Here is a 44811-nt window from a genome sequence, read left to right as displayed (position 1 = left end):
CCTCACCAACACCCAAACCGGCGTCTACACCGGCGTCATGTACAACGACTACGCCAGCCAGCTTCACCTCCTTCCCGAAGGCTACGAGGGCTATATCGGCAACGGCAGTGCCTCCAGTGTGATTTCGGGGCGTATCTCCTACACTCTCGGACTCCAAGGCCCAGCAGTCACGGTGGATACAGCGTGCTCGTCATCACTGGTCGCCCTCCATCTAGCCGCGCAGGCACTCCGCAACAGCGAATGCGACCTCGCCCTCGCCGGCGGCGTCACCGTCATGTCCACCCCCGGCCTCTTCATCGAATTCAGCCGACAACGCGGCCTCGCCCACGACGGACGATGCAAACCCTTCTCCGCCACCGCCGACGGCACCATCGGCGCCGAAGGCGCCGGACTCCTCCTCCTAGAACGCCTATCAGACGCAAAAAAGAACAACCGCCGGATCCTCGCCATCATCAAAGGCTCAGCCATCAACCAGGACGGCGCCAGCAACGGACTCACCGCCCCCAACGGACCCTCCCAAGAACGCGTCATCCGACAAGCCCTCACCAACGCCGGCGTCACCCCCGACCAGATCGACGCCGTCGAAGCCCACGGCACCGGCACCTCCCTGGGCGACCCCATCGAAGCCAACGCCCTGCTCGCCACCTACGGCCAAAACAGAGCCGAAGACCGACCGCTGTACCTCGGCTCCATCAAATCCAACATCGGCCACACCCAAGCCGCCGCCGGCATCGCCGGCGTCATCAAAATGGTCCAAGCCATCCAACACGGCCACCTACCCAAAACCCTCCACGCCGAGGACGGCAACCCTGAAATCGACTGGGACACCGGCGCCGTCACCCTCCTCACCCAAGCCCGCCCCTGGCCCGAGACGAACCGTCCCCGCCGCGCCGCAGTGTCCTCCTTCGGAATCAGCGGCACCAACGCCCACCTCATCCTCGAACAACCCGAACCCACGCCCTCGAGGGCCCACGAACCCACCCCCACCACTCACACCGACCTCATCGCCTGGCCGCTCTCAGCCAAGACCCACCGTGCACTCCGCGAACAAGCCCGCCGTCTGGCCACCCACATCGAACACCACCCCGACCTGGACCCGATCGGCATCGCTCACACCCTCACCACCAGCCGCGCCACCTTCCAACACCGCGCCGTCATCACCGGCAACACGATCACCGACCTCACCACCGCCCTACATGCCCTAGCCGACAACCAACCCCACCCCCGCTTGACCGTCACGCCACCGGACCCGGCACCGCCGGGAAAACTCGCCTTCTGCTTCACCGGCCAAGGCGCCCAATGGCCCCGCATGGGACACGACCTCTACCAAACCCACCCCACCTACAAAACCGCCCTCGACGAAACCATCACCCACCTCAACAAACACCTCCCCCACGATCTCAACGCGATCGTCTTCGCCGAACCGGACACATCCCAAGCGCATCTGCTACACACCACGCTCTACACCCAACCCGCCACCTTCGCCATCCAAGTCGCCCTCCACCGGCTGCTCACCCACCACGGCATCACCCCCCACTACCTCACCGGCCACTCCATCGGCGAAATCACCGCCGCCCACCTCGCCGGCGTCCTCACCCTCCCCGACGCCGCAACCCTCATCACCACCCGCGCAAAGCTGCTCAACAGCCTGCCCGCCACCGGCGCGATGCACGCCACCAACACACCCCACCAGGACCTCGTCGACCTGATCAAAACCGAACTGCACATCGACCTCACCGACCACCCCGACGCCGCCATCGCCGCCATCAACAGCCCCACCTCCACCACCATCACCGGCGACACAACCGTCCTCAACACCATCAGCACCCTACTGAAACAACACGGCTACAAAACCACCCGACTCAACGTCTCCCACGCCTTCCACTCCGCCCACACCAATCAAATCCTCCAACAATTCCACAACGTCGCTGAAACCCTCACCTACCAGCCGCCCACCATCCCCATCATCTCCACCCAAACCGGGGAACCCGCCACCGTCGCCCAACTCACCGACCCCACCTACTGGACCAACCAAATCCGCAACCCCACCCACTGGGCCCAAACCATCACCCACCTCGAAACCAACAACACCACCACCTACCTCGAAATCGGACCACACCCCACCCTCACCCCACCCACCGAACAAACACTCACCCAACCCAACACCCACACCATCACCACCCTCCACAAACACAAAAACAACAATCAAGAAATCCTTAACACAGTCGCCCAACTCCACATACAACAACACACCACCCACTGGCCCACCCTCACTCCCACAAACACCCCCACCACGCCGCTGCCCACCTACCCCTTCCAACGAAACACCTACTGGGTTCGCCAATCAGAGCAGACCGCCCGTACGGAAAGCCGCCCGAAAGACGACACGACCACGCATTCCCTTCTCGGGACCGAGGTGGAGCTCGCCGAACCACGGAGCCGGTGGTTCAAAACGACGATCACGGTCGACTCCCTCGGTTTCCTGCGTGAGCATCGGCTGCTCGGCACACCGGTCCTCCCCGCTGCGGCGATGCTCGACTGGGCATTGGCCGGCGCGGCGAAGGCGGCCGGTACGGATGCCCGGTCCTGGTCACTGAAAAACGTCGCCTTCCACGCGTTCATGCATTTCGCCGACGACCGACCGCTCCAAGCGCAGACGGCCGTCGATTCCTCCGGCGACGCTTTCGGCGTGCGCTGTTTCGCCCGTGTCGAAGGGCAACGGCGCGACCGGTGGACCGAACACGTCACCGTCGAGTCCGCAACGACGATTCCCGATTCGTCTCACCGCGATCCGGTGGCGGCCTTCGAACCGGCCGGCGTCGAGACGCGCATGACGACCGAGGCGGCCGACCGGCTGTACGAACGTTTCCTGGCCGCCGGTGTGGAACACGGCCCCGCCTTCCGCGGGCTCCGGCGGCTGTGGCGGGACGGCGACACGGCGATCGGCCTCATCGAAAGCGATGCCGCGCCGGCGGATCACGGAACGTCCATGCTCGACCCGCGGGTCTTCGACGCGTGCCTGCACATCGGCGCGGCCTTCGCCGACGACGACGGTTCGCTCTGGCTTCCCGCGGCCGTCGACCGGCTCCTTGTCCACGCCGCGCTGCCGGCCCGGGTCTGGTGCCGGGCCCGCTGGCTCGGCCACCAGGACTCCGGCGACCGCGCGATGAACATGGAGATCTTCGCCGACGACGGTGAGCCGCTCGCCGTCGTGGAAGGCCTCCGGCTCCGCGCGGTCCCGTCCGCGGCGCTCGCCGAGGTGACCGGGGCGCGACCGCGCCGCTACGAGGTCACCTGGCAGCCCTTCCTCGCCCACGAGACGTCCGAGAACGGCGCCCGGATGTCGGGCACCTGGCTGGTCTACGGACCTGATCACCGTCAGGTCGAGGAGTGGCACGCCCAGCTCACCGAGGTGGGGGCGACCGTGATCGCCCTGCTCGACGACTCCAGCCCGGCCGCCGGCACCTCCGCGAACGGCTCTTCCGGAAACGCCGCGACGCCGATCCGGTTGGGCGGCGGAGATACGGAGGTCGAGCAGGTGTTCCGCGACCTGCGAGACGCGGGAACCGAGGTCACCGGCCTGGTCCTGGGCGGAGGAGCGGACCCGGCGACGGCGAACGGCCCGCATGCCGGGCCGGACGGCGGGCCGCACGACGGTGCCTCCGTGGACGATTGCTGCCCCGGCGAGGCGTACCGGTTGGCACGTCGAGGGTTCTCGGTGCTCAAACACTTCCTCCGCGCCTACGCGGACGAACTGCCGCAGATCATCATCTGCTCATCGGCCGCGAGCGCGCGGCGCGGCCAGGACGGCCCGCCGGATCCCGCCCAGGCCGTCTGGACCGCCGCCGCCAAGGCGATCGTCGCGGAGTACCCGGACCTCAAGTGCGTCCAGGTCGACGGGGAGCGCGCCGCGCCGATGCCCGCCCTGCGGACCGTACTGGGCAGAGCCGCGGCGCTTCCCGGCTCGGGACACCTCGCCGTCCGAGGTGATCGCTGGTTCGAGGCCCGGCTCCGCGAGGCCGGGTACGCGGCGGGCGAGCGGCCGGCGCTGAAGGTCCGTACCGACGCCACGTACCTCATCACCGGCGGGCTGGGCGGCCTCGGGCTCGCGGTCGCCGGGCGGCTGGCGGACGAGGGAGCGTGCTCGCTCGTCCTGGCCGGGCGCTCGCTCCCCGACGAGGAGCCGGTTCCCGTCGCGGCACTGCGGGCCAGAGGCGTACGAGTCGAGCTGCGGCGGGCCGATCTCGCCGACGCGATGAGCGTGGCCGAACTGCTGGACTTCGTACGCCGGGACATGCCGCCGCTCCGGGGCGTCGTGCACGCCGCCGGCGTTACGGCCGACGCCCTGCTGGCGGACCTCGAGCCGAAACGGCTGGAGCAGGTGATGGACCCCAAGGTCCGGGGGGCGTGGAACCTGGACCGGCACACCCGCGACGACGATCTCGACTTCTTCGTGCTGTTCTCGTCGGTGGCTTCGCTCATCGGCTCGGCCGGGCAGTCCGGCTACGTCGTGGCGAACGCCTTCATGGACGCGCTCGCCGCCGCCCGCCGCCATGAGGGCCGGCCCGCCGTCAGCGTGAGCTGGGGACCGTGGGCGGAGACCGGCATGGTGGCGCAGCGGGGCCTGGCCGACCGGCTCGAGTCGAAGGGCATGAGCGCGCTGCCCACCGAGCGGGCGCTGCGCGCGCTGACCGACCTTCCGGCGGAGACCGCCGCGCACGTGGGCCTCGCCGCCGTCGACTGGCGCCGCTACACCGCCGCCACGCAGGGCGCGCAGCCCTACACCCTGCTCGCCGACCTGGTTCCCACGGATCTGGCCGAGCCCGAACCGCCGGACCCGGGCCGCGTCGAGGAGCTGATGTCGCTGGCGCTGACGGATCACGACGCCGCGCGTGACGCCGTTCTGGCCGAGTTGCTGGACCGCGTGGCGGCCCTCCTCGGCATGAACGTGACCGAGCGCGACCAGCTGGACGCCGGATTCGCTCAGACCCGCCTGAACGTCCTCGGGCTCGACTCGCTGACGACCGTTCGGCTCCGCCGGCGCCTCCGCACGGACTTCGGGGCCGACATTCCCGCGGAGCTCCTGCTGGGCGGCGGAACGGCACTGGACGTCGCGGAGAGCATCTGCCGCCAGCTCGCCGTCCGCAACGTCCTGACCACCGGCGAGGAGGAGGCGGACGACCCCGCTGACATCGAAGTCCTGACGCTGTGACTCCTCCCGGCCCCGCGGGCGGCGCCGCCATCTGAAGGAGAGATAGGAAATGGACGAACCTCATTCCCGTACGGTCTCGTCGCTGCTGGCCGACCTGGCGCGCGCGGACGTGAGACTCAAGCTGGTCGGTGACGACCGGATCGAGGTCATCGCGCCTCGCGGGCGGCTGTCCACCGAGCTGCGCGCCGGCCTCGCCCGGCACAAGGCGGAGCTGGTCGGCTGGCTGGCCCAGACACGCGCCGACGCAGACGGCGAGGCGGAGCTGCCCACGATCACTCCGGACGGCGAGCGCCTGTACGAGCCGTTCACCCCGCCCGACCTGCAGCTGTCGTTCCTCATGGGCGGACGGGAAGGGTTCGAGTACCACGTACGCCCGCACCAGTACATGGAGTTCGACCTCGACGAGCTCGAACCGGCGCGCTACGAGGAGGCGCTCAACAAGGCGATCCGGCGCCAGCGCCGCAGCATCGTGGTCGTCCGGGACGACATGCGGGTGCAGACGGTACGCGACCTCGCGCCGGTGAAGGTGACGGTCTCGGACCTGAGAGGACTGCCGGAGGCCGAGGCCGAGGCCCAGATGCGGCGAACGCGCGCGCGTCTGCAGCGCGAGGAGCCACCGCACGACCGCTGGCCCTGGCTGCATCCCCACATCAGCCTGTACGGCGAGGGCCGGGCCCGCCTCCACTGGAACAACAACAACGTGTTCACGGACGCGCCGAGCGGGACACGCCTCATCAACGAGGCGATGCACCTGTACCACCATCCGGACGACGCCCTGCCCGAGCTCGAACTGAGCTTCCGCGACCAGGTGCTGGCCCTCGCGGAGCTGGAGACGTCACCGCTGGGCCGGGCGGCGGAGAAGTACTGGTGCGACCGGATGGCCGACTGGCCGGACGCCCCGGACCTGCCGCTCGTTCCGGGGACCGCCCACCGGGGCAGGTCGAGGATGTACCGGCGTGAACTGTTCCTGGAACCGGAGCTGTGGCGGGGGTTCAAGGAGCGGGCGGAGGCGCGCGGGCTGACCCTCACCAACGCGCTGCTCGCCGCCCACGCGGAGATCCTCTCCTACTGGAGCGGGTCCCGGCACTTCCTGCTCAACAACATGGTCACGCACCGGTTGCCGCTGCATCCGCAGAGCGGCGAGATCCTCGGCCAGTTCGCCTCGCTGTATCCGCTGGAGGTCGACTGGCGGCACGACGAACCGTTCACCGACCGGGCGCGGCGGTTGCAGGCACAGGTCATGGCGGACGTGGCCCAGTCCTACTGGAGCGGCGCGAACGTGCTGCAACAGCTCAACCGGGTGCGCCGGACGCCGGGCCGGGCCATCTGCCCGTTCGCGGTCGGCAGCGCGCTCTTCGTCGGTCCCACCGTGCGGCCCTTCCACTCCATGCTGGAGACGCCGCAGACTCTGCTGGACACCGAGTTCTGGGAGCTGCGGGACGGGCGCCTCTGGGTGATCTGGGACGTCATCGAGGCGGCGTTCCCCACCGGCCTGATCGACGCGATGTCCGCCGGTTACCGGGCGTCCGTGGCCAGGCTGGCCGAGAACGACCGGGCGTGGGGCGAGCACGCCTTCGAGCTGCTCCCCGCCGACCAGCGCGACCAGCGGGTTCGTCTCAACGCCTCCTCCCCGGCCGCCGCGCCCGCTCTGCTGCACGAGGCGCTGCCCCGGCAGGCGTCCGAACGCCCGGACGCGCCGGCGGTGGTCGACGCGGACGGCACGGTCACCTTCGCCGAGCTGAACGACCTGGCCCGCGGGCTGGCCGGACGGCTCCAGGCGGCCGGCGTACGGCCCGGCGATCTGACCGCCGTCGTGCTGCCCAAGGGACGCGCCCAGGTGATCGCGGTACTCGCGGCGCTCACCGCCGGTGCCGCGTACGTCCCCATCGATCCCGCCTGGCCGGAGGAACGGATCGAGTACCTGCTCATGGACACGGCCGCCGGCGCGGTCGTCTCCGACGCGGCGTCGCACGGACGGCTGGCGGCGCTCACGCGGGCGCCCGTGCTGACCGTGGCCGGCGGCGAGGAGGGCGAGGAAGCGGAGACATCCGCCGGCTCCGTGGCTCCGGTCGTGCGGAAACCCGACGAACTCGCCTACGTCATCTACACCTCGGGTTCCACGGGCCGTCCCAAGGGCGCGATGCTCGACCACCGCGGCCCGCTCAACACCGTCACCGACATCAACACGCGGCTCGGGATCTCTTCGGGCGACGTCGTGTTCGGTGTCTCGTCCCTGTGTTTCGACCTCTCGGTCTATGACATCTTCGGCTCCCTGTCGGCGGGTGCGACCCTGCTGCTGCCTCCGGCGTCACGGACCGACCCCGCGTCCTGGATCGAGCTCATCCGGTCCCACGGCGTGACCGTCTGGAACTCCGTTCCCGCGCTCATGCAACTCCTGGTGGAGGAGGCCGCGGCGACCGGCGCCCGGCTTCCTTCGCTGCGCACGGTCCTGCTGAGCGGCGACTGGATCCCCGTGGACCTGCCGGGCCGGATCCGGGCGGTGGCGCCGAACGCCACCGTGGTCAGCCTCGGGGGCGCGACCGAGGCGTCCATCTGGTCCATCCACTTCCCGATCGACCGCGTCGATCCGGAGTGGCCGAGCATCCCGTACGGCCGGCCGCTGGCGGGCCAGACGTGGTACGTGCTCGACGACCTGGGCAGGGACGCGCCCACCTGGACCGCAGGTCACCTGCACATCGGAGGCGTCGGCGTGGCGATGGGGTACCTCGGTGACCCGGAGAAGACGCGGGCGGCGTTCGTCACCCATCCCCGGACGGGTGAGCGGCTCTACCGCACGGGAGATCTGGGCCGGTATCTGCCGAGCGGCGACATCGAGTTCCTCGGGCGCGCGGACTTCCAGGTCAAGATCCAGGGCTTCCGCGTCGAGCCGGGAGAGATCGAACACGCGCTCCTGGACGACACGCGGGTCGGGAAGGCGGCCGTGGTGGCACGGTCGTCCGGTTCCGGCAAGCAGCTCGCCGCGTACGTCGTGGGCACGCCGGACGGCGAGCCGATCGAGCCGGACGCGCTGCGCGGCACCCTCGCGGAACGGCTGCCCGGCTACATGGTCCCGGACCGCGTCACCGTGCTCGACGCTCTCCCGCTCACCGCGAACGGCAAGCTCGATCGGCGCGCCCTGGAGGCCATGAGCCGGCCCGAGATCGAGGCCGAGCGCACGTACACGGCGCCGCGCAGCACCACGGAAGCCGTTCTGGTGGAGATCTGGGAGTCCCTGTTGTCCACGGGACGGCCCATCGGCGTACACGACGACTTCTTCGATCTGGGCGGGCAGTCGTTCGCGGCGCTGCGCGTGATCGCGCAGGTGTCCGAGCGTCTCGGCCGCCGGATGCCGCTCAGCGCGATGCTCGAACACGGCACCGTGGCCGGGCTGGCCGAGTACCTGGAGACCGCCGAACGCGTGTGGTCGCCCCTGGTCCGGCTGAACACCCGCAAGGACGGGGAACCCTGGTCACTGGTGCATCCCGCGGGCGGCGGCGTGTTGTGCTACCAGCCGCTCGCGGAGCTGCTCCGGCGGCCGGCCAACGGGTTTCAGGCGCCCGGGCCCGCCGACGGGCTGGCTCCCCTGGAGAAGGTCGAGGACCTGGCCGATCTCTACGTCCGTGCCCTGCTGGAGGACCGTCCGCGGGGACCGTACCGGCTCGGCGGATGGTCCTCCGGAGCGGTGATCGCCTTCGAGATGGCCCACCGGCTGGAAGTCCTCGGCGAGACCGTCGACCGGGTGGTGGTGATCGACGCGCCCGCGCCCCTCGCGACCCGTGAGGTCGACGAACACCGGCTGCTGCTGTGGTTCCTGGAGGACCTCGGCATCGGGTTCGATCCGAGCCGCGTCCCGCCGGGCGTCCCGGAGACCGGATCGACCGGAGAGGAGACGCTGGCGCGGCTGCTGGCTCTGGCCGCCGAGCAGGGAGTGAGCGCTCCCGACGTGGACATCGCCGACCTGGCCGCCACACTCGCGGTGTTCCAGGGCGTCGTCCGCGCCTGCAACTCCTACCACGCACCGGCCATCGCCGCCGACGTCACCGTGCTGCGCGCGGGCGACGGCACCGTCAGCGAGTTCGCCGATCACCCGTACTCCGCGTCGCCCGACTGGGGATGGGCGCGGCTGACCCACGGCGCGGTGGACACCGCCTCGATTCCCGGAACCCATCACACCCTGCTCAGCGACCCGCGAGCGGCGTCGGCCGTCGCCGCCGCGTTCAACCAGCGATGACGCGCGTTCCGCCGGGCGACCGGCCGACGGCGAGCGGATGGAAGGAAGGCCTCATGGCGCAGGACCTGCTCAGCGAACTTCACCGGCGCGGCATCAGGCTGCGCATGACCGACGGGCGCCTGGACGTGCTCGCGCCCGCCGGGGCCCTGACCGCGGAACTGCGGGAAAGGTTGCGACTGAACCGGGAGGAACTGATCGACCTGTTGCGGCGCAGCGGGCCCGAGGAGGAGGTTCCCGCGATCGTCCCGCAGCCCGGTGAGCGGTACGAACCGTTTCCCCTGACCGACATCCAGCACGCGTACTGGGTCGGGCGCGGCTCGGCCGTGGAGCTCGGCGGCGTCTCCACGCACCTGTACTTCGAGCTGTCCGGCGGCGGCCTCGACCTCCGGCGGCTGAACGAGAGCCTGAACAAGGTGATCGAACGCCATGACATGCTCCGCGCGGTCGTCCAGCCCGACGGCCGGCAGCGCGTCCTCCGTACGGTGCCGCCGTACGAGATCAGCGTCACCGACATGGCGTCACTGCCGCCGGACGAACAGGCGGAGGCGACCTGTCGGATCCGCGCCGAGATGGACCACCAGTCGCTGTCCACCGACGCATGGCCGCTGTTCGACATCCGCGCGGCGCGGATCGGCGACGGCGGGCTACACCTGTTCTTCAGCTTCGACATCATGATCCTCGACGGGCTCAGCCTCTACCTGTTCTTTGAGGACTGGCGGCGGTTCTACGAGGACCCGGACTGGGCGCCCCGGCCGCTCGAGCTTTCCTACCGCGACTTCGTGCTGAGCGAGGAGCGGGCACGGGAAACCGCCCGGTACAAGCGAGCCGAGGAGTACTGGCACGACCGCCTCGACTCGCTCCCGCCCGCACCGGCACTGCCGCTGGCGGTCCAGCCCTCCCAGCTCCAGCGCACGGAGTTCACCCGCCGTCAGGCCCGGCTCCCACGGGAGCGGTGGGCGGCGGTCAAGCGCTCCGCGGGGCGACATGGCGTCACGCCTTCGGCCGTGCTGATGACCGCCTTCGCGGAGGTGCTGCGGCGGTGGTCCGCGCAACCGGACTTCACCCTCAACCTGACGCTGTTCAACCGGCCGCAGGCGCACCCGGAGATCGACCGGGTCATCGGCGACTTCACCACGCTGACGATGCTCGAGGTGCGGGCGGACGCCGAGGCGTCCTTCGCCGAGCGCGCACAGCGGGTCCAGCGACAGCTCATGCGCGACATGGAGCACCTGGCCTACAGCGGAGTGCGGGTCCAGCGGGAGCGCAGCCGGCGTCTGGGCAGCGGGCCGAACGCCGCGATGCCCATCGTCTTCACCAGCGCCCTGGTCCTCGGCGCGCCCGAGCAGGATCCCTCGGACGGGATCAGGTTCTTCGGCGAACAGGTCTACGGGCTCACCCAGACGCCCCAGGTGTGGCTCGACCACCAGGTGGCGGAGGAACAGGGAGAGCTCGCCTACAACTGGGACGTCGTGGAGGCGCTCTTCCCGGCCGGGCTGCTGGACGACATGTTCGCCGTCTACGGGAGTGTCCTGGACCGGCTGGCGGAGGACGAGGACGCCTGGGACCGGGCCGACTCCCTCGCCGTGCTGCCGGCCTGGCAGGCGGAGGAACGCGACCGCGCCAACGACACCGGCGTCCCGGCCGCCCTCGCCGGACCGGGTGACACTCTGTGCGGGCTCGTCGAGGCGCAGGCCGCGCGTACTCCGGACGCGACCGCGGTGATCAGCGCCGACGGCGAGCGCTCGTACCGGGAGATCGTGGCGTACGGGCGGCGGATGGCCCGCCGGCTGAAAGAGCTCGAAGCGACCCCGGGCTCGCTCGTCGGCGTGATCATGGACAAGGGATGGGAGCAGGTCGCGGGCGTACTCGGGGTGACCCTCTCCGGCGCCGCATATCTGCCGATCGACCCGCAGTGGCCGGAGGCGAGGCGGTCGGACCTGCTGGACCAGGCCGGCGCGGGGACGGTGATCACCACCCCGCGGCTCCGGGACCGGCTGTCATGGCCGCCGGACGTCCGCGTGGTCACCTTCGCCGATCCGGAGGTGGTCGCGGCCGGCTCCGATCCGCTCCCGGGCTCCCCCGCGGCCGGGGACCTGGCGTACGTGATCTTCACGTCGGGTTCCACGGGCCGGCCGAAGGGCGTCATGATCGACCACCGGGGCGCCACCAACACGATCAACGACATGAACCGCCGCTTCCGGGTGGGGCCCGCCGACCGGGTCCTGGCGCTCTCGGCGCTCAGCTTCGACCTGTCGGTCTATGACATCTTCGGCGTGCTGGCGGCGGGTGGGACCGTGGTGATGCCGTCCCCCGACCGGCACCACGATCCCGCGCACTGGACCGAACTGGTGCGGCGGCACCGTGTCACCGTGTGGAACTCCGTACCCGCGCTGATGCAGGCGTGGACGGACGCACAGATGCATGGGACGGACGCCGGGTCGGTCTCGGCCCTGCGGCTGGTCCTGCTCAGTGGCGACTGGATCCCCGTGTCGCTTCCGGACTCGATCCGCGCGCTGCATCCCCGCGCGGAAGTGATCAGCCTGGGCGGTGCGACCGAGGCGTCGATCTGGTCGGTGTGCTACCCGATCGGCGAGGTTCCCCCCGAATGGTCCAGGATCCCATACGGCAAACCGCTGGGCGGTCAGACCCTGCACGTCTACGACCGCCGGTTCCGGCCGTGCCCGGTCTGGAGCACCGGGGAGATCTACATCGGCGGCGTCGGCGTGGCGCGCGGCTACTGGGCCGACCCGGACCGGACCGCCGAACGGTTCGTCATCCACCCGGAGACGGGAGAGCGGCTGTACCGCACCGGTGACCTCGGCCGTTACCTGCCGGGCGGCGACATCGAGTTCCTCGGCCGGGAGGACCAGCAGGTCAAGATCAACGGCTACCGGATCGAACTCGGCGAGATCAACTCCGCGCTCGAACGCCGGCCGGGCGTCGCCGAGTCCGTCGTGAGCGTGAAGACCGAACCCCGGACCGGGCGGCGGCACCTGGTGGCGTACGTCGTGCCCGCCGGGCCGGACGGTACGAGCGGCGCGACCACCCGGCAGGCGAGCGGCGCCTGGGAACCCGCGATCGCGTCCGGCGCGGCGGAGCTGGCCCGGGGCGCCGCCGAGCTCGACGAGGAACTGGCGCGGTACCGCGAAACCTGGCGGGCCGTCGAACGGCTGTGCCCGCCGCTCATGGCGCGGACGTTCGCCCGCCTCGGGTACTTCCGCTCGTCGGGCGACACCGCCACGGGGGCGGAGGTCGTGGAACGGTGCGGCCTCAAACCCGTCTACGGCGGGCTCCTCGGCCGATGGATGGCGGTTCTGGAGGCGGAGGGGTACCTGGTGGCGACCGGCCGCGCCGGAGAGTTCCGCTGTGCGCGCCCCTTCGACGCGGACGAGCTGGACGCGCGAATCGCCCGTGGGCTGGACGCCATCGACGCGCGGGGCGCCGCGAAGTCGCTCCTCGGCTACTTCGGCGACTGCGCCGGCAACCAGGTACGACTGCTGCGAGGCGAGATCAGTCCGCTCAGCCTGCTGCTGCCCGGCGGCGACTCGCGGGTGACCGACGCGCTCTACGCCCTCAACCCCGTCTCGCGCCTGCAGAACCGGATCGCGGCGAAGGTGGTGGGATCGTTCGCCCGGAGCACGCCGGCCGACCGCGGCGTACGCGTCCTGGAGGTGGGAGCCGGGACGGGCGCGACCACGGAGCACGTCCTGCCGGAGCTGCCGGCCGAACGGGCCCGCTACGCGTTCACCGACGTCTCACGCTATTTCACCCAGCGCGCCAGGACACGTTTCGGCGATGACGGCATCGTCGACTACCGAACCTTCGACATCGACCGGGCACCGGATGAGCAAGGGGTCACGCCGGGCACGTTCGACGTGGTCGTCGCCGCCAACGTCATGCACGACGCCGCCGACCTGGACCGAAGCCTGGAGCATCTGCGGTCGCTGCTGACGCCCGGCGGGCTGATCGTGCTCATCGAGGGCACGGCCAACTCCCTGCAGCAGCTCGTCACCGTCGCCTTCCTGGAAGGTCTGGCGAAGGGCCACGGCGAGCGTCAGGGTCCCCTGCTGTCGGTGCCGGAGTGGCGGGACCGCGTCACCGGCGCGGGCTTCGCGGTGTTCGGCTCGATCCCGGACGGGGCGGCGGTCACGGACGTCCATGTCCAGCACGTCCTGGTGGCGCAGGCCCCCGCCGGCGCGGTACGGCCGGACGCGACGGGGCTGCGCGGCGACCTCGAGGAACTGCTCCCCTCCTACATGGTGCCGCGGCACTACGTCTTCCTCGACCGGCTGCCGTTGAACGCGAACGGCAAGGTCGACTCGGCGGCGCTTCCCCTGCCCTGGGACGAGGCGGACACCTCCGGCCAGGTCGGCCCGCGCGACGAACTGGAGCGCACGCTCTTCGCGATCTGGCGGGACGCGCTGGAGCACGACGAGTTCGGCGTCGAGGACAGCTTCTTCGAGCTCGGCGGGGACTCCCTGCACGCCGTCAGCATCATCGACCGGATGCAGGACGAACTCGGCCTGGAGGCGACCGCCGAGGAAGGTCTGGAGATGTTGTTCGACAGCCCGACGATCGCCGAGCTCGCGGTCGCCGTGCGCGACCGGCTCGGCATGTCGTGAGCGGCCCGCTGGAGAGCCCGGAGCCGTGGGACGAAGTGATCATCGGCGCCGGAACGGCCGGCGCCGTGCTCGCCGGACGGCTCTCGGAGGATCCCGGACGGCGGGTGCTGGTGCTGGAGGCCGGGCCGGACCACGCCGCCGACGGGACCCCGCCGGGCGCATCGGGGATCCCCGTGCTGACGGGCCGGCACTGGGCGTACTCGGCCGACCTCGAGGCCGGGGGTCCCCAGTGCCCTTACCCGCTCGGCCGGACCGTCGGCGGCACATCCGCGGTGAACGGCGCGATCGCGCTCCGCGGGGCCCCGGCCGACTTCGGCCGGTGGGCCGCGGCGGGGAACCCCGAGTGGTCGTGGGAGAAGGTCCTGCCGCACTACGTGCGGCTGGAGGCCGACGCGGACTTCAAGGGCGAGGACCACGGCCTCGACGGGCCGGTGCCCATCCGTCGCGCGACCGCGCCGGAGCTGAGCCCGCTCGCGGACGCCTTTCTCCGCGCCTGCCGCGACCTGGGCATCGCGGAGCTGCCGGACCTCAACGGCGGCGGAGGATCCGGGGCCGGGCTCATCCCCCGCAACGAGCTGGGCGGGCGGCGCATGTCCTCGGAGCGGACGCACCTGGCCCTGGCGCGGGATCGTCCCGGCCTGACCGTCGCGGACCGGTGCTCGGCCGTACGCGTGCTGCTGGACGGCGCCCGCGTGACCGGAGTGGAGGTGGTCACGGGCGGCCGGCCGCGGCGGGTCCGCGCACGGCGCGTCACCCTGGCCGCCGGCGGCGTCGGCACGCCGCTGATCCTCCAGCGTTCGGGCATCGGCGACCCGCGGCGCCTGGCGGCGTCGGGGATCCGGCCGCTGATCGACCTGCCCGGCGTCGGGCGTGACCTGTGCGACCATCCCGCCGTGCCGATCCTGGCCACCCCCCGTCCCGGAGTCTGCCGGGCCGGGATGCCGTGGTACGAGGTGATGGCACGGGCGGCGAGCGCCGGAGGCGACGCCGACCTCGGGATCTTCCTCGCCGCGAGTGTCACCACCGCGGACGTGCCCCGGGTCGGTCCCATGCTCGGCGGGAGGATCGCCGCGATGGTGTCCACCGTGCTGCTCGCTCCACGCTCGCGCGGCCACGTCGCGGTCACCGGTCCCGAACCGGACTCCGCTCCCGAGGTCGTGCTGAGCCTGGGCACCGATCGGCATGACGTGGAACGCCTGATGGGCGGGGTCCGTACGGCCTGGTCGATCCTGCGGTCCGGGCCGATGAGCGAGCACCTGGGCAGGACCGTCATCTGGACCGACCGGATGGTCGGCGACGACGCCCTGCTCAGGCGGTCGCTACGGCGCTGGATCAGCCCGCTCTTCCACGCGTCGGGAACGGCCCGGATGGGCCACGACGACCTGGCGGTGGTGGACCAACGCTGCCGGGTCCACCAGGTCGACGGACTCGTGGTCTGCGACGCCTCGGTGATGCCCTCACCGGTCAGCGCGCCGCCGGCTCTGACCTGCGTCATGCTCGGCGAAAGGGTGGCCACGTGGATGCTGTGACCCGGACCAGGACACTGCCCGAGGCCGGCTCGTGGACGGTGCGATGGAACCACGTCCCCTCCCCGCGGCTGCGGTTGCTCTGCCTGCCGCACGCCGGGGGCGGCGCCGCCGTCTACCGTGCGTGGCCCCGCCATATGCCGCCCGACGTCGAGGTCGTCGCGATCCGGCTGCCCGGCCGGGAGTCCCGCTTCCGCGAGCCGGCGCTCACCCGGGTCGGGCACGTCGTCGGGGCGCTCGTCCAGGAGATCGCTCCGCTGCTGGACCGGCCACACGTGTGGTTCGGCCACAGCATGGGAGCGCTCCTGGCCTTCGAGGCCTGCCGTGAGCTGCGCCGCCGCGGTCTGGGCGAGCCCGCTCGGCTCATGGTGTCGGGGCGGCCCGCGCCCGACATCCCCTCACGGCGTCCGCCGATCCACGACGCTCCGCTGCCGGACCTCCTCACACGGCTCCGGGAGCTGGGCGGCACGCCCCCGGAGTTCCTGGAGGATCCCGACGTGATGTCCCCGCTCCTCCCGGCCCTGCGGGCGGACTTCGCCGTGGTGGAGACCTACCGGTACCGGCCCGGCCCACCGCTGGACTGCCCGATCTCGGTGTTCGGCGGCGCGGCGGACCTGGAGGCGACGCTCGACGAACTGCGGGCCTGGCGGACGCACACGTCCGTCCGCTGCATCGTGCGGACGTTCGAGGGCGGGCACTTCTACCTGCATGACACGCCACAGGAGGTCCTGCCCGAGATCGGCCGGGACCTGCCGGTGCCGTGGCCCGTGAACGAGGCGGGCGCGGTTCCGGCGAACGACGAACGGAGTGGGAGGAACCCGTGACGACGACAGAGCCGGACGTTCCACCGGTCGCTCCTCCGGCCGGTGGAGCCGCTCTCCCCGACCGGTTCCCGCTGACCGATCTGCAATCCGCGTACATGGTGGGCCGGAGCCGGGTCTTCGAGCTGGGCGGGCGGCAGAACTACTACCTGGAGTCGGAGATCGTCGGTCTCGATCCCGGGCGCGCCGAGGACGCCGTGAACAAAGTGGTCGAGCGGCACGAGCAACTGCGGACCGTCATGTCGAAGGACGGGTACCAGCGGGTGATGGGGGTGGAGGAGACCCCGCGGGTCCGGGTGCCCGTCATCGACCTGACCGATCTGGACCGCGACCGCCAGGAGGAGTCGATCCGCCAGATTCGCGAGCGCATGTGCGGCGCGGGGCTGGATCCGGCCGGGTGGCCGCTGTTCGAGGTGGTGGTGAGCCGCCTACGGCCGCACCGCGTACGCGTCCACCTCAGGATGAGCCTCATCCTGCTCGACGGATCCAGCATGCGAACGGTGATCAGCGACTGGCTGGAGTACTACAAGAATCCCGGCACCGAGCTGCCGCCCGTGCACGAGACCTTCCGGCAGTGGCGGCTGTCCCGGCTGGCGCGGGAGGACGACGAGGAGTTCCGCCGGCAACTGGCCTACTGGGAGGAGCGGCTCGACACGCTGCCGGAGGCACCACGGCTCCCGACCGCCCGGCAGGCGGCCGGGATCGACTCCGTCTGGTTCACCGGCCGCACGAGCCGGCTGACCGAACAGCAGTGGCGGCGGTTCTGCGCCAACTTCCGCAAGCACCGGGTGCTGCCGAGCACCGCCCTGCTGCACGTGTTCGCCGAGGCGCTCGGCGCGTGGGCGGAGACCCCGCACTTCTGCCTGAACTTCGTCCACCAGTACGACATCGCGTACCGCCCCGGCGTGCAACAGGTCGTGGGACAGCGCAGCGCGACCCTTCCCCTGGAGGTCGACCTGCGCCACGACGAGGACTTCTGGGCGCGGGCGCAGCGCCTGCAGCGCAGGCTCTGGCGCGACATGGCCAACAAGGACGTCACCGCCGTGCGGATCAGCCGCGAGCTGGCCAAGCGCAACGGCTGGACCCAGCGCGCGGCCTTCCCGTACGTGTTCACGAACAACCAGGGCCCCGGCTTCGACAGCATGCCGCCCGGGCGGCCCGCGTTCCGGCTCGTCCAACGCGTCCAGCACACCCCCCAGGTCCTGGTCGACAACCAGATCAGGGATGCCCTCGACGGAGGCATCTTCTCCAACATCGACTTCGTCGAGGAGGCGTTCCCGCCGGGACTGCCCGCCGCCGTGGTGGAGTCCTACCGGCGCATGCTCGAGACGCTGGCCGGGCCGGACGGAGCCGACACACGGCCGGACCCCGTGCCACCGGAGCACCGCGCCGTGGTCGCCGCCGCCAACGACACCACCGCCCCGGCCCCTCCCGGCCGGCTCGAGGACGGGTTCCTGCGCCAGGCCGCCGGCCGTCCCACCGCCGTCGCCGTCAGGTCCGCCCGGCGTTCGCTCACCTACCGGGAGCTGGAGCGCCTGTCCGCGGCGGTCGCCGACCGGCTCCACGCTCAGGGGATCGGCCGTGGCGACGTCGTGCCCGTCGTCATGACGAAGGGCTGGGAGCAGGTCGTCGCCGTCCTGGGCGTGCTGCGCGCCGGCGCGACGTACTGCCCGGTCGACGTCGATCTGCCGGCCGAGCGCATCCGTTTGCTCATCCAGGAGTGCTCGGCCACCGTCGTGCTGCGGCAGTCGCACCGAGTGCCCGATCTGGGCGCCGGCGACTCCCTCACCGGGCTGGACGTCGACGAACTCCAGGCCGGACCGGAGCCGCCGGAGGCCGACGGCGACGAGTGCGACCCGGCGTACATCATCTACACCTCCGGGTCGACCGGACGGCCCAAGGGCGTGGTGATCGAGCACCGCGCCGCGCTCAACACCATCGCGGACGTCAACCGGCGCATCGGCCTCGGCCCCGGCGACCGGGTGTTCGGGATCTCGTCGCTGAGCTTCGACCTGTCGGTCTGGGACGTGTTCGGGACGCTGGCGGCGGGTGGCACGCTCGTGCTCCCGGACGCGACCGCCCGCCCCGATCCGCTCGCATGGGCCGCCGCCGCCCGCGAACACGGCGTCACCGTGTGGAACTCGGTCCCCGCCCTGGCCGAGATGCTGGTGGAGGTCACCGAGCAGAGACCGGAGCTGGGCCTGCCGCCGCTGCGGGCGTTCCTCCTCAGCGGCGACTGGGTGCCGACGACACTGCCCCGCCGCATGCGCGCGCTCTGGCCCGCGACCCGCGTCATCGCCATGGGTGGCGCGACCGAGGCCGCGATCTGGTCGAACGTGTACGAGGTCGAGGACGTCGACCCGCGGTGGCAGAGCGTGCCGTACGGCAGGCCGCTGACCAATCAGACGATGAAGGTGCTCGACCACCGGCTGGACGTGCGTCCGCCGTGGGCCGTCGGGGAGATCTACATCGGCGGGATCGGCCTCGCCCGCGGGTACTGGCGGGACGAACAGCGAACGGCCGAACGGTTCGTGTATCACCCCGTGACGGGAGAACGCCTCTACCGCACAGGGGACCTGGGGCGGTACTGGCCGGACGGCACCATCGAGTTCCTCGGCCGCGAGGACCGCCAGGTCAAGATCCAGGGGTTCCGGGTGGAGCCGGGCGAGATCGAGGCCGCCTGCCGTACTCATCCGATGGTCCGCGAATGTGTCGTGTGCGTCGACCAGGCGGCCGGAGGTAAACGGCTCGTCGCCCTGGTGGTGGCCGAACCCGGCGAACGGCCCGGCCGGGACGCGGTGGCCGAGCACCTGGCGGCCCGGCTGCCGCGCTACATGGTGCCCGTCCTGATCGAGGTGGTCGAGGCGCTGCCGCTCACCCCCAACGGGAAGGTCGACCACGCGGCGGCGCTCGCCCTGGTCCGGTCGGCGGGCGAGCCCGCGGCGGACCTGCCGGAGGGCGACGGTGTCCCCGGCCCGGACGGTTCCGGCCCGGACCTGACCGAACGGCTCGGCCGGCTGTGCGCCGAGCTTCTCGAGGTGCCGTCGGTGAGCCCCGATGATGACTTCTTCGATCTCGGCGGGAACTCCCTGCTGGCGTTGCGACTGGTCAACCGCATCCGGGTGGAACTCGGTGTCGACATCCCGATGGGCCGCGTCTTCGAGGCGGCCACCGTACGCGGGCTCGCCGGCCTCGTGGCCGGCCACGGCCCCGACGTCTCCTGCATGGTGAACCTCGGCGACGGCGCGGGAGAGGAGTTGATCCTGTTCCACGTTCTGGGTGGCGCCGTGGCGCCGTACCGGCCGCTCGCCCAAGCCTGGGCCGGACCGGTGCGTGCCTTCCAGAGCCGGCCTCTCGTCGACGGCTCCGACGCCGCTTTCGCTCCCGACCTGGAGACGATGGCGGCCGGGTACCGCGAGGAACTGCTGCGGCACCGGCCCGAGGGGCCCTACCTCCTCGGCGGCGCCTCGATGGGCGGTTCCATCGCCTACGAGGTGGCCCGCCAACTGTCGGCGCGGGGCCACGAATGCCGGGTCGTCATGTTCGACACCGAGATCAGGGACATCCACCTCCCGCTCACCGACGCCGACCGCCACATCGGGTTCCTCCGTACGCTCAGGCTGGGGCCGCCTCCCGAGGACGCGGTGGCCGCGCTGCGGGCGGCCGCTCCGGGCACCCACACGAAGATCGCCCGGGACGCCGCGGTCGCCCACGGGCTGCTCCCCGGTGACGTCGACGAGGCCGGCTACGAGCACCTGAAGCGCGTCCAGGAGCACGAGCTGGCGCTGTTGGCGGCCTACCGTCCCGGACCGCTGGACCAGCGTGTGCTCCTCTTCGTCGCGGCCGATGAGCCCGAGCGGCCCGACACCCTGCCCGCGTGGCGATCCGTGTGCCCCGGAATCGAGTCCGAGCAGGCCTCCGGAGACCACTTCTCCATGATCGCGCCAGACCGGCTGCCCCGCCTCGCCGCGCGCATCGGCGCCTGGCTGGCGAGCGGCCGGCCATCCGCCGGCCGGCCGGCCTGACATCAGGGGAGGGGCTCCCGCCGGGAGCCCCTCCCCTGATGTGCCAAACCCCGTTCTCCACCCTCACGGGCCTCTCGGCGTGTACGGGGCTCCCACGCCTCTCCGGGCCTACTCGCCCTGGTTCGTACGTGCCCAGCGCCGCCGGCCGAGCAGGAGCCCCACGGCCATGCCGCCGAGCAGCAGCACCGCGACGGGAACGGCGGCGGACAGCATCGAGGACCCGGTGGGCCGGGCCTCGGACGTCTTCTCCTCCGCGGCGGTCAGGCGCACCCCGCCGGCGCTGTTGAACGCGGCGTGCTGGCCCGTCGCGCCGGACTGCCCGCTCGGCGTCCCGCCCGGCGGGCTGAGCAGCAGCGCCGGAGCCGGGTGGGCCGGGTTCGGGTCGCTGTCGCTCGGGATCTGGTCCCAGCTCACCACCGAGCCGTCGCTGTAGTACTGGTACGCCTTGAAGTAAATCTTGTCGACGCTCGGCAAGGGCCCGCCGAACAGGGCGACCTCGTCGAACTGCTCGGGGCGGATCCTGGCGGTGGAGTCCTTGGCGGTCCAGGTGACCGAACTGAGGACCTCCCAGATCTCCTTGCCCTCCACGACGACGGGCGTGTCCAGCTTCCGCTTCTCGGTCTTGACGGTCCAACCGGGCTTCGTCTGTACGACGGCTGCGGGAATGAGATCCTGCTGCGCGTCCGGCAGCACGATCTTGACCTTGATGGTGTCGGCGCTCTCCGCCTCGTTGGGCACGTGGAACGTCAGCTTCGTGAAGTCGCCCTGCGTCGCGGTGTTGGGACGGAGGACCACATGGGCGGCGGCGGCCAGCGCCCCCGTCACGACGAGTACGCTCGCGCAGATCAGCGGCACGATCACGCGGTGTACGGTACGGACCATAACCTCTCCTTCGACCGGTGGATGCTGCCCGCCGAAGGTAAATGCGCCCCCTCTCAGGCGGCTCGAACCCTGCTCGAGCCCTACTCGAAATCGGCTCGATCGCGGCGCCCGGTCCCAGAGCCCTCATCCGACGCCACGGCGATGCTCCGCGCCAGGTGTTCGCCCGTCGCGGGGCCGGCACGGCCCGGTCTCGGCACACCACATATGCGGCCGTTGAAGGCGCGCTGTGCGTGATCTGCAAGCGCGGGTCGGCAAGCTTGGTTCCGTACCTCCTGGGTCGCGCCAATCGGCTCGGCGAAAATCAGGCGGACGGGCACGCGCCGAATAGCGATGCCAAACCCGTCTGATCGCTTTCGCCTGCATATTTTCTGCATTCGGCACCACACAAGGAATGCCTGGCCAGGGTGCACCATATCTCCTGACCACTTGCCGCACTAGTTGTCTTATAACGAGTCAGACAACAGCGAAGAAGACATGACAGCCGCCGTTCGGCGAGTATTGCGAACATGCGGATGGCTGTTTGACATCCGGACTCGTTTCTCCGTTTTACTCACGGCTTCGCATAGCGACCGAGGGTAAAGCGAATGCCAGGCTCACCTGACAGGAGGTGACGACCCGCAATGCCTTCGGTAACACCGACCGGCTTTCCATACAGGCACCTCAGCGCCGTGTGCGAACTCTTCGACAACAGTACGAGAGACACCGATGTCCACAGCCTCGCCTAGACCCGTTCATGCTCTCAGCCGACGTTCAACGAAACGAAGGATGGGCACGGACATGCAGCCCCGACAGCACAGACTTACATGTACATAAAACTTCTCCATTTGATCAGCCGCTGTTCATTGACTCGAAGACCCTAGAGGAGCCAGAGCATGGAACACCTTGTCCGGCGCGCCGTCGAAACGATTTACAAACGGCACGGAGAACCACTCAGCCTGGACGAGCTCGCACAACACGCGATGGTAAGCAAATTCCATTTTCTCCGCATGTTCAGCCGGGTCACCGGAGTGACTCCTGGCAGATTCCTGAGTGCCGTGAGGCTCCAGGAGGCCAAGAGGCTGCTCCTGACGACCTCGCTCAACGTGGCGAACATATCGGCAGAGGTCGGCTACAGCAGCACCGGCACCTTCACGCGTCGCTTCACCAGATCCGTCGGAGTCTCCCCCACTGAGTACCGGCGTTTGCATCAGGGCGGTTGGAGCGTTCCCCCCGCGAGAGCGCTGGACCGGTTGTGCGGAGCCGCCCAGCACGAGGGGACGGTGGTCGGCCACGCGACGGCCGAAGGCGACCTGCGGTCGAAGTTCTACATCGGGCTGTCCGAGTCGATCATCCTGCAAGGCCCCGCCGTCGCGTCGCAGATCATCGACGGTCAGGGAGCGTTCGTGCTGAGCGGGGTTCCCGCCGGCACCTGGTACCTGCACGCGGTGGCGTACGGCACACCCGACCCCGCGGCGCCTTATGCCGCCCGGGCCTCGGAACCCCCGATGCTCTGGGACGCGGTGGGGCCGATCACCGTCGGCCCGGGTGCGTCTCCGTACGTCGAGCTTCGGGCTCGCGCGCTGGACTGGTCCCGCCCGCCGATCCTGCTCGCCCTACCGGGACTGGACCCGCTGGTGAACGCCGCCTGAGCGTAGGCCTGTGCGGGGTGCGCGGCTCGGCGACAGCGGGCCGGCGGGACGTGGCCGGCAGAGCACGGCGGCCTCGGCCCGCCCCGCCGACCTGGCCGCGACCGGATCAGGGTCGCGCCGTCACACGCCGTCTCGTGGACTCTCCGTCTCCGCGCACGGAGCCGGGAACCTCCACGGAGCCGCGGAACGTCAGCGACAGCAACGGATCCGTCATCAGGGTGGTGATGAGCATCATCACGACCATGAGCGAGTACAACTCACCGTCGAAGAGGCCCATCTCCAGGCCGACGCCCACGACGATCGGTCCGGTCAGCCCCCGCGTGTTCATCAGAGCCGCGATGGCCATGGAGGGCCGCGAAGGCATGCCCTGGGTCCGCAGCCCCAGATAGGTCCCGCCGACCTTGCCTGCCACCGCGACGAGAAGGATGGCGCCGAACTGCCAGACGCTGGAGATCGACAGAGACGTCAGATCGATCTGCAGCCCCGCCACCACGAAGTACACCGGCAGCAGCACTGAGGTGAGCCGGCCGACGCCATCACTGAGATCGGCATGCGACGCTGCGCTGCCGGTGCGCGGCATGGCCATCCCGAAGAGAAAGGAACCGAGGATGAAGTGCATGCCCATCGCCTCGGTGGCCGCCCCCGACAGCAGCGCTCCGGCCATGACCACGGGGAAGGTCCCCGCCGTCGGAACGCGCCGGCTCCACTCCGCCCGCATGAGCCTGTGCAGCAGAGGCCGGACGATGAGGAACAGGCCAGCCCCGTAAAGGACGAACAAGGCCGTACGCCACAACGCCGCTCCGCCGCCGATCAAGGCCTGGACGACGGCCAGTTCGGCCCAGGCCACCACGTCGACCATGGCGGCGGTCGCCAGAGCCAGGCCGCCGAGCGTCGTGGCGAACAGCCCCCGGCTCTCGATGATCCTCGCGAGCACCGGGAAGGCCGTCACCGAGACCGTCAGGGCCACGAACACCACGAACGCGGTCGGCGACGCACCCCGCACCGGATGTGTGCGCAGCAGGTAGAACCCCAGACCGACGCCCAGCGCGAAAGGGACGGCATTGGCTCCGACGACCGCGCCGACGGCCAGCCGGCCCCGGCCGCGTAAGGCGCCCGCGTCCGCCTCGAGCCCCACGGCGAACATGAACAGCGCCAGCCCGATGTCCGCGACCCCGGTGAGGGACGACCGTACCTCCGCGGGGAACAGTGCGTCCGAGAGCCTGCCGTCCATCAGCGTCGGCCCGAGCAGGATGCCGGCGATTATCTCGCCCACCACGGGTGGCTGCCCCACACGCCCGGCCAGCACGCCGAGCCCTCGTGCCAGCACCACGATCAGCGTCACGTCCAGGAGAAAGAGCTGCACTTGATGACTGGTCAACGAGAACCCCTTTAATGGCTGGTGCAACGGATCAGGTCTGGCGGGTCATGGGGCGGACGGTCAGGTCGAACCGCGTGCCACCGCGACATGCGTCCGTACGCGCACGGTCGGCATGCCACCCATTGTGGGTTCTTTTGGCTTTAGGGCTTCTGCACGGTATCTGGATGCTCCGTGGCCCTAAAATCCTGATCTGACCCCATTATTCCAGGCACGAGAAGAAATGTTGTCCAGCACAAAAAATACAGTGCGCCACAATGGACACCGGGACAACCATCCGGAGATCGGCTACAGCCGAGCCGAGAAATGCACTGACGAGATTCGCAACTCGTCGACGTCACCGAGGAAACCATTCACGGTGCGCTGGTAATGAAGCACTCTCCGCGCCGCGTCCTTCCGGCTGGCTTCCGGTTCCTGCCACGAGCATTCGGCGGCGTAGGTCGCGAGCAGAATATGGAATCGGTAGGTGTCCTTGCCGTCTTCCTCCAGCAGGTGGTTGTCGACGAGCACCTCGAGAATCTGCCGGGCCCTGCTCCACGAAATGCCCGCCAGCGCGGCGGCCTCGGCGACGCAGAACGACGGTGTGCCGTAGTCGCCCAGCAGCCGGAACATACGCGCCGGCTCAGGGTCGAGCGCCTGATACGAGCAGGAGAAGACCTCCCTCAGCGTCGTCTCCGGATCGCCGTCGGCGGCGAGCCGGTCGAGCCTGCGGTGCCTCGGCGTGTAGCGCTCCACGAGCTCGGAGAACGGCATCTCCGGGTCGATGAGCTGTTCCGCGGCCAGCCGCAGGGCCAGCGGGAGGTGGCCGCACATCTCCGCGATGCGCACCGTGTCCTCCCGCTGCGCGGCCACTCTCTCCGCGCCGAGGAGATAGCTGAGCAGCGTCACCGACTCGGTGAGCGTCAGGGGGGCCAGGTCGATGCGATGAGCTCCGTCCCGCGCGACGAATCCGCTCAGCCTGCGGCGGCTGGTGACCAGGACGCACGCCGGGCCGCCGGGGATCAACGGGCGTATCTGGTCCGGGCTCGCCGCGTCGTCCAGCACGATGAGGAGGCGGCGGTCGTAGAGCAGGCTGCGGTACAGGGCCGCTCGCCCTTCCAGGTCGCGGGGCAGCTGCCGCCGGTCCACTCCCAGGCTCTGCAACGAGGAGGCCAGCGCCTCCGAGGCGTCCATGGGCTCCCGGCGCGTGCCGAAGCAGCCGAAGTTGATGAAGAGCTGGCCGTCGGGAAAGCGGTCGATGAACTGATGTGCGGCGGTGAGGGCCAGAGTCGTCTTGCCCGACCCGGCGACGCCGTCGATCACGACCAGAGTGGGTTTGCCCTGGGTCTGCGCCAACCCATCGGTGATGATCGTACGCAGCCGGTCGAGTTCTTCGTGGCGTCCGACGAACCCCCGGACTCTCGGCGGCAACTGCGCCGGGCGTACGGACGCCGGTCCTCCGCTGTGGCCTTCGGCCTGCGACGCCGCCGGCGTTCCCCGGCCGGCGCCGGCCGGTACGGCGAGCTCAGGACTGCCCCCCAGAATCTGCTCGTGCAGTTTCTGCAGTTCCGGGCCTGGTTCGATGCCGAGCTCCTTGATCAGCAGATGCCGTGTCTCCCGGTAGACGGCCAGTGCGCGGGCCTGCCGGCCGCACCGGTACAGGGCCAGCATGAGGAGCCAGCGCAGCCTCTCGCGCAGGGGGTGCTTGACGATGGTGTCCGACAGCACTGTGGCGAGCTCGGTGTGACGCCCGGCGTCCAGCATGAGGGCGGCCCAGTCCTCGATGGCCGCCGTCCGCAGCTCGCCCAGGTGTGCCCGCTCGGTGTCGGCGAAGGGCCCGGGGACGTTCGCGTACGCCTCACCGCGCCATAGGCGCAACGCGAGGTCGAACGCGTGCAGTGCCTCTGTGATCTCGCCGTCGGCCGACGAGCGGCGAGCCGCGGACAGGTGCTCCAGGAACCTCTCGACGTCGACGTTCTCGGGCGGGACGCGAAGCGCGTAGCCACCGCCGGTCGAGACCAGCACCTCGCCGGTGTCGCGCCGGCCGCGCCGCGGCTCCAGCGCCTTACGCAGGCCGGCGATGTAGGTGTGCACACCGTTCGCCGCGGTCGCCGGGACGGCATCGCCCCAGACCGCGTCGATGATCTCGTCGATCCCGGCCGGCTCGTTCACCCGCCCGGCGAGAAACCCCAGGACGGCACGCTGCTTGGGCGGCCCCAGCTTCACTTCCGCATCGTCACGCCAGGCCCGCAGCCGGCCGAGCAGCTCCAGCCGAACTGATCGTCCCGCCTCTGGCATGGTCCAATCACCTCCGATGTCGGGCCTGAGCACGGAATGAGCACGGGACGTCGACAACAAGGCACATCGGTCTCAGCACTGCCAACGCTTTCAGACTGCGCTGCCCCGCGCCACCTGTCACCGCTCATATTGCGGTCGGTTGAACAGCTTGCAAGAACGTCGGATCCGACGGAGTCCACGGAATCGAAGGACCACCCGCTTTCCGCACGGGCGAACGCCATGGACGACGCGGACGGCCGTTCACCTCTCCGCGGGACCGTCCCGACGCCCAAGGGCGTTCGCGGAGACGGTTCTGGAGAAAGGCCACCGGCCTTCCCCCAGAACCCTCGTCTCATCGGTCAGGCGCCGGCGTACATGCTCTGCAGGCAGAGCAGCAGATTGCGGGCCTGCTGGTTGAGGTAGTAACTGTGCCGGTTCAGCTCGGCGAGCTGGTGGACCGTCACCCACCGGAAGTCGCCGTAGCCGTCGCCGGACCCCTCGACATCGAGCTCGGTCTCCAGAATGACGTAGCGGCTGCCGGCCTCATGGAAGATGTCGGCCTGGTCGGTCAGCTCCGTCTCGAACCGTATCCGCCGAGGATCGGCCTCCTTGAGTTCCTGGAGGAACCGGGGATAGGAGTCGGGAGGCAGAGCGTCGTAGAAGGAGGGGATGCACTGCAGGCTCGGCCCGAACTCGGCCACGTCCACATAGCCGCCCTCGAATACGGAGTTGACCAGGACGTGCAGCACTCCGTCGATGTTCTTGGCGAGGAAGACCACCAGGCCGTCCGCCGCCGTACGGATCATCGGCTGCGTCCACCGGTCGTCGCCGAGCGTGACGTCGGCCCCGAAGATGTCGAAGAACTTGAACTGACGGTGGGAGAGCCGGCCTTCGGACACGTGCCACATGTCGGCGTCGTTCAGGTTGATGCGCTCGACATTCATGTCGCCGTAGGTCCGCGCCCTGCTCAGCCAGCTCAGGATCTCGGTGGTGCTGTGGGCCGACGGCTGCCCCGGTTCGCAGGAGCGTGCCAGCGCCGAGCGGAAGGCGTCGCCATCGTTCGTTCCGGCCCGGCGGGCCCCGGCGCCGCAGAAGGGAAGGCACGACAGCACCGAGCATGCGTTGGTGTTCACCCGGCCGCCCTCGGCGAGCAGGTCGTAGACCTGCTTCAGCGACAACCATCGGTAGCCGTCGAGGACCTCGACGTCCTCGACGGTCTCGACGATCACATTGCGGTTGCGCTTGCGGAAGAACCAGGATCCCTGTTCGGACTGCCGGACGTCCGCGACGACCCGGTGCCCGTCCGGCTCGGTGAAGAACTCCAGGTAGGGGATCTTCGCGTCGCGGTTGCTCCAGGTGGCCTGGACCGTGGGGCCGAGCTGCACGCCGGCGCGGTTGCCCGGCTCCACCTTGGCCTGCATCAGCAGGTGCGGCACACCGTCGAAGTCCTTCATCAGGATGCCCAGGGTGCCCATGTCCGGCTGGACGATGATCGGATAGTTCGTGTGCGAGATGGAGCCGTGCACGGTGGCGTGCTTCTCCATCGCCTCGACCGTGAAGAACCCGCCGTCGCGATGGGAGATCGCTCCGGTGTCAGGGTCGGCCCGCCAGCCGTCGAGCGTGTCCAGCGGCACCTCTTTCACCTGAAGGGGGGTGCGCTCGACCGCCGCCGACAACCACGCGCGGACCTCGCCGTCCGGCGTTCGGTTACCCGGTGAGGAGGCGGAGACGGCGATCCGCGCGGGCATGGACGGGTCGGTTCCCGGCGGAACCGAAGACTGCGCTGTGCTCTCCACGACGAATCCTTCCCACGTGTTCGACGAACGGCCCGGCGAGGTGGGACATCAATCCACCCGAGCCCAGCCTAGGAACGGAATTGCGCCGAATGCATCTCCCATATTGCCGTTGCCACAGAATAGGGAAGAGGGGAACGGGCATATACGAATCCATGTGCCGCTATTTTCCCTAAGCCGCTCACAGAAATCCCAGGATTCCACCAGGTACGGACATCGCGGCGGCCGTCACGGCCGGGACGATGCGCCGGTGAAATCAACATCGCCCCCGCCGGCGGCTACCGCACGCCCCTCCCGCCATCGGCCGGCGCACGTCCGCATCACGCCCCGCCCCGGGGACGCGATGGCGGACGCCGGCGACAGGATTCACAGCGTCGGCACCCGCTCCACGGCCGGGCCGCCGCAGGTCAGCCGGTGTTCCCCCATCAGAAACGAGAAGTCGGACTCGGTCCCGCAACCGGACCGGGAACGCTCGGGCATCGGCGCGTCGCCTTCCATCAGACTCTGGAGATCCAGCTCGACCGGCACGGCCGCCCCCGGGGTCACCGATATCGGCCCGATGATCGCCGTAGGCACCACGACCTCGCCGCCCGCGCCGACGGTCGAAACGCTGATCATCCAGTCTCCGGGGGGCACATGGGCGATGTGCGTCGAGCCGTAGGAGTGTTCGCCGGTGCAGGGCCGCACGGGCTTCGCGCCGGGGAAAGAGATCGGGACGGCCGTGAGGGCGACGGCACGGTCGGCCGGAAGCCCGGCGGAACGACTCCAGATCAGGATCGAACCGTGCACGAACGGCATGCCCGTGTGATCTCCCCCGAAGCCGGCCGCCCCTTCGCCGAGCAGGGCGGCGTGCCGGTACCGGCCAGGCGAGACTCCGATGGTTCGCGTGAAGCGCGTCGTGAAGGTCCCGAGGCTGGCACAGCCGACCTGAGCGGCGATGTCGGCGACGCTCTCGTCGGTGCACAGCAGCTTCCGCCGCGCGGCGTCCAGCCGGACACCACCCAGAAAACGCGTCAGTGGCACTCCTATTTCCCGACAGAAAAGGCGCGATAGATAACACGAGCTCAGATTGACTACCGCAGCCAACTCTTCGAGAGAAAGGTCCTCAGGATATCGATGTCTTATAACATGCATAACATGGCTGATCTCCCGCCGCACGGGTCCCCCTTACCTGTCGGACGCCTCAAGATGCCAAGTCAAAACCCGCCTAGTGCAACGGTCAAGGGGAAGCTTGTCGACATCAAGAGAAGCTATAGAAGACCGGAAGAGCCCAGGAGGAAACTGACGGACCGTAGCCATCCCCTGACGCTGAATATTCGAGCCCACCTTCGGGCGACATTTAATACGTATAAGTTGTGACCTATTTGATTCTGAAGTCATAAAATCCAGATTCGGTCCACCCTAATCATGCCCATAGCGCCACCGCCAGCGAGATCGCGCTGACCGAAAAGAGTCATCGCGTGCCGAATACGGTGGCGCATCCGGGCTGCCCCCGCCCCCTCACCACCCCGCTCCGGGCGGTGTCACCCGCGTCGCCGGGCCCAATGATCACGCCGCAGCCCCACACGCGCATCGCCTCCCGGCCGATATCAGCAATCCTGGAGATGTGCGAGATTCACATTCGACACACAATGGCCGATAGCAGGCCGACAGCGTCTTATTTCACGGAGTTTCTACCGATCCGGCGGTGTCAGAATGGATCAGAGCGCGGAGTTCGGCCGGGCCGTCGAGCCTGCCGATGGCGATACGCCTGCGTGCGGTCTGATTTCCGGTGAACAAGGACCGGCCCACATTTCCCGAGCCGGCACAGGCCACCTGGACAGGCCTTGTCGGCATGCGCGAGCGAGCGCCGATTGGAGCGGACTTTCGATGGCGAAAATCGATCGGCTCACATCCGGTGAGGACACCTTCGAGGCGGTACTCATCGGGGGACCCGCCGACATTCCCATGGCCGCCCGGACGGTTCGGGCCGCCGCCACCGAGACGAAGATCAAACTCAGGCATCGTAACGGCTATGAGCATTTCGAGATCGTGAGTGATCCGGACGGGCGCCGCGCCGAGCGAGCGATATTCCGCTGGACCATGCGCACGAAGATCGCCGAGTAGTTCCTACCCGGGGCGCCCGGAGAGCGCTCACGGCCGCACCAGGCCTGCCGTTTCGATTCCCCGTCGACGATCTCTAAAGCGACGTTCGACTCGGCCCTGAGAGCGGAGAGCCATACTCCACACGCCATGAGTCCGACCGAGCGGAAGAGATCATGAATTTGGTCGCGCCCGACGTCGGTGGTCGCAGCGCCCCTGTCCAGGCGCGCCTGGCCGCCTCGGCTCTGTCCCGGAGCCACCGTCGTCCCTCCGGTGCCCCGGCGGCCGCGGCCGGCCGCGCCGCGCACGGCGCGCACACGGAGCCCGACGTGTCCGTCCGCTGGCTGGCCCGTTCCGCCGGCCGTCTCCGCATGGCGGTGGATCGAGTCGCGCTGGACGACCTCGGCGGGTGGAGCCGTGACGCGACGACCGGCAACCTCGGCCACCGCAGCGGCGGGTTCTTCAGCGTCGAGGGCATGGCGGTCGAGGCCGCCGACGGCCCGGTCGGTTCCTGGAGCCAGCCGATCATCCACCAACCCGAGGTGGGGATCCTCGGCATCCTGGCCAAGGAGTTCGACGGGGTCCTGCGTTTCCTGCTGCAGGCCAAGGCCGAACCCGGCAACCACAACGGAGTCCAGCTGTCCCCGACGGTCCAGGCCACGCGCAGCAACTACATGCGGGTCCACCGGGGCAGACCCGTGCCTTACCTCGACTACTTCCGGCACGCATCACGGCACCGGGTGCTCGTCGACGTACGGCAGTCCGAACAGGGCTCGTGGTTCTTCCGCAAACGCAACCGCAACATGGTCGTCGAGGTCACCGAGGAGGTGGAGATGCGGGACGGTTTCCGGTGGCTGACCCTCGGTGAGATCCACGCGCTGCTCGCCCGCGACGACACCGTCAACATGGACACCCGGACGGTGCTCGGCTGCCTTCCCGTCACCGGCACCGACCTGACGCCGATGTTCGACGTGCCGGGCTCCGACCGCTTCCGTACCGCGCTGGTCCGCTCCTGCGATCCGGCCGCCGGCGCGCTCCACGACGCGACGGGCGTCCTCAGCTGGATCACGGAGGCACGGACGGTGACCGGCATACGGGCCCGGCTGGTGCCGCTGGACGAGGTGGAGGGCTGGCGTCGCACCGCCGGCCGGATCCACCATCGCAGCGGGCGCTTCTTCGAGGTGATCGGCGTGCGCGTCCAGGCGGCCGGCCGAGAGGTCGAGCGATGGGACCAGCCGATGATCAGGCCGGTCGGCACCGGTGTGATCGCGTTCCTCGCCGGCTCGATCGGCGGTGTGCTGCACGTGCTCGCGCGGGCGTCGGCGCAGCCCGGATACGCCGACGTCATCGAGCTGGCGCCGACGGTGCAGTGCACCCCGGGAAACCACGAGCATCTCCCGGCCGCGGCGCGTCCGCGGTTCCTGGAGGAGGTACTCGGGGCCGACGAGGAGCGGATCAGGTTCGACGCCGTGCTGTCGGAGGAAGGCGGGCGGTTCTTCCACGCCCGCAACCGCTACGTCATCGTCGAGGTCGACCCCGACGCGGTGGCCGAGCCGCCCGGCTTCCGCTGGCTCGCGCCGCACCAGCTCGGCGAGCTGGTCAGGCACGGCCACTACCTGAACATCGAGGCCCGCAGCCTGCTGGCGTGCCTGCACAGTCTCAAGTCGACGGCCGGGAGCGTGAAGTGAAAGGGATCATCCTCGCCGGCGGCACGGGTTCGAGGCTCCAGCCCGCGACCCTGGCCGTCTGCAAGCAGCTGTTCCCCGTCAGCGACAAGCCGATGATCTACTATCCCCTCTCGGTGCTCATGCTCGCCGGGATACGCGACATCCTCATCATCTCCACCCCCGTCGACCTGCCCATCTTCCAGCGCCTGCTCGGCGACGGCTCACAACTCGGGCTCCACGTCGGCTACGCACGGCAGTCGGAGCCCCGAGGACTCGCCGACGCCTTTCTCGTCGGCGCGGACCACATCGGCGACGAACCCGTGGCGCTGATCCTGGGGGACAACATCTTCCACGGACATTCCTTCGTCGACCTGCTGGCCGCGAACGTCACCAACGTCGACGGCTGCGTCCTGTTCAGCTACCCGGTCAACGACCCGGAACGCTACGGAGTCGGCGAGGTCGACGAGAGAGGCCGCCTGATATCGATCGAGGAGAAGCCGGAACGCCCCCGCTCCAACCGGGCGATCACCGGCCTGTACTTCTACGACAACGACGTCATCGAGATCGCGCGGAGGCTGCGGCCCTCTCCTCGCGGCGAGCTCGAGATCACCGACGTCAACCGTGCCTATCTGGAGAGGGGAAAGGTCCGCCTCGTCAACCTGGGACGAGGCTTCGTCTGGCTCGACGCGGGGACCCCCGAGGCACTCCTCCAAGCCGGCCAGTACGTCCGGACCATCGAGGAACGCCAGGGGGTTCGGATCGCCTGTATCGAGGAGATCGCCTTGCGCAAGGGCTTCATCAGCGTCGACGAGTGCCACCAGCTCGGAGCCGAGATCGCCGAGTCCAGCTACGGCCGGTATGTCATGGCCATCGCCAAGGAGGTCGGCTCCGTGGGCGACGTCGCTAGCGGCCCCGCCTGGTACCGCTGACGGCGGCCGCGGGGCGGCCGACGTCGCGCAGCGCCAGTCCCGCGGACCAGCGCGGAGACGACACGGGCTCCGATCCCGGCGCCAGCATTCGCAGGTGGAGGCGTTGCAGCTCGGGTGAGGGATCGAGCCCCAGTTCCTCGTTCAGCAGCGCGCGGAGCTGGCGGTAGGCCGTCATCGCCTCGGCACGCCGGCCCGCGCGGTGAAGCGTCTCGATGAGCTGGCCGTGGAACCACTCGTGGAGCGGGTACCGCGCCACGAGAGAGCGCAGTTCACCGATGAGGTCCCGGTCCCGGCCGAGCTGCACGTCCGCCTGGATCCTCAGCTCCAGGGCGCGCATCCTCTGTTCCTGCAGCCGAACCGCGTCCGTGCTCAGCAGGCGCCCTTGGGTGACGTCGGCCAGGGGCGGTCCGGTCCACAGATCGAGTGCCTGTTGCAGCCGCTCCGAGGCTCGCTCGGGCTGTCCCGCGTCGAGCAACCGCCGCCCCTCCGTCACGTGCTGTTCGAAGACGCATACGTCGAGCTGGGCCGGCTCGATCTGGAGCAGATAGCCGAACGGCTGGGTGGACAGCAGGCTCTGACCGCCGGGCGCGAGCCCCTCGCGGTCGATGGTCTTGCGCAACTGGTAGACGTAGGTCTGTACGGTCGTCGACGCGCTCCGGGGCGGATCGTCCCCCCACAGCTCTTCGATGACCGAGCCGATCTGCACCAGCCGGCCGACCCGCAGCAGGAGCAAGGCCATGACCTGGCGCTGCTTCGGCGCGGTCAGCGTGCACGTCCGGCCACGGTGCTTTATCTCAAGACTGCCGAGAAGCTTAAAGCACACCATCATGCGTCCCCTTCGTTGAGGGTCCGGCCGATGACGCCGTCGTCATAACCGCCCCGTTGAGGCCAAGAATGCCGCCCGATCGGGCGTACTGTCTTCGCTGAAATTGCTCGCTGTTCCTTTTCAGGAGGCGTACGCCGACGGCCTTCGGCCGTCGCGCACAGGTCGCCACCATGAGGTTCGAACCGCTCACGGGTCCGCCGGCCGGATTCAGCCCATAGGGCGCCGAGCAAATAAATATGACCGTGTCAATTCCCGGAAGACGAATCCGGGCGCGATATTCGAACGCGCGAATACCGCATCCGTCGCGGCCGCCCGTCCTCCCGCTTTCCGCGGACGGCCCCCACAGGACGCCGCCGGCGGGAACGCGAGCGGCGGCGGCCTCAGCTTCGCCCGACACCGTTGAGCGCATCGAAGGCCACGCCGGTGCGCTCGACCGAGATGCCCCACAGGCGTCGAGCGATGGCCTCGTCATTCGCCGCACGGTATCCGTCTCGGCGCACGGGCCGGTCGCCGCGCATCTGGAGAAAGCCGTTCAGCGTGACGTAGCTGCCGCCCGGCAGACCGGGCTCGGTCGCCGCGTAGAGCGTGGTCCAGGCCCCCTTGTCGACCGGCTGCGCCATCAGGCGTGAGACCAGCCGTGCGGCCGCCTTCGACATCCCGCCCGCCGCGTCGGTCTCCTTCGTCAGCACTCCGCTGTCGGTCATGCCGGGCGCGACGACCATGCTCCGCAGCGGCACGCCCGCCGTGGAGGCCCGGCGGTGCAGTTCGAGGGCGAAGTAGATGTTGGCCTTCTTGGATCGGCCGTAGGCACGGACGGGGCTGTAGCGCCGGGCGGAGTCGAGATCGTCCAGGTCGAGCCGGGCGGCCAGCTGCGCCTCGCTGGCGACCGTGACCACGCGCGGGTCGTCGGACTTCAGCAATGTGGCCAGCATGAGCCCGGTGAGCGCGAAGGTGCCGAAGTGATTGACGCCCATGTGCGTCTCGAACCCGTCGACCGTCCGTCCCCGGCGGACCATCACGACCCCGGCGTTGTTGACGAGCAGGTCGAGACGGTCGTGATCCCAGGTGGCCGCGAACTCCCGGATCGAGGCGAGGCTCGCCAGGTCCAGCATGCGGAGCTCGGCCTGTGAGCCGGGCACCTCCTCGCGCAGCCGGGCGAGTGCCGCGAGGCCGCGCTCGGCGCTGCGGCAGGCCAGCACGAGCCGCGCGCCGGCGCGGGCGAGCTCACGGACGATCACCCGGCCGATTCCGCCGTTCGCCCCGGTCACGAGGGCCAGCTTCCCGCTCTGGTCCGGAAGAGGCTCGGCCGACCATGGCCCGCTCCCCGGCCGTTGTGTCTGATGTGCCGTCATCTGGACTTCCTTCGTCCGACCGGCTTCGGCCGGAAATCGAGCCGAGGGATGACCGGTGAGGGAACCGAGGATTGCTCACCGGATGACCGTCGCCGCTCCGTGCGGGGGCCGGTCACCGGCCACCGGGCGGGCGATTCTCTCGTTGGGCCCGGCCGACGTGGTCGCCGGCCGGGCGGGTGCTCTCCGCGCCCCTCAGGGCCGGACCGCGGTGGTGAGCCAGGCGGGCGTGCTCATGTGCACGCCGTCCGGCCGCTCGAACGGCCGGAGCGCCTCGATGACGCCGCGGCGTGCGCGGTCCCTCACCTCCGGATCGAGGGCCTCGAAGACCTGGCGGCCCTCCTCGAAGGAGAACAGGAAGTCGGCCGCGTCCTCCGCGTCGCGCCCCCACACGTTCGTGCGGACGACCTCTTCGTTCGACACCTCGGTGAATCCGGCGTCGTTCAGAACGCGGGCGATGTTGTCCGGGGTCGGGAAGCCGTCCGCCATGTCGCCCGCGGGCACCTCCGGCATCGGCAGGTTCGCCGCCATGGCGGCGAACACCTGACCCCAGTCGCCCTTTCCGTGGTCGCCCACGCACACCGCCGCGAGCCGCGCGCCCGGGCGCATGGCGCGGGCGATGTGCGACATCGCCTGGACCGGATCCGCGAAGTACATCAGGCCGAACCTGCTGAGGACGACGTCGAACTTTCCTTCGGGAAACTCGTGCACCTGCGCGTCGCCCTGCACGAATTCGATGTTCGACAGGCCTTCAGCGCGAGCCTTCTCCCGCGCCGTCTCGAGCATGGCCGCCGACAGGTCGATTCCGACGACGTCACCTCTGGTGCGCTTCGCCGCGATGCGCGTCGTCTGGCCGGTCCCGCAGCCGATGTCCAGAACGTTGTATTCCGGTGCAACGGGGGCGGCGGCGAACAGGTCGGCGTTGAATGCGCCGTTCACCATGTCCAGGCGATCCGGTTCCTCGGCGTATCGGGTACCGTCGAGGCCATTCCACACTTCGGCTTGTGCTGCATTGACGACGCTGGCCACAATGAACTCCTCGGTTGGTTCTACCGGCGACGATGTACGCACATCGAATGGTCATTCCGTCTGCATAAAAGTGTTTCACACGCACCCACGGTGTCACCTCCGAGATTGCCGTCACCGGTCGGCTGATCACATGGAGGAACGCTTTGGCAGGTCGGAGTGCCGGCGTCTTTCGCCGCCGCTTTCTTGTGCGCCGTTTCCGGGCTCGGCCGCCGGCCGTCCGCCTCCGGCCGGATGCGCCGCCGTCAGCGGCTCCCACCACCAGCGGTTTTCGGCGTACCACCGAATCGTCTCGGCCAGACCGCTCTCGAATTCGACCCGCGGCGTGAATCCGAGTGCGCGCAGTTTTCCGTCCGACAACGAGTAACGCAGGTCGTGCGCCTTGCGGTCCTCGACGTGCCGGACCCGCTCCCAGCCGTGGCCGAAGGCCGCGAGGATCCGCTCGACCAACTGCAGGTTGGTCAGTTCCGCCGTGCCCGCGACGTGGTAGACCTCACCGGCCACACCGTGCTCGGCGACCACGCGGATGGCCCGGCAGTGATCGTCGACGTGAATCCAGTCGCGCACGTTGTGGCCGTCCCCGTACAGAGGAACGTCCCGGCCGTCGAGGAGGTTGGTGACGAAGAGCGGGATCGCCTTCTCCGGGTACTGGTAGGGCCCGTAGTTGTTGCCGCACCGGGTCACGCACACCGGCAGTCCGTACGTCCTGTGGTAGGCCAGCGCGATCAGGTCCCCGCCGGCCTTCGCCGCCGCGTACGGTGAGTTGGGGGCCACCGGGCTCGTCTCGTCCCACGATCCGGTGGCGATGCTCCCGTAGACCTCATCGGTGGAGACCTGCACGACCCGGGGGGTACGCGCGTCGAGACACGCCTGAAGGAGCGTCTGGGTGCCCAGTACGTTCGTGCGCACGAACTCGTGCGCGGCCTGGATCGAGCGGTCCACGTGCGACTCGGCGGCGAAGTTCACGACCAGGTCGTGGCCGGGCACCACCCGGGACAGCAGGCCGGCGTCGCAGATGTCGCCGTGGACGAACCGGAACCGGCCGGCGACGGGATCGAGGTTGCGCAGGTTGCCCGCGTACGTCAGCTTGTCGAGCACCGTCACCTCGACGTCTGCTCGCTCCCCGGCGAGCAGCGACCGCACGTGGCTGGAACCGATGAAACCCGCGCCGCCGGTGACGAGAATCCGCATCGGGCCCCCGTCAGACCCGGACGACTTCGAAGGCGATCGCGGGCACTCCCCCGAACCTCTCACCGAAGCGCTGTGTCTTCTTCTCCAGGAAGTCGCGCGCGTCTCCCATCGGATGGCCCACGCCGAGGCTCGTCAGGTACTCCCGGTGGGCGTCCAGCGCCGCGACGCCCGCGTCGAGCGTTCCGGTGACGTCGACCGCGTGCCCGGAGTACGGCGAGCCGCCGACCGCGACGTAGCGCATGCCGGCCCAGGGCTCCAGTCCCTGTTCCAGCAGGTCGGGGAAGATCCACCGGTTGCCCGCGTCGGTGGCGGCGTCGAGGGCGGCGATGCCGACGTTGCGGTGGTCGGGAGAGTTCCAGTCGCCGCTGCGCCACCGCTCGTGGTAGTTCAGCGTGATGAGGATGTCGGGACGGTGCCGGCGGATCGCCGCGGCGATGTCCCGGCGCAGCGGCAGGCCGTACTCCACGACGCCGTCGGTGTAGTCCAGGAACGTGACGTCGTGCACGCCGACGGCGGCGGCCGCCTTGATCTGCTCGGCCTCGCGGATACGCCCCGCCTCCTCGGGGGGTGCCGAGTCGATCCCCGCCTGCCCCCGCGTGACGAGCAGGTAGGCGACCTCACGGCCCGCCGTGGTCCACGCCGCGACCGCGCACGCGGGTCCGTACTCCAGGTCGTCCGGGTGCGCCACGACGGCGAGCGCTCGCTGCCAGTCGTCGGGCATCGGCACATACGGGTCGGCCATCGCTCACCTCGTCGTCATTCGTTCACCCGGACGGCGGCGTAGAGGGTATTGGTCACGCAGCCGCGGGAGCGCTTCGCGTCGATCGTGCCGATTCCATAGCCGATGTTCCGTATGCCGACGGAGGGCGCCAGCTCCGCCGGGCGGTAGAACATCGTCTCGAAATACGTGAACGACGCATCCGGGTCCTCGTAGTCCGTACCGGTCATCAGGACCGTCCACTCACTCTCGTCGGCGATGAACGTGCTGAAGCCGAGGAGCCGGTCCTCCTTGCGTGCCTCGATGACCAGGAAGTCGGAGCCGAAGTGGTCGTGGAGGTAGCGCAGCGAGAACGCCTCGCGTTCCGGGTCGGGCGAACCGCCGTACTTGGCGATCAGGTTGCACCGCAGGCGCAGCAGCTCGGGCTCGTCATCGGTCAGACCCCGCTCGGTGATGACGATGCCGCGTTCCTTGATCTCGCGGCGCTCACGGCGGACGGACGTGCGCCGGTTCCGCGACAGCGTCGCCAGGTAGCCCTCGAACTCCGTCCACCGGACCGGCATGTCGCAGCGCTCGACCATCGGGACGAGGACGAACCCATGCGACCGGAGGGCCTCCAGGTACTCGGTGTAGTCGGACCGCAGGTACAGGTGGACGACGCTGCGAACACCGTTGCCGCGCGTCCATCGGGTCAGCTCCTCGATGAACCGGTCGGCGGCGCCGCGGTCCCGGGCGGCCCGGCCGACGGGCATCGTCTCGTAGTTGGGGAACATCACCAGGCAGCACGGGAACAGCGCCGCCGGGTCGGCGTCCTTCCACGGGTGCGGACCGCCCGGCGCCAGCGGGGGGTCGCTCGTCGCGGAGACCCCGCTGAGCACCAGGTACGGGTCGAACCTCGGATGCTCGCCCGGCTCGGCCGGCACGCCGCCGCAGAATCCCACGGACAGCGCGCCGTCGGCGTCGTACAGCCCGAAGGTGCGGAGGCCACCGGCGATCCGCTGGTGCGCGAGGTCGACCCACCGGGTGCGCAGTGTCGCCGGCGCGTCGCGGATCTGGTCGTCCCAGTCGGCGGGCAGGCCCTCGCCCACCGAGAAGCGGCCGTCCCGGTGGGCCGCGGCGGACGGGGAGGATTCGGTCTCGGTCATCGTCGTCCCAACCGTGTCGCGGGCGTGGCCGAGCCGTCAGCGGACGGGCTGATAGTCCTTGTGGTCGACGGCGCGTTCCCAGACCGCCTCGAAGGCGTCGGCGCACGCCTTGACGATGGCCGGATCGTCGGTCAGCTCGTGCGGACCGTAGGAGCCGTCGCCGGCGAAGTGGGTGAAACGGACGAGACGGTTGTCGAACACCCAGTAGTCGTTGCCCGGCAGAAGCAGGTCGGAGGCCAGACGTCGCGGCAGCCAGCGGACGGCCTCCCCGCACGGCTCGTTGACGATGGTCGTCGTCTCGTACTCGTACTGGATGAAGTCGGTCACGGGTTCGGACACGATGCGGGCCCGCCTCCAGTTGATGCCCCGGCCCACCGCCGCTCCGACCAGTTTCACCCAGTCTCCGTGCCGGTCGTACTCGATCGGCCTGCCCGCCTTCCAGTCGACGTAGACCGCGCCCTGCGGGGTGTACATGTCGCGCATCTCCAGGTGCACGGCCGAGAACTTCGTCTGGGCGATGAGTTCCTTGAACTCGGGAACGTGCGTCATCGGTTACCTCCGCGAACCTGTCTTCCGCGCTCGGTGACGAGCCAGGTGCCCGCCGGTGGCGTGGCCGTGCAGGGCGGTTCTGGCCGGTCGGTGATCTGCTCATCCTCGCAACGCCGAGGCGAGCCGTCTTCGCGCAAATTGCTGTGCTTCGTGCGAATCTCGGCCTCAGCGGGCCGGTGACCGGCGGGCGGCCAGCAGCGTACGGGCGACGGTCCGTGGCCGGAACAGGACCGACGGCGGTGCCATCAGGTGCTGGACGTCGAGGATCGCCCTGTGCACGGCCGGGGACACATGGCTGGCGAGCATGACCTGCCGCACGTAGCGGTTGAGCAGGTCGATGCCGAACGGTCGCGGGCCGGCGGTCTCGGGGTAGGCGAAGTCACTGCCCGTCGACATCTGCCACGGCACGTCGATGACCTTCCCGGCCAGCCGGTAGTAGTCGCCGGCCATCTCCGCGGACGCGACGCCGTAGTGGTCGAGGCACCGTCCGAGCGCGATGGCCTCCAGAGTCGCGACCGTCATGCCCTGTCCGTAGAGCGGGTTGAAACTGCAGATCGCGTCGCCGAGTGCGACGTATCCCGCGGGCAGCTTGCGCAGTTTCTCGAACGACCGCCGGCGCGCCATCGGGTAGTGGAACTTACGGGCGTCGGCGTCATCGACCGGCTTCGCCGTGTTGACGAGGTCGGCCAGGTGGGGAAAGGGCAGCCCGTCGGCGAACTCGGCATAGCCGGTGGAATCGACGGGAGCGTGGGCACGGTGCCAGCCGCCGAGTGTGACCACCCAGCGGTCGCCCTCCACCGCGAACGCCGCGGCGGCCCGCTTGTCGTACGGGGGCACCGCCGAGCACAGGTACAGCAGCGCGCCGCCGGGGAGGTCGCCGGGCTCCCGGTGGAACAGCCGCGTCGTGTAGCCCACGTCGATCTTGACGGTCGTGATCTCGGGGGCGGGGCAGCCGAGCCGGTCGAGCCAGGGGTCGCTCCGGGTACCGCTGCGCCCGGTCGCATCGACCACGAGGTCGGCGGAAAGGAACTCGTCTCCGTGCAGTTCGACGCCGGTGACGCGTCCGTTGACGCCCATCAGGCCGTCAACGGAGGTCTGATCGTTGATCCGGACGTTGGGCAGCGCGGCCACCCGGCCTCGTATCGTCGTCTCCAGGAACGCGCGGGTGAGGCTCGTACCGAGCATGCCGCTGGGGAAGCGCACCCGCAGGGCTCCCATCTGATGGAAGAGCAGGTCCTTCCCCGGGTCGAACGGAACCGCACCGCCCCTCACCAGCTCGTCGAACAGGCCGGGGAACAGCTTCTCGAGGGCCATACGGCCACGGATCAGCAGGGCGTGCGCGTGCGGACTCTGCGGGACGCCACGCCGATCCTCCGACGCGGTCGGCAGCGTGTCACGGTCGACGACCGTCACCTGCTCGAACCTGTCGGACAGCACCTTGCCGGCCACGAGCCCGCCCACGGACGCACCGATCACGACGGCGTGCCCACCGATCCTTCCCATGGCCTCTCCTCGATTCCGGCTTTCGGTGTGTCTCTCGTATCGAGCCTGGTCGGACCGTGCGCGATCGTCTTCTCCCGTGTTGCTCGGGCTGCGCCGGATCCGGAACAGGCGTCAGGAGATGAAGTCGTACTCGTAGTAGACGGCGCTTCCCGCGACGGCGTCGCGCCAGGTCGCGTAGCGGCGCAGCCCGTACAGCAGGGGCCGGTGCGCGCCCACCCGGGTGATCCCCCGGATCCGCCCCATGATCACCGCATGGTCCCCGACGACGCTGTTGTCGGTGACCGTGCAGTCCGCGATGGTGTGCGCGGAGTTGAGCAGGTGCGGCCCGGCGGTGTACTCCGTCACATGCCACTGGATGTGGTCGAACCGGTCCGCGACCCCGGAGGAGAACAGCTCGGCCGTGGCCTTCGCCTCGTCGTGCAGGAGGTTGACGGCGAAGAGGCCACATTCCTGGACGGCCCGCAGGGTCGGGCTGCCGCACCTCAGGCAGATCAGCAGGATCGGCGGATCCAGTGACACGCTGCACAGTGACGTGCAGGTCATGCCCCAGGGCCGGCCGTCGCCGTCCATGGTCGTGACGACCGACACACCCGTCGGGAACCCCGCCCAGAGGGGACGGATGTCGACCGGCTCTTCCGGCTCGCCGTTGGTGAGGGCGGCACCCGGCAGTTCACCGGCGCGCGGCACCCGCTCGTGGGTGGTCATGATCGTGTCGCCTCCTGGGAAAGGAATGCCGGCCGGCGGGTCCCGCTCGCCCCGAGTGCCCGGACCGGCGTGCGGGAACGACGTGCCAGCGAACGCTGGATCTCCTCCCGGACCGCCCGGCCGAGCGCCGGGAAGGCGGTGCCCAGGAAGTAGAAGTGCCTCCCGGCGAACAGGCGCCAGCGGAACGGGCCCGTCGTCTCACTCGCCCACGCCGCGAGAGAGGCGGGTGGCGCCAGCGGATCCTTCGTGCCCCCGAACGCCGTCACGGCCGCCGGCAGCGGGGTCCGATCGTGGGCCGGACGGTAAGACCCGAGCGCCCGCAGGTCGCCACGGACGAGCCGGACGAAGCGATCGCGAAAGTCCGGCACCTCGTCGATCCGGCCGGGCACGCTCCCGGTCCGGGCCAGCTCCCGCATCAGCTCGTCGTCGGGCAGATCCGGCCGGTCCAGCGTCGTACGCACCCGGTGGTCCGGGGCGGGGCGCGCCGAGACTCCCACCCAGCGCAGATCGACGTGGTCGATCACGGACCGGGCGGCCTCGGCGGCGACGGTCGCGCCGAGGCTGTGCCCGAACAGCGCGATCGGAGGGCCGGACCAGGCGAGGACGTCCTCGGCGGCGACGGGGACGAGCTCGGCCATGTCCGTGATCGGCGGCGACCGGTGGCGCTTGCCCCGGCCGGGCAGATCGACCAGCACCAGGTCCCACGTCCTCGGAAGGTCACGCGCCAGCGGGTAGTACGCGGCGGCCGAGCCCCCCGCGTGGTGGAAGACCAGGAGGCGCAGATCCGGATCGTCCACCGGCCGCGGCCGGATACCCGGGGGCCGCGCCGCGCCGGCGCCGGTCGCGCCGCTCACGCCCGGCTCTCCGCCGGTACGGCCGCCATCTCGGCGATGTGGTCGATGAGGCGCTCGACCAGCTGCGCCACGGGGATGTCGATGGGCAGGTCCTCCGGCGGCGTGCCCGTCTGGAAATGCTCCTCCACCTTCGTGAGGTAGAGGGTGAAGATGAACGAGTCACCGCCGATCTCCAGCAGGGACAGGCCGGGATCGACCTCGTCCGGCGCGTCCAGGACGTCCCTGAGCACGGCCAGGAGATACCCGCGCATGCCGTCCCGGTCGTGCGGGTCCGGCGGTGCCGGTCGTCCGGTGTCGTCCGCCTCGGCGGTGGCCGTGCCGTCGGCCGCGCCGGCGGAGGGCTCCAGCGGTTCGTCGATCCAGAACCGGACGCGGCGGAACGGATAGGTGGGCAGGTCCGCGACCAGCCGCGCGCCCGGTGCCCGCAGCGCGTCCAGACGCGGATCGCCGCCACCGGCGAACCAGGCGGCGAGCGCATCGAGGAGCAGCTCGGGCGCCTGCTCGGGAGCGTCGCCGACCAACGGCACCGAGCGCGTGCCGCCGTCGCGCTCGGACCGCCACTCGAGCCGTACGGTCCCCGCGCCCGCCGGCCCGCCCGATCGCCGCCGTACCCGTACGCCGATCCGGCCGAGGAGGCGCGTGAGCCGGTCCCCCGGCGAGTCCGGCGCCCCGTCGAGGGCGGGGCGCAGTCCGGGGAACGCGTCGGCGAGCGCGGCGACCGCGCGGGCGAGCGGGCCCGTGTCCTCACCGTCGCCCGGAAGCCACAGCGTCGCCGAGCGCACCGGCGTCACCGGGGTCAGGGGTCGGCGAGCCGCCTCCTCCGCGAGGCGTTCGGCCAGTTCCGCCGGCGTGGTCCCGGTGACCGCGAGGCGGTGGGCGAAGACCGCCCGCCCGGCCCTCAGCGTGTGGCAGACGGAGGGCATCTCCGCCGGCTCGGCCTTGTTCAGGTACGCACCGACGGCTCCGGCGAGGTCCGCCAGCGCCTCCGGGCTCTTCGCGGACAGGGTCAGCAGTTCCCGCCGGGGGCCGGTGGAGAGCGCCGCCGCCTCCTCCGCCTCGTCCGGCTCGTACGCCTCCAGCACCGCGTGCACGTTGGTCCCGCTCATGCCGAACGAGTTGACGGACGCGATCCTGCGCGGCAGCGATCGCGGCCAGGGCCCGTTGCGACGCGGCACCGTGAAGTTCATCCGGTCCCAGGGAATGTGGGGGTTGAGGTCGCCGTCCGCCTCCGACGCGGCGGCGGGAATCTCGCCGTGCCGCAGCATCAGCACCGTCTTCGCCAGCGCCGCGAGGCCTGAGGCCGCTTCCATGTGGTTGAGCCTGGCCTTCACGCTTCCCAGCGCGAGCGGCACGCCCCGTGCCCGGATGGCATCGCCGACGGCGCCGTCGATGGCGCCGATCTCGATGGGATCGCCGAGCGCCGTACCGGTGCCGTGAGCCTCGATCCAGCCGATGTCCGCCGGATCCACGCGTGCGTCGGCGAGCGCCGCCCTGATGACCTCCTGCTGGGCGGGGCCGTTGGGTGCGGTCAGCCCGGACGCCGCCCCGTCGTGGTTGGCGGCCGTGCCGCGGACGACGGCGAGGATCGGATGCCCGCCGCGCTCGGCGTCGTCGAGGCGCATCAGCAGCACCGCACCGACGCCCTCCGCCCGCCCGTACCCGTCCGCGGACGCGAGGAACGACTTGCACCGGCCCGCCGGCGACAGCGCCCGGGTCTGGCACAGCGACACCATGAGGTTCGCGGACAGCAGAAGGTTCGACCCGCACACGAGGGCGTAGCGGCAGTCCCCGTTGCGCAGGCCGCGCACCGCGAGGTGCAACGCGGTGAGTGAGGACGAGCACGCGGTGTCGACGCTCACCACGGGCCCGGAGAAGTCCATCACGTGGCTGATGCGC

The 44811-nt window shown here is 70.0% G+C and carries 26 protein-coding genes (1 of these 26 cut by a window edge); 10 read left to right on the top strand and 16 right to left on the bottom strand.

The window, feature by feature from the left end:
- From ABEA10_RS49060 to ABEA10_RS49035, 6 genes are all read left to right on the top strand, one after another.
- Positions 1–5212: type I polyketide synthase (locus ABEA10_RS49060; RefSeq protein WP_345475592.1), on the top strand; the 5212-nt coding region annotated here is incomplete at its 5' end.
- 49 nt (positions 5213–5261) lie between these two features.
- Entirely contained in the window at positions 5262–9443 is a 4182-nt protein-coding gene (locus tag ABEA10_RS49055; RefSeq protein ID WP_345475591.1) for an amino acid adenylation domain-containing protein, read from the top strand.
- A 53-nt stretch (positions 9444–9496) separates the two neighbouring features.
- Positions 9497–14065 (top strand): non-ribosomal peptide synthetase, encoded by a 4569-nt coding sequence (locus tag ABEA10_RS49050; protein WP_345475589.1) that lies wholly within the window; start codon positions 9497–9499, stop codon positions 14063–14065.
- The gene (locus tag ABEA10_RS49045) at positions 14062–15594 is read left to right on the top strand and encodes a GMC family oxidoreductase (protein WP_345475588.1); all 1533 of its coding nucleotides are present in this window, start codon (positions 14062–14064) and stop codon (positions 15592–15594) included. The genes ABEA10_RS49050 and ABEA10_RS49045 overlap by 4 nt, the downstream gene beginning before the upstream one ends.
- Positions 15582–16415: a thioesterase II family protein gene (locus tag ABEA10_RS49040; RefSeq protein ID WP_345475587.1), complete on the top strand. Its 834-nt coding sequence runs from the start codon at positions 15582–15584 to the stop codon at positions 16413–16415. Before ABEA10_RS49045 ends, ABEA10_RS49040 begins: the two co-directional genes overlap by 13 nt.
- The gene (locus ABEA10_RS49035) at positions 16412–20437 is read left to right on the top strand and encodes a non-ribosomal peptide synthetase (RefSeq protein WP_345475586.1); all 4026 of its coding nucleotides are present in this window, start codon (positions 16412–16414) and stop codon (positions 20435–20437) included. Before ABEA10_RS49040 ends, ABEA10_RS49035 begins: the two co-directional genes overlap by 4 nt.
- Positions 20438–20545: 108 nt before the next feature.
- On the opposite strand, the gene ABEA10_RS49030 is transcribed toward ABEA10_RS49035, so the two are convergent.
- Positions 20546–21319: a YcnI family copper-binding membrane protein gene (locus tag ABEA10_RS49030; RefSeq protein ID WP_345475585.1), complete on the bottom strand. Its 774-nt coding sequence runs from the start codon at positions 21317–21319 to the stop codon at positions 20546–20548.
- Positions 21320–22191: 872 nt separating this feature from the next.
- On the opposite strand from ABEA10_RS49030, the gene ABEA10_RS49025 reads away from it, so the two are divergent.
- Positions 22192–22947 carry a helix-turn-helix domain-containing protein gene (locus tag ABEA10_RS49025; protein ID WP_345475584.1) on the top strand — a complete coding sequence of 252 codons (756 nt, stop codon included), beginning with the start codon at positions 22192–22194 and terminating at the stop codon, positions 22945–22947.
- A 106-nt stretch (positions 22948–23053) separates the two neighbouring features.
- Here ABEA10_RS49025 and ABEA10_RS49020 read toward each other — a convergent pair whose 3' ends face one another.
- The 4 genes from ABEA10_RS49020 to ABEA10_RS49005 form a co-directional block, all read right to left on the bottom strand.
- The gene (locus ABEA10_RS49020) at positions 23054–24325 is read right to left on the bottom strand and encodes a cation:proton antiporter (RefSeq protein WP_345475583.1); all 1272 of its coding nucleotides are present in this window, start codon (positions 24323–24325) and stop codon (positions 23054–23056) included.
- Between the two features lie 285 nt (positions 24326–24610).
- Complete coding sequence (locus tag ABEA10_RS49015; protein WP_345475582.1) at positions 24611–26599, bottom strand: AfsR/SARP family transcriptional regulator; 1989 nt, start codon at positions 26597–26599, stop codon at positions 24611–24613.
- Positions 26600–26937: 338 nt separating this feature from the next.
- Positions 26938–28374, bottom strand: coding sequence for an NDP-hexose 2,3-dehydratase family protein (locus ABEA10_RS49010; protein WP_345475581.1), 1437 nt, complete (start codon positions 28372–28374; stop codon positions 26938–26940).
- Between the two features lie 363 nt (positions 28375–28737).
- Positions 28738–29529, bottom strand: coding sequence for a helix-turn-helix domain-containing protein (locus ABEA10_RS49005; protein WP_345475580.1), 792 nt, complete (start codon positions 29527–29529; stop codon positions 28738–28740).
- Between the two features lie 537 nt (positions 29530–30066).
- On the opposite strand from ABEA10_RS49005, the gene ABEA10_RS49000 reads away from it, so the two are divergent.
- The 3 genes from ABEA10_RS49000 (at position 30067) to rfbA (ending at position 33049) form a co-directional block, all read left to right on the top strand.
- On the top strand, positions 30067–30477 hold the full coding sequence (locus ABEA10_RS49000; protein WP_345475579.1) for a DUF5988 family protein: 411 nt from the start codon (positions 30067–30069) through the stop codon (positions 30475–30477).
- Positions 30478–30629: 152 nt separating this feature from the next.
- The gene (locus ABEA10_RS48995) at positions 30630–32141 is read left to right on the top strand and encodes an NDP-hexose 2,3-dehydratase family protein (protein ID WP_345475578.1); all 1512 of its coding nucleotides are present in this window, start codon (positions 30630–30632) and stop codon (positions 32139–32141) included.
- Entirely contained in the window at positions 32138–33049 is a 912-nt protein-coding gene (gene rfbA / locus ABEA10_RS48990; protein WP_345475577.1) for a glucose-1-phosphate thymidylyltransferase RfbA, read from the top strand. Before ABEA10_RS48995 ends, rfbA begins: the two co-directional genes overlap by 4 nt.
- On the opposite strand, the gene ABEA10_RS48985 is transcribed toward rfbA, so the two are convergent.
- The 11 genes from ABEA10_RS48985 to ABEA10_RS48935 form a co-directional block, all read right to left on the bottom strand.
- A complete protein-coding gene (locus tag ABEA10_RS48985; protein ID WP_329241777.1) occupies positions 33024–33878 on the bottom strand; it encodes an AfsR/SARP family transcriptional regulator in 855 nt (284 codons plus the stop codon). The genes rfbA and ABEA10_RS48985 overlap by 26 nt on opposite strands.
- 377 nt (positions 33879–34255) lie before the next feature.
- The gene (locus ABEA10_RS48980) at positions 34256–35227 is read right to left on the bottom strand and encodes an oxidoreductase (protein ID WP_345475576.1); all 972 of its coding nucleotides are present in this window, start codon (positions 35225–35227) and stop codon (positions 34256–34258) included.
- Positions 35228–35419: 192 nt separating this feature from the next.
- A complete protein-coding gene (locus tag ABEA10_RS48975) occupies positions 35420–36253 on the bottom strand; it encodes a class I SAM-dependent methyltransferase (protein WP_345475575.1) in 834 nt (277 codons plus the stop codon).
- 126 nt (positions 36254–36379) lie between these two features.
- Complete coding sequence (rfbB, locus tag ABEA10_RS48970) at positions 36380–37441, bottom strand: dTDP-glucose 4,6-dehydratase (RefSeq protein WP_345475574.1); 1062 nt, start codon at positions 37439–37441, stop codon at positions 36380–36382.
- A gap of 10 nt (positions 37442–37451) precedes the next feature.
- Positions 37452–38183 carry a PIG-L deacetylase family protein gene (locus tag ABEA10_RS48965; RefSeq protein ID WP_345475573.1) on the bottom strand — a complete coding sequence of 244 codons (732 nt, stop codon included), beginning with the start codon at positions 38181–38183 and terminating at the stop codon, positions 37452–37454.
- Positions 38184–38197: 14 nt separating this feature from the next.
- On the bottom strand, positions 38198–39304 hold the full coding sequence (locus ABEA10_RS48960; protein ID WP_345475572.1) for a GNAT family N-acetyltransferase: 1107 nt from the start codon (positions 39302–39304) through the stop codon (positions 38198–38200).
- Positions 39305–39340: 36 nt separating this feature from the next.
- Positions 39341–39853, bottom strand: a complete 513-nt coding sequence (locus ABEA10_RS48955; protein ID WP_345475571.1) for a DUF6879 family protein — start codon at positions 39851–39853, stop codon at positions 39341–39343.
- A 165-nt stretch (positions 39854–40018) separates the two neighbouring features.
- The gene (locus ABEA10_RS48950) at positions 40019–41356 is read right to left on the bottom strand and encodes an FAD-dependent oxidoreductase (protein WP_345475570.1); all 1338 of its coding nucleotides are present in this window, start codon (positions 41354–41356) and stop codon (positions 40019–40021) included.
- 111 nt (positions 41357–41467) lie between these two features.
- Positions 41468–42061, bottom strand: coding sequence for a flavin reductase family protein (locus tag ABEA10_RS48945; protein ID WP_345475569.1), 594 nt, complete (start codon positions 42059–42061; stop codon positions 41468–41470).
- Complete coding sequence (locus ABEA10_RS48940) at positions 42058–42915, bottom strand: thioesterase II family protein (RefSeq protein WP_345475568.1); 858 nt, start codon at positions 42913–42915, stop codon at positions 42058–42060. Before ABEA10_RS48940 ends, ABEA10_RS48945 begins: the two co-directional genes overlap by 4 nt.
- Positions 42912–44811 carry the 3' portion of a beta-ketoacyl synthase N-terminal-like domain-containing protein gene (locus tag ABEA10_RS48935; RefSeq protein ID WP_345475567.1) on the bottom strand. 560 nt of this gene lie beyond the right edge of the window, so 1900 of the gene's 2460 nt are visible here — the last part of the coding sequence; its start codon lies beyond the right edge, outside the window — the gene reads right to left on this strand; it ends in the stop codon at positions 42912–42914. Before ABEA10_RS48935 ends, ABEA10_RS48940 begins: the two co-directional genes overlap by 4 nt.

Origin of the sequence: Actinoallomurus oryzae, from assembly GCF_039541955.1 — a bacterium.
Classification (GTDB): domain Bacteria; phylum Actinomycetota; class Actinomycetes; order Streptosporangiales; family Streptosporangiaceae; genus Actinoallomurus; species Actinoallomurus oryzae.
Note: the sequence above shows the minus strand (reverse complement) of the source record. Positions and strands in the feature narration are given on the sequence as shown.

Excerpts from the sequence above, each read along its gene's own strand:
- ABEA10_RS48985 (WP_329241777.1), bottom strand. The coding sequence starts at position 33,878 with ATGATGGTGTGCTTTAAGCTTCTCGGCAGTCTTGAGATAAAGCACCGT.
- ABEA10_RS49030 (WP_345475585.1), bottom strand. The coding sequence starts at position 21,319 with ATGGTCCGTACCGTACACCGCGTGATCGTGCCGCTGATCTGCGCGAGC.
- rfbB (WP_345475574.1), bottom strand. The coding sequence starts at position 37,441 with ATGCGGATTCTCGTCACCGGCGGCGCGGGTTTCATCGGTTCCAGCCAC.
- ABEA10_RS48950 (WP_345475570.1), bottom strand. The coding sequence starts at position 41,356 with ATGGGAAGGATCGGTGGGCACGCCGTCGTGATCGGTGCGTCCGTGGGC.
- ABEA10_RS49015 (WP_345475582.1), bottom strand. The coding sequence starts at position 26,599 with ATGCCAGAGGCGGGACGATCAGTTCGGCTGGAGCTGCTCGGCCGGCTG.
- ABEA10_RS48965 (WP_345475573.1), bottom strand. The coding sequence starts at position 38,183 with ATGGCCGACCCGTATGTGCCGATGCCCGACGACTGGCAGCGAGCGCTC.
- ABEA10_RS49025 (WP_345475584.1), top strand. The coding sequence starts at position 22,192 with ATGGAACACCTTGTCCGGCGCGCCGTCGAAACGATTTACAAACGGCAC.
- ABEA10_RS48945 (WP_345475569.1), bottom strand. The coding sequence starts at position 42,061 with ATGACCACCCACGAGCGGGTGCCGCGCGCCGGTGAACTGCCGGGTGCC.
- ABEA10_RS49055 (WP_345475591.1), top strand. The coding sequence starts at position 5,262 with ATGGACGAACCTCATTCCCGTACGGTCTCGTCGCTGCTGGCCGACCTG.
- ABEA10_RS48960 (WP_345475572.1), bottom strand. The coding sequence starts at position 39,304 with ATGACCGAGACCGAATCCTCCCCGTCCGCCGCGGCCCACCGGGACGGC.
- ABEA10_RS49050 (WP_345475589.1), top strand. The coding sequence starts at position 9,497 with ATGGCGCAGGACCTGCTCAGCGAACTTCACCGGCGCGGCATCAGGCTG.
- ABEA10_RS48995 (WP_345475578.1), top strand. The coding sequence starts at position 30,630 with ATGAATTTGGTCGCGCCCGACGTCGGTGGTCGCAGCGCCCCTGTCCAG.
- ABEA10_RS48955 (WP_345475571.1), bottom strand. The coding sequence starts at position 39,853 with ATGACGCACGTTCCCGAGTTCAAGGAACTCATCGCCCAGACGAAGTTC.
- ABEA10_RS49000 (WP_345475579.1), top strand. The coding sequence starts at position 30,067 with ATGGATCAGAGCGCGGAGTTCGGCCGGGCCGTCGAGCCTGCCGATGGC.
- ABEA10_RS48980 (WP_345475576.1), bottom strand. The coding sequence starts at position 35,227 with ATGACGGCACATCAGACACAACGGCCGGGGAGCGGGCCATGGTCGGCC.